A 56,468-nucleotide genomic window follows, 5' to 3' on the forward strand; every position below is an offset into this window, starting at 1 on the left:
CCGATCAGCGTGGCCGCCGCGGCGAGGTCGATATCGCCCTGGGCGTCCAGCGGCAGCACCACCAGGTTCAGCCCGCGACGGTGCGCCAGCTGTTGCCAGGGCAGCAGGTTGGCGTGGTGTTCCAGGGCGCTGACGACGATCTCGTCGCCGGGCTGGAACAGGTGCTCCAGGCCATAGGCGAGCAGGTTGAACGCCTCCGTGGCGCCGCGGGTGAAGACGATTTCCGCCGGGCTGGCGGCATTCAGCCATTGCGTCACCTTCAGCCGGGTCGCCTCGAAGGCGCGCGTGGCCCGGTCACCGGGCAGGTGCTGGGCGCGGTGCACGTTGGCGGTGCCGTTGCGGTAGTAAGCGTCCAGGGCCGCGAGCACCGGCTCCGGCTTCTGCGCGGTGGCGGCGTTGTCCAGGTAGGTCTGGCCCTCGGCCTGCAAGGCCAGGATGCCGGGAAAGTCGGCGCGCCAGGGCGAGTTCAGTGGCATGGCTGCGGTACCGCGAAATGTCTGCCGAGCATGAATGGAAAGGCCGGGCATGGGCCCGGCCTGAGTGTTTTCGTTGCCAGGCGATGGATATCGGCGCTGCGCGCCTCGACCCATCCTGCGGCCTGCTACGGAAGGTTCGTAGGATGGGTTGAGCCGGCGATATCCATCAGTTGTGCGCGTGCAGGGCTTCGTTCAGTTCGATGGCGGTCTTGTTGGTCTTGCATTCCACCGCGCCGTTGCGCGAGTTGCGGCGGAACAGCAGGTCCGGCTGGCCGGCGAGGTCGCGTGCCTTGACCACGTTGACCAGGGCGTTCTGGTCGTCCAGCAGGGCGACCTTGGTGCCGGCGGTGATGTACAGGCCGGCCTCGACGATGTTGCGGTCGCCCAGCGGGATGCCGATGCCGGCGTTGGCGCCGATCAGGCAGCCTTCGCCGACCGAGATGATGATGTTGCCGCCACCGGACAGGGTGCCCATGGTCGAGCAGCCGCCGCCGAGGTCCGAGCCCTTGCCGACGAACACGCCGGCGGAAACGCGGCCTTCGATCATTCCCGGACCTTCGGTCCCGGCGTTGAAGTTGACGAAGCCCTCGTGCATCACCGTGGTGCCTTCGCCGATGTAGGCACCCAGGCGCACGCGGGCGCTGTCGGCGATGCGTACGCCGCTCGGCACCACGTAGTCGGTCATTTTCGGGAACTTGTCCACCGACACCACTTCCAGCAGCTTGCCGACCAGGCGCGCTTCCAGTTGGCGCTCGGCCAGTTCGCTCAGGTCGATGGCGCCGGCGTTGGTCCAGGCGACGTTCGGCAGCAGCGGGAAGATGCCGCTGAGGTTCTGCCCGTGCGGCTTGACCAGGCGATGGGAGAGCAGGTGCAGCTTGAGGTAGGCCTCGGGGGTCGAGGTGAGCGCGGTGTCTTCGGCGAGCAGAGTGGCGACCAGCGGGTTGGCGCTTTCCGCCAGGCGGGTCAGCAGCGCGGACTGCGCGGCGTCGATGCTGCGCAGCGCGGCCGACATCTCGCGGGCCTGGTTGCTGCTGAAGGCGATCGCCTGGTTGCCGCCTTCGTAACCGAGGATCGGCGCCACGGCGGCGACCAGCTCGGCGCTGGGGGCCAGCAGCGGCTGGGAATAGAAGACTTCCAGCCACACGCCTTTGCGATTCTGCGTGCCGAGACCGAAGGCCAGGCTGAACAGGGTAGAGGACATGGTGATTTCCTTTTGTCTGGCAGGGCGCCTTGCGCCTCTGTGATGAATAAGTGTCAGTGGTTCAGGGCCGCGTCGTACAGCTCAGGCTTGAATCCGACCAGGGTGCGCGATCCCAGGTCGAGTACCGGGCGCTTGATCATCGACGGCTGGGCGAGCATCAGTTCGATGGCCCGGGCCTGGTCGAGATCGGCCTTCTGCGCGTCGTCCAGCTTGCGAAACGTGGTTCCGGCGCGGTTCAGCACGGTTTGCCAGCCATGCTCGTCGCACCAGCGTTCGAGGCTGGCGCGGTCGATGCCGCTGGCTTTGTAGTCGTGGAAAACATAGTCGACGGCGTGTTCGTCCAGCCAGCTGCGGGCTTTCTTCATCGTGTCACACGCTTTGATTCCGAACAGGGTGCGATTCATCGTGGTGGGTCTGGTAACGTTGTCGAGCCTGGGAGTATGCCATCAGAGCGGTCGCCGATCTGCAATGCGATGGCGCGAAATCGCCGGCAGGTTGTCAGAGCCCGTTGCACGGGCCTCGCGATCCGGAGCCGTTTCCGGGTCATCGCGTGCCCCGCCAAGGACCGTTTTCGATGCAATTGCTCCATACCATCCTGGTCATGCTGCTGGTCGTCGGCGGGACCCGCCTGACCGCGCAGTTCCTCCCCGTGCCCCTTCCGCTGATCCAGATCGCCGCGGGCGGACTGCTGGCGCTGCCGGCGTTCGGTCTGCACGTCAGGCTCGATCCTGAACTGTTCATGTTGCTGTTCATACCGCCGCTGCTGTTCGCCGACGGCTGGCACATGCCCAAACGCGAGTTCTGGCGGCTGCGCACGCCGATCCTGACCCTGGCGTTCGGCCTGGTGCTGTTCACCGTGCTGGGCGCCGGCGCCTTCATCCACCTGCTGTTGCCGGACCTGCCGTGGGCGGCGGCCTTCGCCCTGGCCGCGGTGCTGTCGCCGACCGATGCGGTGGCGGTCGCGGCGATCACCCACGGGCGCCTGCCGCGCGCGCTCAACCACATCCTGCAGGGCGAGGCGCTGATGAACGATGCGTCCGGCCTGGTGGCCTTCAAGTTCGCCGTGGCGGCGGCGCTGACCGGGCTGTTCTCGCTGGGCGATTCGAGCCTGGATTTCGTCCTGGTCGCGGCGGGCGGCATCGTCGTCGGCATCCTGCTCGCCTGGGGACTCGGCTGGCTGCGCGGCTGGATGATCGACCGCGGCTGGGACGATCCTGCGACCCATGTGGTGTTCCTGCTATTGCTGCCGTTCGCCACCTACGTGCTCGCCGAGCACCTCGGCGTGTCCGGCATCCTCGCCGCCGTGGCCGCCGGCATGATGCAGAGCCGCCAGGACCTGCTGCCGCGGCAGACCACCACGCGGCTGCTCAACCACAGCGTCTGGGCGATGGTGGAGTACAGCTTCAACGGGCTGGTGTTCCTGCTCCTGGGGTTGCAGCTGCCGGATATCGTCAGCGCCGTCACCCGTGGCGTCGACGACCTCTGGCTGACCGTCGCGCAGTTGTTCGCCTATGTGCTGCTGGTGTTCCTCGTGCTGATGGCGCTGCGGTTCCTGTGGATGTACGCCTACTGGCGGATTTCCGCGCGGATTCGCCAGTGGCGCGGGCGGCCGAGTACCTTCGCCGGGCAATCCTGGACACGCCTCACGCTGCTGCTGTCGCTGGGCGGCGTGCGGGGCTCGGTGACCCTGGCCGGTGTGATGTCGCTGCCGCTGGTGCTGGGGGACGGCAGCGGCTTCCCGCAGCGCGACCTGCTGATCTTCATCGCCGCCGGGGTGATCCTCGCCTCGCTGGCGGTGGCCAGCATCGGCCTGCCACTGCTGCTCAGGGGCATGCCGGCGGACGACGGCGAGGAGCGTGACCGCGAGCGCCGCCGGCTCTGGCGCAAGACCGCCGAAGCGGCGATCCGTGCGCTGGAGGCGCAGGCGGAAGAGCCGGGCGAGGACGCCGAAACGGCTGCGCTGGTGGCGGAAACCAAGGCGCGGATCATGGCCGAATACCGCGATCAGCTGGATCGCCACGACAGCGACGAGGAAACCCGCCTGCGCGCGCGCAAGGTGCGGGCACTGGAAGGGCGTTTGCGTGTGCACGCGCTGCGTGCGCAGCGCCTTGAGCTGTACCGCCTGCGCCGCGAACACCTGCTCGACGACGAGATCGTTAGCGGCCTGCTGCGCGACCTCGACATCCGCGAGGCGCAGTGGCAGCAGGGCTGAGGCGGGTCTTGCGGAAGGCTAGCGCCGTTGCAGGAACGCGCGGATGCGCTCGGCGGCTTCGACGCATTCGGCCAGCGGCGCGACCAGCGCCATGCGCACGCGGCCGGCGCCGGGATTGAAGCCGTCCACCTCGCGCGACAGGTAGGAGCCCGGCACCACGGTGACGTGCTCCTCGGCGAACAGCGTCCGGGTGAACGCGGCATCGTCCATCGGCGTTTTAGCCCACAGGTAGAAGCCGCCGTCCGGGCGCTGCACGTCCAGCACCGGCTCGAGTATGTCCAGCACGGCGTCGTATTTCGCCCGGTACAGGTCGCGGTTGGCGCGCACGTGGGCTTCGTCACTCCATGCCGCCACGCTGGCCAGTTGCGTCTGCACCGGCATCGCGCAGCCGTGGTAGGTGCGGTAGAGCAGGAAGGCCTTGAGGATGTCCGCGTCGCCGGCGACGAAGCCCGAGCGCAGCCCCGGCAGGTTGGAACGCTTGGACAGGCTGTGGAACACCACGCAGCGTCTGAAATCGCTGCGGCCCAGTTCGGCGCAGGCGCTGAGCAGGCCCGGCGGCGGGTTTTCCTCGTCGAAGTACAGCTCGCTGTAGCACTCGTCGGCGGCGATCACGAAGTGGTGCTCATCGGCCAGGGCGATCAGCTTCTTCAGCGTCTGCACCGGCACCAGCGCGCCGGTCGGGTTGCCCGGCGAGCAGAGGAAGAGAATCTGCGTGCGCTGCCAAACCTCTGCCGGCACCGCGTCGAAGTCCGGGTTGAAGCCGTTTTCCGCCCGGCAGGGCAGGTAGTGCGGCGTGGCCCCGGCGAGCAGCGCCGCACCCTCGTAGATCTGATAGAACGGGTTCGGGCTGACCACCAGGCCGTTGGCGCTGCGCTCGACCACCGTCTGGGTGAAGGCGAACAGCGCCTCGCGCGTGCCGTTCACCGGCAGTACGTGGCGCGCGGCGTCCAGCCAGCCCTCGGGCACGCCGAAGCGGCGCTGGCACCAGCCGGCAATGGCTTCGCGCAGGGCCGGAATGCCCAGCGTGGTCGGGTACACCGCCAGTTGCGCCAGGTTGTCGCTCAGCGCCTGGGCGACGAACGCCGGCGAGGCGTGCTTGGGCTCGCCGATGGACAGCGCGATCGGCGTCTTGCCGGCCGCCGGCTGCACGCCCGCGAGCAGCGCCCGCAGTTTTTCGAAGGGGTAGGGTTGCAGGGTGTCGAGGGCGTTGTTCATGGGAAGGCGGTCTCGTGGCGGCAGGCCTGCGTTACGGGCAGGCCTGCCGGCGGTTTCAGATGCTGATCCGTTCCGGCGCGACCGTGCTGTCGGCGTCGGAGAGTTGCTGGACGATCGCCTGCTGCAGGCGCGCGCACAGCTGCGGGTCGGAGAGCGGCTGGTTGGCCGCGTCCGTGACGAAGAACACGTCCTCCACGCGCTCGCCAAGGGTGGTGATCTTGGCGTTCTGCAGGGACAGGTCGAAGTCGAGGAAGATCTTGCCGATCCGCGCCAGCAGGCCGGGGCGGTCCGGCGCGGTCAGGTCGAGCACGGTCACCGGGCGCTGCGCGTCGTTGTGGATGGTCAGGCGCGGGGCGAAGGCGAAGTGCTTGAGCTGGCGCGGTACGCGGCGCTGGATGATCGACGGGTAGTCGTCGGGGTTCTTCAGCGTATCGATCAGCCCGGCGCGGATTTCGCGGATGCGCTCCGGGTTGTCGCCGATGCTGCCGCCGTCGGCGTCGAGCACGATGTAGGTGTCGAGGGTGAACTGGCTGGTCGAGGTGATGATCCGCGCGTCATGGATGTTCAGGTTGAGCTGGTCCATCGCGGCCACGGTCACGGCGAAGAAGTCGTGCTGGTCGGGTGCGTAGATGAATATCTGCGTGGCACCTTCGACGTCGCGCTGGGCGGTCTCGCGGATCAGCACCAGCGGGCCGTCGCTGGCCGGGTGCTGGATGATCGCCTCGGTGTGCCAGGCCACGTCGCCGGCGGTGTGGCGCAGGAAGTAGTCGTCGCCCAACTGCGACCAGAGCTGCTCGGCGTCGTCCGGGTCGATGCCGGCGCGGGCGAGGATGTCCAGCGCGGCGCTCTGCGTCTGGCGGATCTGCTCTTCGCGGTCCAGCGGGTTTTCCAGGCCACGCAGCAACGCACGCTTGGTCTCGGTGTAGAGCTGGCGCAGCAGGCTGGCGCGCCAGGAGTTCCACAGGCTCGGGTTGGTGGCGTTGATGTCGGCGACGGTGAGTACGTAGAGGTAGTCGAGGTGCGTCTGGTCGCCGACCAGCTGGGCGAAGTCGAAGATCACCTGCGGGTCGGAGAGGTCCTTGCGCTGGGCGGTGGTCGACATGGTCAGGTGGTTCTGCACCAGCCAGACGATCAGCCGGGTATCCCATGCCGGCAGGTGGTGGCGGTGGGCGAACGCCTCGGCGTCCACTGCGCCCAGCGCCGAATGATCGCCGCCGCGCCCCTTGCCGATGTCGTGGTAGAGCCCGGCGAGGTAGATCAGCTCGGGTTTGGGTAGCTTGTCGATGACCTTGCTGGCCAGCGGAAACTTCTCCGCCAGCTCCGGGCGGCGCAGTTTGCGCAGGTGCTTGATCAGGTTCAGCGTGTGCGCGTCCACCGTGTAGATGTGGAACAGGTCGTGCTGCATCTGCCCGACGATGTGGCCGAACTCCGGCAGGTAGCGCCCGAGGATGCCGTAGCGGTTCATCCGCCGCAGGTTGCGGTGGATGCCCTGGCTGGACTTGAACAGTTCGATGAACAGGCTGGTGTTGCGGATATCGCTGCGGAACTCGTCGTCGATCAGGTGCCGGTGGTCGCGCAGCAGGCGGATGGTGTCGGCGCGAACCCCCTTGATTTCGGGGTGCTGGGCCATCAGCACGAAGATTTCCAGGATGGCGAACGGGGTGCGCTTGAAGACGTTCGGGTTGCTCGCCTCGATATAGCCGTCGCGCAGCTGGAAGCGGCTGTTCAGCGGCTTGAGCTGGCAGATCTTGCCGGTGCTGAGGATGACTTCCTCGAAGTGCTGGTTGATCAGGTCGTTCAGCTCGGCGATGCCCATCACCACCCGGTAGTACTTCTGCATGAAGCGTTCGACGGCGAGCTTGGCATCGGTCTCCTCGAAGCCGAGCAGCCCGGCGATGCGCCGCTGGTGGTCGAACAGCAGGCGGTCCTCGGCGCGCCCGGCGAGCATGTGCAGGGCGTAGCGGACCTTCCAGAGGAACTCCTGGGAAGAGGCGAGCAGGGAATATTCGCTTTCGATCAGGAAGCCCTGGCCGACCATCGCGTGCAGGTTCAGCGTGCCGAACTGCCGGCGGGCGATCCAGAGGATGGTCTGGATGTCGCGCAGGCCGCCGGGCGAGCCCTTCACGTTGGGTTCGAGGTTGTATTCGGTGTCGTTGTACTTGGCGTGACGCTTGGCCTGTTCCTCGCGCTTGGCCAGGAAGAACTGCAGGCTCGGCCACATCCGCTGCGGGCTGGTGACCTCGATCATCCGCTGGCGCAGGCGCTCCGGGCCGGCGATGGTGCGGCTTTCCATCAGGTTGGTGATCACCGTGAGGTCGGCGCGGGCTTCTTCCGCGCATTCCTCCACCGAGCGCACGCTCTGGCCGACTTCCAGGCCGATGTCCCAGAGCAGGGTGAGGAAGGCCTCGATTGGCGTGCGGAAGATCTCGTGGTCGGCGTTGTCCAGCAGGATCAGCAGGTCGATGTCCGAGTACGGGTGCAGCTCGCCACGCCCATAGCCGCCGACCGCCACCAGCGCGATGTCGGCGTCCTCGCTCCAGTCGAAGCGGACCCAGGCTTCATGCAGGATCTGGTCGACGAACCAGGCTCGGTCCTCCACCAGGCGACGGATGTCGCGGCCGCTGGCGAAGCGCTCGTCGAGCACCTCGCGGGCCTGGCGGATGGCCTTCTTGAAGGCCGGGATCGGGCTGGATTTCAGGGCCAGTTCGGCCTGGAACTGGCCGCGGTCGAACAGCTCGGGGTCCATCTGCGGCATGCCTGGGGCTCTCCGGTGCGGGAATGCGTTCGGTGTGGTTCCCGGCCCGTCAGGCCGGGGTGCGCGCTATGGTGTCGTCGCTGCGCAGGGTGAGGATCTCGTAGCCATCGGCGGTGACCAGGATGGTGTGTTCCCACTGCGCGGACAGCTTGCGGTCCTTGGTGATGGCCGTCCAGCCGTCGCCGAGCAGGCGGGTTTCCGCGCGGCCCTGGTTGATCATCGGCTCGATGGTGAAGGTCATCCCTTCGCGCAGCTCCATGCCGGTGCCGGCGCGCCCGTAGTGGACCACCTGCGGCTCCTCGTGGAACACCTTGCCGATGCCATGCCCGCAGTATTCGCGGACCACCGAGTAGCCCTGCTTCTCGGCATGCTTCTGGATCACCTCGCCGATGTCGCCCAGGTGCGCGCCGGGACGGACCAGCTGGATGCCTTTATAGAGGCATTCCTGGGTGACCCGGCAGAGGCGCTCGGCCCATTCCGGTGTCTTCCCGACCAGGAACATCTTGCTGGTGTCGCCGTGATAGCCGTCCTTGATCACGGTGATGTCGATGTTGACGATGTCGCCATCCTTGAGCGGCTTCTCGTTGGGAATGCCGTGGCACACCACCTGGTTGATCGAGGTGCAGATCGACTTGGGGTAGCCCTTGTAGTTGAGCGGCGCGGGGATCGCGTCCTGCACGTTGACGATGTAGTCGTGGCAGATGCGGTCCAGCTCTTCGGTGGTCACGCCCACGCGCACGTGCTCGCCGAGCATTTCCAGCACGTCGGCGGCCAGGCGGCCGGCTACGCGCATTTTTTCGATTTCCTCGGGCGTCTTTATGGTGACGGTCATTGGGGCTCTCTGGCACAAGGCAAATAAAGGCACGATTCTATCAGTTCGAGCCCGCCGCCCATAAGCCGGCAGCGAAAAGCCAGTGGGCAGGCAGCGGTTTTCCTTTCGGCTCGCGCCACCTTGTGGTATAAAACGCGCCGCTTTTACGGGCATGCAGCCCGAAGAGCTTGAACCCCACACACGTATCGACACGATATCCTGGGTGCCCGCAAGGGTTGGATATTGGGATGCGTGGAGGCCTAACCCGACTATCGAGGAATAGAAATGTCTCAAGTCAACATGCGCGACATGCTGAAGGCCGGTGTGCACTTCGGCCACCAGACCCGTTACTGGAACCCGAAAATGGGCAAGTACATTTTCGGCTCGCGTAACAAGATTCACATCATCAACCTGGAAAAAACCCTGCCGATGTTCAACGAAGCCCTGGCTTTCGTTGAGAAGCTGTCCGCAGGCAAGAACAAGATCCTGTTCGTCGGCACCAAGCGTTCCGCCGGCAAGATCGTTCGCGAAGAAGCGGCCCGTTGCGGCTCGCCGTTCGTCGACCACCGCTGGTTGGGCGGCATGCTCACCAACTACAAGACCATCCGTGCCTCGATCAAGCGCCTGCGCGAACTGGAAACCCAGTCCCAGGACGGCACCTTCGCCAAGCTGACCAAGAAAGAAGCCCTGATGCGTTCGCGCGATCTGGAAAAACTGGACCGCAGCCTGGGCGGCATCAAGGACATGGGCGGCCTGCCGGACGCACTGTTCGTCGTCGACGTCGACCACGAGCGCATCGCGATCACCGAAGCCAACAAGCTCGGTATCCCGGTCATCGGCATCGTCGATACCAACAGCAGCCCGGAAGGCGTTGACTACATCATCCCGGGTAACGACGACGCCATCCGCGCCGTTCAGCTGTACCTCGGCGCCATGGCCGACGCCGTGCTGCAAGGTCGTCAGAACGCCCAGGGCGGCGCCGACGAGTTCGTCGAAGAAGCTGCCCCCGAGGCCGCCGAAGGCTGATAAGCCGACGCCAGCGTCACCCGGTGCGCAGAAAGGGGGCTAGGCCCCCTTTTTGCCACCTCAGAATCGATCACCCGGTTGTCATCCGTATCGGGTGGAATGGTTGAAGACCTTTCTAGAGGATCAAGAACATGGCAGAAATCACTGCAGCCCTGGTTAAAGAACTGCGCGAGCGTACTGGCCAAGGCATGATGGATTGCAAGAAGGCGCTGACCGCCGCCGGTGGCGACATCGAGAAAGCGATCGACGACATGCGTGCCGCGGGCGCCATCAAGGCCGCCAAGAAAGCCGGCAACATCGCTGCCGAAGGCTCCATCGCCGTCAAAGTGGCCGATGACAACAAGTCCGCCGTGATCATCGAAGTCAACTCGCAGACCGACTTCCTCGCCCTGCAGGACGATTTCAAGAACTTCGTCTCCGCCAGCCTGGAAAAAGCCTTCGCCGAGAAACTGTCCGACGCCGCTCCGCTGGTCGCCGCTCAGGAGTCCGCTCGCGAGGCGCTGGTCGCCAAGGTCGGCGAGAACGTCAACATCCGTCGCCTGACCCGCGTCGAAGGTGATGTCGTCGGTGCTTACCTGCACGGTCACCGCATCGGCGTACTGGTTACCCTGAAGGGTGGCAACGCCGAACTGGCCAAGGAGATCGCCATGCACGTCGCGGCGAGCAACCCGCAGTTCGTCAGCCCGTCGCAGGTTTCCGAAGAAGCCGTGGCCAAGGAAAAGGAAATCTTCCTGGCGCTGAACGCCGACAAGATCGCCGGCAAGCCGGAAAACATCGTCGAGAACATGGTCAAGGGCCGTATCAACAAGTTCCTCGCCGAAGCCAGCCTGGTCGAGCAAGCGTTCGTCAAGGACCCGGAAATCAAGGTCGGCGATCTGGCCAAGAAAGCCGGTGCCGAAGTGGTGTCCTTCGTTCGTTACGAAGTAGGTGAAGGCATCGAACGTGCCGAAGTCGACTTCGCTGCCGAAGTTGCTGCCCAGGTCGCCGCGACCAAGCAATAAGTCGGTATACACTGTGTCGCCCCGAAGAGGCTGCCCGTTCACGCGTGCGGCCTTTTCGTCAAACTGGGGGCAGTGTTTGGCCGGGTTTCCACAGGCCCGGCGAAAGTTTCTGGCGCTGCGCTGCAACTCGTGAGCGAGGCGCTGTCCAAGCGCAATACGCAGGCCCCCGAGGGGCCGAAAACCTCAACGCCGCAGGAGAGAAACGCAAATGGCTCAGCAGGTGAGTGGTCGTCAACCTCGCTATAAACGGATTCTGCTCAAGTTAAGCGGCGAAGCCCTGATGGGTTCGGAAGACTTCGGTATCGACCCGAAAGTACTCGACCGCATGGCGCTGGAAGTCGGTCAACTGGTCGGCATCGGCGTTCAGGTCGGCCTGGTGATCGGCGGGGGCAACCTGTTCCGCGGGGCGGCGCTGTCCGCTGCCGGCATGGATCGGGTCACCGGCGACCACATGGGCATGCTGGCCACCGTGATGAACTCCCTGGCGATGCGCGACGCCCTCGAGCGCTCGAACATCCCTGCGCTGGTCATGTCGGCCATCTCCATGGTCGGCGTCACCGACCACTACGACCGCCGCAAGGCCATGCGTCACCTGAAGTCCGGCGAGGTGGTGATCTTCTCCGCCGGCACCGGCAACCCGTTCTTCACCACCGACTCTGCTGCCTGCCTGCGCGCCATCGAAATCGATGCCGACGTGGTGCTCAAGGCCACCAAGGTCGATGGCGTCTACACCGCCGATCCGTTCAAGGACCCGCATGCGGAGAAGTTCGACCGGCTGACTTATGATGCCGTGCTCGACCGCAAGCTCGCCGTGATGGACCTGACCGCGATCTGCCTGTGCCGCGACCACAACATGCCGCTGCGCGTCTTCAACATGAACAAGCCCGGCGCCCTGCTGAACATCGTCGTAGGCGGCGCCGAAGGTACCCTGATCGAGGAGTCGAACGAATGATCAACGAGATCAAGAAAGACGCGCAGGAGCGCATGCAGAAAACCCTGGAATCGCTGGATCACGCCTTCGCCAAGATCCGTACCGGTCGCGCCCATCCCGACATCCTCGGTGGCGTTCGCGTGCCGGCCTACGGAGATCTGGTGCCGTTGAACCAGGTCGCCAGTGTTTCCGTCGAAGACTCCCGCACCCTCAAGCTGAGCGTGTTCGACAAGAACATGATCGCCGCGGTGGAGAAGGCCATCCTGACCTCCGATCTGGGCCTGAATCCGTCCAATGCCGGTACCGTGATTCGCGTGCCGATGCCCGCGCTGACCGAGGAAACCCGCAAGGGCTACACCAAGCAGGCGCGTGCCGAGGCGGAGAACGCCCGGGTCGCCGTGCGCAACATCCGTCGCGACGCGCTGGCGCAGCTCAAGGACCTGTCGAAGGAAAAGGAAATCAGCGAAGACGACGAGCGTCGTGCCGCCGATGAAGTGCAGAAGCTCACCGACAAGTTCGTCGCCCTGGTGGACAAGGCGCTGGAAGCGAAAGAAACCGATCTGATGGCCGTGTGAGGCCAGCCGGGGCCGCGCTCATGGAGAAGACCAAGCAAGTCGGGCAGGGCGTCGCGGTACCGCGCCATGTCGCGATCATCATGGACGGCAACAACCGTTGGGCGAAGCGCCGCCTGTTGCCGGGCGTCGCCGGGCACAAGGCCGGTGTCGACGCCGTGCGCGCGGTGATCGAGGTCTGCGCCGACGAAGGCGTGGAAGTGCTGACGCTGTTCGCCTTTTCCAGCGAGAACTGGCAACGCCCTGCCGAAGAGGTGGGCGCGCTGATGGAGCTGTTCCTCGGCGCGCTGCGTCGCGAGGCCAGGCGACTCAACGACAACGGCATCCGCCTGAAGATCATCGGCGACCGCTCGCGCTTCCATCCGGAACTGCAGGCGTCGATGCGCGAAGTCGAAGCGCTTACCGAGCGGCACACGCGCTTCGTCCTGCAGGTCGCGGCCAACTACGGCGGCCAGTGGGACATCGTCCAGGCCACCCAGCGACTGGCGCGCGAGGTGCAGGGCGGTCGTCTGCTCCCCGAGGACATCTCCGCGGCCATGCTGCAGGGTCAGCTGGCTACGGGCGACATGCCGTTGCCGGACCTGTGCATCCGCACGGGTGGCGAGCACCGCATCAGCAACTTCCTGCTCTGGCAACTGGCCTATGCCGAGCTGTACTTCTCCGACCTGTTCTGGCCCGACTTCAAACACGAGGCCATGCGCAATGCGCTGGCCGATTTCGCCACCCGCCAGCGCCGCTTCGGCAAGACCAGCGAGCAGGTCATGGCGGCCGAGGTACCGGCTCAATGCTGAAACAACGGATCATCACCGCGCTGATTCTGCTGCCCATCGCCCTCTGCGGGTTCTTCCTCCTCGAAGCGGGAGCCTTCGCGCTGTTCATCGGCGTGGTGGTCTGTCTCGGTGCCTGGGAGTGGGCGCGTCTGATCGGGCTGGTCGCGCAGCCGCAGCGCTTGGGCTATGCCGCCGTGGTGGCGGTGCTGCTCGCCGCACTCTATCTGCTGCCGGCGTTGGCGGGTGTGCTGCTGGTGCTGGCGATGCTCTGGTGGGCGGCCGCGGTGTTGCTGGTGATCGGCTATCCGAACAGCGCACGCTTCTGGAGCCGGTTGCCGGCGCGCCTGCTCATCGGCCTGCTCATTCTGCTGCCGGCCTGGCAGGGCCTGATGCTGCTCAAGCAATCGCCGCTGGGCAACTGGCTGATTCTCGCGGTGATGGTGCTGGTCTGGGGCGCCGACATCGGTGCCTATTTTGCGGGCCGACGTTTCGGCCGGCACAAGCTCGCGCCGCGCGTGAGTCCCGGAAAAAGCTGGGAAGGCTTCTTCGGCGGTCTGCTCGCCAGCCTGCTGATCACCCTCGTCGTCGGCCTGTTCCGTGGCTGGGGCTCGACCACGCTGCTGCCGGCGCTGGCCGGCGCAGCGGTGGTGGTGGCGATCTCCGTGGTGGGTGACCTCACCGAAAGCATGTTCAAGCGCCAGTCCGGCCTCAAGGACAGCAGCAACCTGCTGCCCGGTCATGGCGGCGTGCTCGATCGCATCGACAGCCTGACCGCCGCTCTCCCGACCTTCGCCGTGTTGCTCTGGGTCGCCGGCTGGGCCACGCCGTGAGCCAAGCGCAACGCATTACCGTACTTGGCGCCACCGGTTCCATCGGCCTCAGCACCCTCGACGTCATCGCCCGGCATCCCGAGCGTTATCAGGTCTTCGCGCTGACTGCATTCAGTCGTCTCGACGAGCTGGAAGCGCTTTGCCTGCGCCATCGACCCCGCTTCGCCGTGGTGCCGACGGACGTCGCGGCGCGGCGTCTGCAGGAGCGTATGCTGGCGGCCGGCCTCGATGTTCGCGTGCTCGCCGGCAAGCCGGGGCTATGCGAAGTGGCCAAGCATCCCGACGTCGACACGCTGATGGCGGCGATCGTCGGCGCGGCCGGCCTGGAGCCGACGCTCGCCGCGGTGGAAGCGGGCAAGCGGGTGCTGCTGGCGAACAAGGAAGCGCTGGTCATGTCCGGCGCGCTGTTCATGCAGGCTGTGCGCCGCAGCGGCTCGGTGCTGCTGCCGATCGACAGTGAGCACAACGCGATCTTCCAGTGCCTGCCCGGCAACTATGCCAAGGGGCTGGCGCCGGTCGGCGTGCGGCGCATTCTGCTGACCGCCTCCGGCGGGCCGTTCCGCGAAACGCCGCTGGAGGCGCTGGCAGACGTCAGTCCCGAGCAGGCCTGCAGCCATCCGAACTGGTCGATGGGGCGGAAGATTTCCGTCGATTCGGCGAGCATGATGAACAAGGGGCTGGAGCTGATCGAGGCCTGCTGGCTGTTCGACGCGCTTCCTGCGCAGGTCGAGGTCGTGATCCATCCGCAGAGCGTCATCCACTCGCTGGTCGATTATGTCGACGGTTCGGTGCTCGCCCAGCTGGGCAATCCCGACATGCGTACACCCATTGCCCATGCTCTGGCCTGGCCGGAGCGGATCGACTCCGGGGTATCGCCGCTCGATCTCTTCGCCATCGGCCGCCTCGACTTCCAGCGTCCCGACGAGGAACGTTTCCCCTGCCTGCGACTGGCCCGCCAATGCGCCGAAGCCGGTGGTACCGCGCCCGCCATGCTGAACGCCGCGAACGAAGTGGCGGTCGCCGCCTTTCTCGAACGGCGCGTTCGCTTCAACGAAATCGCGGGTATGATCGAGGCCGTGCTGGACGCCGAGCCGGCGGTCGCTGCGGACAGCCTCGATACGGTCCTCGCCGCCGACGAGGCCGCGCGGGCCCTGGCTCAGCAGTGGTTGCAACGCCACGGGCGGTAGCCGATATCCCGAACCTGGCGCAGCGGTCGACCGCAGGCGCCCCGGAGCAAGTCGATGAATGCGCTGTATATGATCCTCGGTACGCTGATCGCGCTTGGCGTGCTGGTGACCTTCCATGAGTTCGGCCATTTCTGGGTCGCCCGGCGCTGCGGCGTCAAGGTGCTGCGCTTCTCGGTGGGCTTCGGCACGCCGTTGCTGCGCTGGCACGACCGCCAGGGGACCGAGTTCGTGGTCGCCGCGATCCCCCTCGGCGGCTACGTCAAGATGCTCGATGAGCGCGAGGGCGAAGTGCCCGCCGAACTGCTCGACCAGTCCTTCAACCGCAAGCCGGTTCGTCAGCGCATCGCCATCGTCGCCGCTGGCCCGATCGCCAACTTCCTGCTCGCACTGCTGTTCTTCTGGGTGCTGGCCATGCTCGGCTCGCAGCAGGTGCGTCCGGTCATCGGGCATGTCGAGGAAGGCAGCCTTGCGGCGAAGGCCGGGCTGGCCGCCGGGCAGGAGATCGTCGCCATCGACGGCGATCCGGTGGTGGGTTGGTCGCAGGTCAACCTGCAACTGGTGCGTCGCCTCGGTGAGAGTGGCGTCCTGAATATCGCCACCCGCGTCGATGACGGCAGTGCCGAGCAAGCGCACCAGCTGGCCCTCGCCAGTTGGCTGAAAGGCGCCGACGAGCCGGACCCGCTGGCGTCGCTGGGGATTCGTCCCTGGCGCCCGGCGTTGCCGCCGCTGCTGGCGCAGTTCGATCCGGAAGGTCCTGCCCAGGCGGCCGGGTTGAAGGTCGGTGACCGCCTGCTTGCGCTGAATGACGAACCCATCGACGAATGGCAGCAGGTCGTGGACAAAGTGCGCGCGCATCCGGGCGAGGCGGTCAGCTTCACCGTCGAGCGCGATGGTCAGCGCCTTGACGTGCCGGTTACCCTGGCCGCGCGCGGCGAAGGCGAGGCGCGCAGTGGCTATCTTGGCGCGGGCGTGAAGGGCGGCGAATGGCCGGCGCACATGCTTCGCGAAGTCAGCTACGGCCCGCTCGATGCGGTAGGTCAGGGGCTCCAGCGAACCTGGACGATGAGCGTCCTAACCCTCGACTCGCTAAAGAAAATGCTCTTCGGCGAACTCTCGGTAAAAAACTTGAGCGGGCCGATAACCATTGCTAAAGTGGCCGGCGCTTCGGCCCAGTCGGGTGTTGGGGACTTCCTGAATTTCCTCGCCTACCTGAGCATAAGCCTGGGGGTTCTCAATCTTTTGCCGATCCCTGTCCTCGATGGTGGACACCTGCTTTTCTATCTGATCGAGTGGACGCGCGGGCGTCCCTTGTCCGAGCGGGTCCAGGGCTGGGGAGTGCAGATCGGTATCAGCTTGGTCGTCGGCGTTATGCTGCTTGCCTTGATCAACGACATTGGTCGCCTGTGACGCGTCGCTGAATTTTCGAATCTGCCGCTGATTGCGGCAGATTCATTATTACCAGTTGGAAAACAAGGACTTCATGAAACGCCTGCTCCTAACTGCGGTGCTTGCCGCACTCATGATTGCCGAGGTTCACGCCGAGTCCTTCACCATCTCCGATATCCGCGTCAACGGCCTGCAGCGGGTCTCCGCCGGCAGCGTCTTTGGTGCCTTGCCGCTGAACGTCGGCGATCCGGTCGATGACCGTCGTCTGGTGGAGGCCACACGGGCCCTGTTCAAAACCGGTTTCTTCCAGGATATCCAGCTCGGCCGTGACGGCGAGGTGCTAGTAATCAACGTGGTCGAGCGCCCCTCGATTTCTGGTATCGAGATCGAAGGCAACAAAGCGATCTCCACCGACGATCTGATGAAGGGGCTGAACCAGTCCGGCCTCTCCGAGGGCGAGATTTTCCAGCGTGCCACGCTCGAAGGTGTGCGCAACGAACTGCAGCGCCAGTACGTTGCCCAGGGCCGCTACTCGGCCGAGATCAAGACCGAGGTGATTCCCCAGCCGCGCAACCGCGTGTCGCTGAAGATCGACATCAACGAAGGCACGGTCGCCGCGATCCAGCACATCAACGTGGTCGGCAACACGGTGTTTTCCGACGAGGACCTGTCCGACCTGTTCGAGCTGAAGACCAGCAACTGGCTGTCGTTCTTCAAGAACGACGACAAGTACGCCCGCGAAAAACTCTCCGGTGACCTCGAGCGCCTGCGTTCCTATTACCTGGACCGCGGCTACATCAACATGGATATCTCCTCCACCCAGGTATCCATCACGCCGGACAAGAAACACGTCTACATCACCGTCAACGTCGATGAAGGCCAGAAGTACAGCATCCGCGAGGTGAAACTCTCCGGCGACCTCAAGGTGCCCGAGGAGGACGTCAAGTCGCTGCTGCTGGTCAAGCCGGGCCAGGTGTTCTCGCGCAAGATCATGACCACCACGTCCGAGCTGATCACCCGCAGGCTGGGTAACGAGGGCTACACCTTCGCCAACGTCAACGGCGTGCCGCAGGCGCATGATGAGGACCACACCGTCTCGATCACCTTCGCCGTCGATCCGGGCAAGCGTGCCTATGTCAACCGCATCAACTTCCGTGGCAACACCAAGACCGAAGACGAAGTGCTGCGTCGCGAAATGCGCCAGATGGAAGGCGGCTGGGCTTCGACCTACCTGATCGACCAGTCGAAGACGCGTCTCGATCGCCTGGGCTTCTTCAAGGAAGTCAACGTCGAAACCCCACAGGTGCCGGGTGTCGACGACCAGATCGACGTCAACTACTCCGTGGAAGAGCAAGCCTCCGGCTCGATCACCGCCAGCGTCGGTTTTGCGCAGAACGCTGGCCTGATCCTCGGTGGTTCGATCAGCCAGAACAACTTCCTCGGTACCGGTAACAAGGTCAGCATCGGCCTGACCCGCAGCGAGTACCAGACCCGCTACAACTTCGGCTTCGTCGATCCCTACTGGACCGCCGATGGCGTGAGCCTGGGCTACAACGCCTTCTACCGCACCACCGACTACGACGAGCTCGACGTCGACGTGTCGAGCTACTCGGTCGATAGCCTGGGCGCCGGCGTGAACATCGGTTACCCGATCAGCGAGACCTCGCGCCTGACCTACGGTCTGACCGTGCAGCAGGACAGCCTGGATACCGGCCGCTACACCGTCGACGAGATCCTTTCGTTCCTCGAGAACGAGGGTGACAACTTCCTCAACGTCAAGGGTTCCATCGGCTGGTCCGAGTCGACCCTCAACCGCGGCACCCTGGCGACCCGTGGCCACTCGCAGAGCCTGACCTTCGAGACGACCCTGCCGGGCAGCGACCTGTCGTTCTACAAGATCGACTACCGCGCCCAGTGGTTCAAGCCGATCACCACCAACTACACCATGCGCCTGCACACCGAGCTGGGCTATGGCGATGGCTACGGTTCCACCTCGGGCCTGCCGTTCTACGAGAACTACTACGCAGGTGGTTTCAACTCGGTACGCGGTTTCGAGGACAGCACCCTGGGTCCGCGCAGTACGCCCAGCGTTGCGCGTAATGCCGACGGTTCCATACGCACCGACGGTACGCCCGGTCCCGATGGCCGCTATACCGACGACGACAGTCCGGAAGCGTATGGTGGTAACGTCCTGATCCAGGGCGGTGCGGAAATCCTCTTCCCGCTGCCGTTCGTCAAGGACCAGCGTTCGCTGCGTACCGCGTTGTTCTGGGACGTCGGTAACGTGTTCCTGACCAAGTGCCCGACCAAGACGGCGTCCACGCAGTACATGAACACGCAGGGCTGTGGCGATATCGACTTCGGCAATCTGGCCAGCTCCGTGGGTGTGGGCCTGACCTGGATCACCGCCATGGGTCCGCTGAGCTTCAGCCTGGCGATGCCGGTGAAGAAACCTGATGACGCTGACATGCAGGTCTTCCAGTTCTCGCTGGGTCAGACGTTCTAACTTTTACTTGTTAACCGTAAGTGTTACCTGGAGTGCATCGTGCGTAAGTTGACTCAACTGGTTCTGATCTTCGCCGCTTTCATGGCGACCCCGGCCTTCGCCGAAATGAAAATCGCGGTTCTGAACTACCAGATGGCGCTGCTCGAATCCGACGCGGCCAAGAAGTACGCTGTGGACGCCGAGAAGAAATTCGGCCCGCAGCTGACCAAGCTGAAGACTCTGGAAACCGACGCCAAGAATATCCAGGACAAACTGGTCAAGGGTGGCGACAAGGTGCAGACCGCCGAGCGCGAGCGCATGGAGCTCGAGTTCAAGCAAAAGGCCCGTGACTTCCAGTTCCAGTCCAAGGAGCTGAACGAAGCCAAGGCCGTTGCCGACCGCGAGATGCTCAAGCAGCTCAAGCCCAAGCTGGACCAGGCCGTCGAAGAAGTGATCAAGAAAGGCGCGTTCGACCTGGTGTTCGAGCGTGGTGCGGTCATCGATGTCAAACCGCAGTACGACATCACCCGCCAGGTCATCGAGCGCATGAACCAGCTGCGCTGAAATGACGGCCAACCTCTACACGCTCGGCCAACTGGCTGAGCGTCTGGGAGCCACCTTGCGTGGCTCCGCAGACAAACCGGTCGCAGGGCTGGCCTCCTTACAGGATGCCGGCCCTGATCAGTTGAGCTTCCTGGCCAATCCGCAGTACCGCAAGCACCTGTCGATCACCCGTGCCGCGGCGGTGCTGCTCAAGCCCGCCGATGCCGAAGGTTTCTCCGGCGATGCGCTGCTGGTGGCCGATCCGTACCTGGCGTACGCGCAACTCTCGCACCTGTTCGACCGCAAGCCGCAGGCACCTGCCGGCGTGCATCCGACCGCCGTGGTCGCCGCCGATGCCGTGGTGGAAGCCGGAGCTACGGTGGGCGCCTACGCCGTGATCGAGTGCGGCGCACGTATCGCCGCGGGAACCTGCATCGGCGCGCACTGCTTCATCGGTGCGCGCAGCGTGGTCGGCGCGGGTGGCTGGCTGGCGCCGCGCGTCACGCTCTATCACGACGTGCGCATCGGCGAGCGAGTGGTCATCCAGTCGGGCGCGGTGATCGGTGGCGAAGGCTTCGGCTTCGCCAACCAGAAAGGCGTCTGGCAGAAGATCGCGCAGATTGGCGGCGTGAGCATTGGTGACGACGTGGAGATCGGGGCCAACACCACGATCGACCGCGGCGCTCTGGCGGACACGCTGATCGGCAATGGCGTGAAGCTGGACAACCAGATCATGGTTGCGCACAACGTACAGATCGGCGATCACACCGCGATGGCCGGTTGCGTCGGAATTTCCGGCAGCACCAAGATCGGCAGCCACTGCATGATCGCCGGTGGCGTCGGCATGGTCGGCCACATCGAGGTTTGCGATAACGTTTTCGTGACCGGAATGACCATGGTCACCCGCTCCATCACCGAGCCGGGCGCATACTCGTCGGGCACGGCGATGCAGCCGGCTGGCGAGTGGAAGAAGAGTGCAGCGCGAATTCGTCAGCTCGACGACATGGCGCGCCGCCTACAGCAACTGGAAAAGCGCCTGGCGTCCGTGACCCCAGGCGGGGAAGCTCCATCAGAAGCCTGATCGATTCGCTTCTGCGCATCCCCCACCTCATACAGGCTCCCCCGGAAATGATGGACATCAACGAGATTCGCGAATACCTGCCGCACCGCTACCCGTTCCTGCTTGTGGACCGGGTTGTCGACCTGGATGTTGAAGGCAAGCGCATTCGCGCCTACAAGAATGTCAGCATCAACGAGCCGTTCTTCAACGGGCACTTCCCCCAACACCCGATCATGCCCGGCGTGCTGATCATCGAGGCGATGGCCCAGGCCGCCGGTATCCTTGGCTTCAAGATGCTCGACGTGAAGCCGGCCGACGGTACGCTCTACTACTTCGTAGGCTCCGACAAGCTGCGTTTCCGTCAGCCCGTGCTGCCGGGTGACCAGTTGATCCTCGAGGCGCGCTTTCTCAGCGTCAAACGCAGCATCTGGAAGTTCGAGTGCCAGGCCAGCGTCGATGACAAGGCGGTCTGCTCGGCCGAAATCATCTGTGCGGAACGCAAGTTATGAATTTGATTGACCCTCGCGCGATCATCGACCCGACGGCAAGGCTGGCAGACGACGTTCAAGTCGGCCCCTGGTCCATCGTCGGCGCCGATGTGGAAATTGGCGAGGGAAGCGTGATTGGCCCGCATGTGATCCTCAAAGGGCCGACACGGATTGGCAAGCACAACCGCATCTACCAGTTCTCCTCGATCGGCGAAGACACGCCCGATCTGAAGTACAAGGGCGAGGCGACGCGCCTGGTGATCGGCGATCACAACGTGATCCGCGAGGGCGTCACCATCCACCGCGGCACCGTGCAGGATCGCTCCGAGACGACGATCGGCGACCACAACCTGATCATGGCCTATGCCCACATCGGCCATGACAGCGTGATCGCCAACCACTGCATCCTGGTCAACAACACCGCGCTGGCCGGGCACGTGCACATGGACGACTGGGCGATCCTCTCCGGCTACACCCTGGTCCATCAGTTCTGCCACATCGGCGCGCACAGTTTTTCCGGCATGGGCACGGCGATCGGCAAGGACGTCCCGGCATTCGTCACCGTGTTCGGCAATCCCGCCGAAGCCCGCAGCATGAACTTCGAGGGTATGCGCCGCCGCGGCTTTTCCGCCGAGGCCATCCAGGCGCTGCGCCGCGCCTACAAGGTGGTCTACCGCCAGGGGCTCACCGTGGACCAGGCGCTCGCCGAGCTGGCCGAATCCGCCGCGCAGTTTCCCGAAGTCGCGATCTTCCGCGATTCGGTGATGACCTCCACCCGCGGCATCACCCGCTGATCCCATGAGCAGGCCATTGCGCATCGCCCTGATCGCCGGCGAAGCGTCCGGGGACATTCTCGGCGCCGGTTTGATGCAGGCACTCAAGGTTCGACACCCGCAGGTCGAGTTCGTCGGCATCGGCGGGCCGCGGATGATCGCCGAAGGGCTGAATTCCTATTTCCCCATGGAGCGCCTGGCGGTGATGGGCCTGGTCGAGGTGCTGGGGCGCCTGGCCGAGCTGCTGGCGCGTCGTCGACGTCTGGTCGCCACGCTGATCGAGCAGCGCCCGGACGTCGTGATCGGCATCGATGCGCCGGACTTCAACCTCGGCCTGGAGCTCAAGCTGCGTCGTGCCGGGATTCGTACCGTGCACTACGTCAGCCCATCGGTGTGGGCCTGGCGGCAGAAGCGGGTGTTCAAGATCCGCGATGCCTGCGACCTGATGCTTACGCTATTTCCCTTCGAGGCGCGTTTCTACACCGAACACCAGGTTCCGGTGCATTTCGTCGGTCATCCGCTGGCCGATGCGATTCCTCTCGAAGTCGACCGCGCCGCGGCGCGGCTCGCGCTGGGACTTCCCCAGGGGGCGCCGGTGGTCGCGCTGCTGCCCGGTAGCCGCGGCGGTGAAGTCGGGCGGCTTGGCGGGCTGTTCCTCGACACCGCGGGGCGCCTGCTGGCCAGCCGTCCCGATCTGCGCTTCGTGCTGCCCTGCGCCAGCCCCGAGCGGCGCGCGCAGCTCGAGCAGATGCTGGTCGGGCGCGATCTGCCGTTGAGCCTGCTCGACGGTCAGTCCCACGAGGCACTCGGCGCCTGCGACGCGGTGCTGATCGCCTCGGGCACCGCGACCCTCGAGGCGCTGCTGTGCAAGCGGCCGATGGTGGTGGCTTACAAGGTTGCGCCGCTGACCTATCGAATCCTCAGCCGCCTGGTCAAGAGTCCCTACGTGTCTCTGCCCAACCTGCTCGCCGGTCGCCTGCTGGTGCCCGAACTGCTGCAGGATGCGGCGACGCCCGAAGCGCTGGCCGCCGAGCTCCTGCCGTTGCTGGACGACGGCGAGGTGCAGACCGAAAGCTTCGACGCCATTCACCGCACGCTGCGTCGCGATGCCTCGGCCGAGGCGGCGAGTGCGGTGTTGCAACTGGTGGAGCGCACCTGATGCAGATGGGCCTGGATTTCAGCCTGGTGGAAGAGCTGGTCGCCGGCGTCGACGAAGTCGGCCGCGGCCCGCTGTGCGGCGCGGTGGTCACTGCCGCGGTGATCCTCGACCCGGCGCGGCCGATCCTCGGTCTGAACGACTCGAAGAAACTCAGCGAGGCCCGCCGCGAGCGGCTCTTCGACGAGATCCGCGAGAGGGCGCTGGCCTGGTGCATCGGCCGCGCCGAGGTGGAGGAGATCGATTCGCTGAATATCCTTCACGCCACCATGCTGGCCATGCAGCGCGCGGTCGAAGGCCTCGGCATCAAGCCGAAGCTGGCGCTGATCGACGGCAATCGCTGCCCGAAGCTCGGTGTGCCCAGCGCCGCCGTGGTTCAGGGCGACTCCAAGGTGCCGGCGATCGCCGCCGCTTCGATCCTCGCCAAGGTCAGCCGAGACCGCGAAATGGGCGTGCTCGAGCAGCAGTACCCCGGATATGGCTTCGCCGCGCACAAGGGCTACGCCACCGCCGAACACCTGGAAGCGCTGCGTCGCCTGGGGCCGACGCCGATCCACCGGCGCTCCTTCGCGCCGGTTCGCGAAGCCTGGCTGGCCATCGAGGCGCAGACCAGCGAGCAGGTTCCCTCGTTCTTCTGAGCGCGTTCCGCGCCGTCCCGCTGGTTCGTCGCCCGCACCCCTGATGCCTCCCCGCACCGGGCAAAACCGTTACAATCCCACCCCTGTTTTTTGCCCCGCTGAAGGTTTCCGCCATGCCCGCTTCGTTCGTCCACCTGCGCCTGCATACCGAGTTTTCCCTGGTGGATGGGCTGGTTCGGGTCAAGCCGCTGGTCAAGGCGGTGGCGGGTAAGGGCATGCCGGCGGTGGCGGTCACCGACCAGAACAACATGTGTTCGCTGGTGAAGTTCTACAAGGCGGCGATGGGCGCCGGCATCAAGCCGATCTGTGGCGCGGACATCTGGATGGCCAGCCGTCACGAGGACGGCCCGCTGACCCGGCTGACGCTGCTGGCGATGAACCCCAAGGGTTACCGCAACCTCACCGAGCTGGTCTCGCGCGGCTGGACCGATGGCCAGAGTAACGACATGGTAATCATCCAGCGCGACTGGGTGAAGGAAGCCGCCGAAGGGCTGATCGCGCTGTCCGGCTCCAAGGAAGGCGAGATCGGCCTGGCGCTGCTCGCCGGCGACGAGCGCGAAGCGGATGCGCTGCTCGCCGAATGGCAGGCGGTGTTCCCCGAGCGTTTCTACCTGGAGATCCAGCGCACCAGCCGGGTCAACGACGAGGAGCACCTGCACGCCGCCGTGGCCCTCGCCGAACGCGGCGGTGCCTCGCTGGTGGCGACCAACGACGTGCGCTTCATCAAGCAGGACGACTTCGAGGCCCACGAAACCCGCGTGTGCATCGGCGAAGGCCGTGGCCTCGACGATCCGCGCCGGCAGCGCAACTATTCGGACCAGCAGTACCTGAAGAGCCCGGAGGAAATGGCCGAGCTGTTCAGCGATCTGCCCGAGGCGCTGGAAAACACCGTCGAGATCGCCAAGCGCTGCAACATCGAGGTGCAGCTGGGCAAGTACTTCCTGCCCAACTTCCCGGTGCCGGACGGCATGACCATGGACGAGTACTTCCGCAAGGTCTCCTTCGACGGCCTTGAGGAGCGCCTGGAAGTGCTGCTGCCCAGGGACACCCCGGACTACGAGGCGAAGAAGCAGGTCTACATCGACCGGCTGAATTTCGAGCTGGATATCATCATCCAGATGGGCTTCCCCGGTTACTTCCTGATCGTCATGGACTTCATCCAGTGGGCCAAGCGCAACGGCGTGCCGGTGGGGCCGGGGCGTGGATCGGGTGCCGGTTCGCTGGTCGCCTACGTGCAGAAGATCACCGACCTCGACCCGCTGGCCTACGACCTGCTGTTCGAGCGCTTCCTCAACCCCGAACGGGTCTCCATGCCCGACTTCGATGTCGACTTCTGCATGGACGGCCGCGACCGGGTGATCGACTACGTCGCCGAGAAATACGGGCGCAACGCGGTGAGCCAGATCATCACCTTCGGCACCATGGCGGCCAAGGCCGTGGTGCGCGACGTGGCGCGGGTGCAGGGCAAGTCCTACGGCCTGGCCGACCGCCTGTCGAAGATGATTCCCTTCGAGGTCGGCATGACCCTGGAGAAGGCCTACGAGATGGAGGAGCCGCTGCGCGACTTCCTCAAGGTCGACGAAGAGGCGGCGGAAATCTGGGAGATGTCGCTCAAGCTCGAGGGCATCTGCCGCGGCACCGGCAAGCACGCCGGCGGCGTGGTCATCGCGCCGACCAAGCTCACCGACTTCTCGCCGATCGCCTGCGACGAGGAGGGCGGCGGGCTGGTGACCCAGTTCGACAAGGACGACGTCGAGCAGGCCGGCCTAGTCAAGTTCGACTTCCTCGGCCTGCGCACCCTGACCATCATCAAGTGGGCGCTGGAGACGATTCACCGCGAGCAGCGGCGCAAGGGCGTGTCCGAGCAGTATCTGGTCAACATCGACTTCATCCCGCTCGACGACAAGGCCACCTACGCGATGCTGCAGAAGGCCGAGACCACGGCCGTGTTCCAGCTCGAATCGCGCGGCATGAAGGAGCTGATCAAAAAGCTCAAGCCAGACTGCCTGGAAGACATGATCGCCCTGGTGGCGCTGTTCCGCCCCGGCCCGCTGCAGTCGGGCATGGTGGACGACTTCATCAACCGCAAGCACGGCCGCGAGCCGCTTTCCTACCCGCACCCGGATTACCAGTACGCGGGACTGGAGCCGGTGCTCAAGCCCACCTACGGCATCATCCTGTATCAGGAGCAGGTGATGCAGATCGCCCAGGTGATGGCCGGCTACACGCTCGGCGGCGCCGACATGCTGCGCCGCGCGATGGGCAAGAAGAAGCCCGAGGAAATGGCCAAGCAGCGCGGCGGCTTCATCGAAGGCTGCGCGCGCAACAACATCGACGCCAACCTCGCCGGCAACATCTTCGACCTGGTGGAAAAGTTCGCCGGCTACGGCTTCAACAAATCCCACTCGGCCGCCTACGGGCTGGTCTCCTACCAGACCGCCTGGCTCAAGGCACATCACCCGTCGCCGTTCATGGCCGCCGTGCTCTCGGCGGACATGCACAACACCGAGAAGGTCGTGACCCTGATCGAAGAGTGCCGCAGCATGAAGCTGCGCATTCTCGCGCCGGACGTGAACAACTCCGAGTTCAAGTTCACCGTGGATGACGACGGCCGCATCGTCTATGGCCTGGGCGCCATCAAGGGCGTCGGCGAAGGTCCGGTGGAAGCGATTTCCGAATGCCGCAGCGAAGGCGGGCCGTTCACCGACCTGTTCGACTTCTGCGCCCGCGTCGACCTCAAGCGGATCAACAAGCGCACCCTCGAGGCGCTGATTCGGGGCGGTGCGCTGGACCGCCTCGGGCCGTACTTCTTCGAGGAGCCCAAGGCCTACCAGGCCAACATCGACCGCAACCGCGCGGTGTTGCTGGCGGCGATGGAGGAGGCGGTGCAGGCCGCCGAGCAGACCGCGCGCAGCCACGACAGCGGGCACATGGACCTGTTCGGCGGGCTGTTCTCCGAGCCGGAGGCGGATGTCTACGGCAACCACCGCAACGCCCGGGAGCTGTCGCTCAAGGAACGTCTGCGCGGCGAGAAGGAGACCCTCGGGCTCTATCTCACCGGCCATCCGATCGACGAGTACGAAGGCGAGGTGCGTCGTTTCGCCCGCCAGCGCATCGTCGAGCTGAAGCCGGCGCGCGACACCCAGACCGTCGCCGGGCTGATCGTCGCGTTGCGCGTGATGAAGAACAAGAAGGGCGACAAGATGGGCTTCATCACCCTCGACGACCGCTCCGGCCGCATTGAGGCCTCGCTGTTCGCCGAAGCCTTCAACACCGCCAGCGCGCTGCTGCAGACCGATGCGCTGGTAGTGGTCGAGGGCGAAGTCAGCAACGATGACTTCTCCGGCGGCCTGCGCCTGCGCGCCAAGCGCGTGATGAGTCTCGAAGAAGCGCGTACCGGGCTGGCCGACAGCCTGCGGGTCAAGGTCGCCGCCGACGCGCTCAAGGGCGATCGCCTGCGCTGGCTGGCCGACCTGTGCGGACGTCACCGCGGCTCCTGTCCGATCACCATGGACTACACCGGCAGCGAGGCGCGCGCCCTGCTGCAGTTCGGTGAAAGCTGGCGAATCGAGCCGGCGGACAACTTGATCCAGGCATTGCGTGACCAGTTCGGGCGCGACAACGTCTTCCTGCACTACCGTTGACCGCAGGAGTCCAACTCCTGCGCCCAACTCGACCCGGAGCGCCCGATCCCGTAAGGTAGGGCGCCAAAAACGGAACAGCTTCTCGGCCGCCTGGCCGTCGACGCATGACGGATGCCTATGAACCCGAACTTTCTCGATTTCGAACAGCCGATCGCCGACTTGCAAGCCAAGATCGAAGAACTGCGCCTGGTCGGTAACGACAATTCGCTGAACATCGGCGACGAAATTGCCCGCCTGCAGGACAAGAGCGAATCGCTCACCGAAAGCATCTTCGGCAACCTCAGCAGCTGGCAGATCGCCCAGCTCGCCCGCCATCCGAAGCGTCCGTACACGCTCGACTACATCGAACACGTGTTCAGCGAGTTCGACGAGCTGCACGGCGACCGCCACTTCTCCGACGATGCCGCCATCGTCGGCGGCGTAGCCCGCCTGAACGACGCTCCGGTAATGGTCATCGGCCACCAGAAGGGCCGCGAAGTGCGCGAGAAGGTCCGTCGCAACTTCGGCATGCCGCGTCCCGAGGGCTACCGCAAGGCCTGCCGCCTGATGGAAATGGCCGAGCGCTTCAGGATGCCGATCCTGACCTTCATCGACACCCCCGGCGCCTACCCAGGGATCGATGCCGAAGAGCGCAACCAGAGCGAAGCCATCGCCTGGAACCTGCGTGTGATGGCGCGGCTGAAGACGCCGATCATCGCCACGGTCATCGGCGAGGGTGGTTCCGGTGGCGCGCTGGCCATCGGCGTCTGCGACCAGCTGAACATGCTGCAGTACTCGACCTACGCGGTGATCTCGCCGGAAGGCTGCGCCTCGATCCTCTGGAAGACCGCCGAGAAGGCTCCCGATGCCGCAGAGGCCATGGGCATCACCGCCGAGCGCCTGAAAGGCCTGGGCATCGTCGACAAGGTGATCGGCGAGCCGCTGGGCGGCGCGCACCGCAATCCGGCCGCCATGGGCGCCAACCTGCGTGACACGCTGAGCGAGCAACTGGCGTTCCTCAAAGACATGGACCAGGACGCGCTGCTCGAGCGCCGTTACGCGCGCCTGATGAGCTACGGCGTCGCCTGACGCCCGTTTCCGGCGTAGCGTCCGCTGAGGCGGGCGCTATGCCGGGCAGGTCTTTCGCCCGTCCGGGCCGGCTCCCCTTCGAGGCCGCCGCCAGCATGAACCTCGAAACCCGTCTCCTCGCTGCCCTCGCGCCCTGGCGCTCCGCTCCGGCGTGGCAAGTGGCATTCTCCGGCGGGCTCGATTCCAGCGTTCTTCTGCACCTGCTCGCCCGGCTCGCCGAGCGCGAGGCATTGCCGGCGCTTTCCGCCATCCACGTCCACCACGGCCTGCAGACGGTGGCCGACGCCTGGCCCGCGCACTGTCAGGCGTTCTGCTCGGCGCTCGGTGTCGCGCTGCGGGTCAGCCGGGTGCAGGTCGATTCCCGCGCCAGCCTCGAGCGCGCCGCCCGCGAGGCGCGTTACCGAGCGTTCGCCGAGGGCCTGGGCGAGGGTGAAGTCCTGTTGGTGGCGCAGCATCGCGACGACCAGGCGGAAACCCTGCTGCTGCGCCTGCTGCGTGGCGCCGGCGTGCGCGGTCTGGCGGCGATGCCGGCCAGCCGGGCGCTCGGTCGCGGGCAACTGGTCCGCCCGCTGCTGGAGGTTCCGCGTCGCGAGCTGGAAGCCTACGCCCGGCAGCACGGGCTGAGCTGGATAGAAGACCCGAGCAACGCCGACGGCCGCTTCGCGCGCAATCACCTGCGTCATGCGGTCTTTCCGCAATTCGACGGGCATTGGCCGCAGGCAGTGCAGAGCCTGGCGCGCAGCGCCGCGCATCTGCGCGAGGCCCAGGCCCTGCTCGACGAGCGTGCCATCGAAGACCTGGAGGCCGCAAAAAGCCCCGCGCCCTTCGCCTGGCTGACGCTGCCCTCGCTGGCGCTGGCGCCCCTGCTGGCGTTGTCGCCGGCGCGCCAGCGCAACGCGCTGCGCTACTGGCTGGCGCCGCTGACACCGCTGCCGGACAGCGATCACTGGGCCGGCTGGGAAGACCTCTGCGGCGCCGCGCTGGACGCGTCACCGGTCTGGCGCCTGGGCGGCGGCGAGCTGCATCGTGCCGCGGGGCGCATCTGGTGGCTGTCCGGGGATTGGTTGCGGGTTCCCCTCGAACCGCCGGCGTGGACCGATCCCTCGACGCCGCTGCAACTGCCCGGGAACGGCTGCCTCGAATGGCGCGCAACAGCGCCGTGCGACCCGCTCCGGGTGCGTTATCGCCAGGGTGGCGAGCGCCTGGAAGGGCCCGGCCGAGGGCATCGCGACCTCAAGCGGCTGCTCAACGAAATGGCGCTGCCGGCGTTCGTGCGCGGGCGTTTGCCGCTGCTCTATCGCGGCGACGAACTGCTCGCGGTGGCGAACCTGCCGGCCCTCGCGCCGCGCGCTTCGCAGGGTGGCGAGCTGATCTGGACGCTACCGACGAGCGACCAAGGTTTGAGCTGATAGGGGCTTTCCGGTAGACTACGCTCCCGTCTTATACAGCTTCTGTGCGCCTCCCTCGGAGTTCGCAGAAGTTGGCCATTGCCGCCTCGTGCGCAATCGCTCTTCGCTCCCCTTCGGCGGTTTACCGCCTGAACGCAGACTTCTAGGATCTTTCATGACGCGCTACATCTTCGTCACGGGTGGTGTTGTTTCTTCATTGGGGAAAGGCATCGCTTCGGCTTCATTGGCGGCCATCCTGGAGGCGCGGGGCCTGAAGGTCACCATGCTCAAGCTGGACCCCTACATCAACGTCGATCCGGGCACCATGAGCCCGTTCCAGCACGGTGAGGTGTTCGTCACCCACGACGGCGCCGAGACCGACCTCGACCTGGGCCACTACGAGCGGTTCATCCGCACCACGATGACCCAGAACAACAACTTCACCACCGGCCGCGTCTACGAGGACGTGCTGCGTCGCGAGCGACGCGGCGACTACCTCGGCGCGACCATCCAGGTGATTCCGCACATCACCGACGAGATCAAGCGGCGCATCATCAAGGGCGCCGGTGATGCCGACGTGGCGATGGTCGAGATCGGCGGAACGGTGGGCGACATCGAATCGCAGCCGTTCCTCGAGGCGATCCGCCAGTTGCGCGTCGAGGTCGGCGCCAAGCGCGCGATGCTGATGCATCTGACCCTGGTGCCCTACATCGCCACCGCCGGCGAGACCAAGACCAAGCCCACCCAGCACTCGGTGAAGGAGCTGCGCTCCATCGGCCTGCAGCCGGACGTGCTGATCTGCCGTTCCGACCATCCGGTGGACGTGTCGTCGCGGCGCAAGATCGCGCTGTTCACCAACGTCGAAGAGCGCGCGGTGATCGGCCTGGAAGACGTGGACACCATCTACAAGATTCCCGCGGTGCTGCACGCCCAGGGCCTGGACGACTTCGTCGTCGAGCGTTTCGGCCTGCAGTGCGGCCCGGCCGACCTGTCCGAGTGGGATCGCGTCGTCGACGCCAAGCTGCACCCGGAAAACGAAGTGACCATCGCCATGGTCGGCAAGTACATGGAGCTGCTGGACGCCTACAAGTCGCTGATCGAAGCGCTGAGCCACGCCGGTATCCAGAGCCGCACCAAGGTCAACCTGCGCTACATCGATTCCGAAGACATCGAGAACCAGGGCACCGGCCTGCTCGAAGGCGTCGATGCCATCCTGGTTCCGGGTGGCTTCGGCCTGCGCGGCGTGGAAGGCAAGATCGCCACTGTCAAATACGCCCGCGAGAACAAGATTCCCTACCTTGGCATCTGCCTGGGCATGCAGGTCGCGGTGATCGAGTTCGCCCGTGACGTGCTGGGCTGGAGCGACGCCAACTCCACCGAGTTCGACAAGGCCTCGGGGCATCCGGTGGTCGGCCTGATCACCGAATGGGAAGACGCCGCCGGCGGCGTCGAAGTCCGCAGCGAAGCCTCCGACCTCGGCGGCACCATGCGTCTGGGCGCCCAGGAATGCCAGCTCGAGAGTGGCTCGCTGGTCCACGACTGCTACGGCAAGGACGTGATCGTCGAGCGTCATCGCCATCGCTACGAAGTGAACAACAACCTGCTGCCGCAACTGATCGAGGCCGGCCTGAAGATCACCGGCCGCTCCGGCGACGGCGCGCTGGTGGAAGTGGTCGAGGCGCCGGATCACCCGTGGTTCGTCGCCTGCCAGTTCCACCCCGAGTTCACCTCCACCCCGCGTGACGGCCACCCGCTGTTCAGCGGCTTCGTGAATGCCGCGCTGGCGCAGAAGGCCCGTAAAGCATGAGCCAGAAGATCATCCGCGTCGGCAACATCGAGATCGCCAACGACAAGCCTTTCGTGCTGTTCGGCGGCATCAACGTGCTCGAATCCCGCGACCTGGCGATGAAGACCTGCGAGGAATACGTGCGGGTCACCGAGAAGCTCGGCATTCCGTACGTGTTCAAGGCCAGCTTCGACAAGGCCAACCGCTCCTCCGTCACCTCGTTCCGCGGCCCCGGTCTGGACGAGGGCATGAAGATCTTCGAGGACGTGAAGAAGGCCTTCGGCGTGCCGGTGATCACCGACGTTCACGAGCCGTATCAGGCGCAGCCCGTGGCGGACGTGTGCGACATCATCCAACTGCCGGCCTTCCTCTCGCGGCAGACCGATCTGGTGGTGGCGATGGCCAAGACTGGCGCGGTGATCAACATCAAGAAGGCCCAGTTCCTCGCCCCGCAGGAAATGAAGCACATCCTCGCCAAGTGCGAAGAGGCCGGTAACGACCAGTTGATCCTTTGCGAGCGCGGTTCCAGCTTCGGCTACAACAACCTGGTCGTCGACATGCTCGGCTTCGGCATCATGAAGTCCTTCGAGTACCCGGTGTTCTTCGACGTCACCCACGCCCTGCAGATGCCGGGCGGCCGCGCCGATTCGGCGGGCGGGCGTCGCGCGCAGGTCACCGACCTGGCCAAGGCCGGTCTCAGCCAGGGCCTCGCCGGATTGTTCCTCGAAGCGCATCCGGACCCGGACCACGCCAAGTGCGACGGTCCCTGCGCACTGCGTCTGGACAAGCTCGAGCCGTTCCTCACCCAGCTCAAGCAGCTGGATGACCTGATCAAGCGCTTCGCCCCCATCGAAACGGCCTGAATTTTCCGCGCGCGCTGCGATCTAAACGCCGCCGCGCAGGTCTTTAGGATTCTCAGCCGCGTTTTCGTCAACTTCTGGAGTTACAAGAATGGCAAAGATCGTCGACATCAAGGGACGTGAAGTCCTCGACTCCCGTGGCAACCCCACCGTGGAAGCCGATGTGATCCTGGACAACGGCATCGTCGGCCGCGCCTGCGCGCCGTCGGGCGCCTCCACCGGATCGCGCGAAGCGCTGGAACTGCGCGACGGCGACAAGAGCCGTTACCTGGGCAAGGGCGTGCTCAAGGCCGTGGACAACATCAACGGGCCGATCCGCAGCCTGCTGCTGGGCGAGGACCCGGTCGAACAGGCCGCGCTGGACCGCGCGATGATCGAGCTGGACGGTACCGAGAACAAGGCCAAGCTGGGCGCCAACGCGATCCTCGCCGTCTCCCTGGCCGCCGCCAAGGCCGCCGCCGAGGACCAGGACCTGCCGCTCTACGCGCACATCGCCAACCTCAACGGCACGCCGGGCGTCTACTCGATGCCGGTGCCGATGATGAACATCATCAACGGTGGCGAGCACGCCGATAACAACGTCGACATCCAGGAATTCATGGTCCAGCCGGTTGGAGCCAAGACTTTCGCCGATGCGCTGCGCATGGGCGCGGAAATCTTCCATCACCTCAAGGCCGTGCTGAAAGCCCGTGGCCTGAGCACCGCGGTGGGCGACGAGGGCGGCTTCGCGCCGAACCTGGAATCCAACGAAGCGGCGCTGTCGGCCATCGCCGAAGCCATCGCCAACGCCGGCTACACCCTAGGCACCGACGTGACCTTGGCCCTGGACTGCGCGGCCAGCGAGTTCTTCGAAGGCGGCAAGTACGACCTCTCCGGCGAAGGCAAATCCTTCGACGCCGCCGGTTTCGCCGACTACCTGAAAGGCCTGACCGAGCGCTTCCCGATCATCTCCATCGAAGACGGCCTGGACGAGTCTGACTGGGCGGGCTGGAAGATACTCACCGACAAGATCGGCGAGAAGGTCCAACTGGTCGGTGACGACCTGTTCGTGACCAACACCAAGATCCTCAAGGAAGGCATCGACAAGGGCATCGCCAACTCGATCCTGATCAAGTTCAACCAGATCGGCTCGCTGACCGAAACCCTGGAAGCCATCCAGATGGCCAAGGCCGCCGGCTACACCGCGGTGATCTCGCACCGCTCCGGCGAAACCGAAGACAGCACCATCGCCGACCTGGCCGTAGGCACCGCCGCCGGCCAGATCAAGACCGGTTCGCTGTGCCGCTCCGACCGCGTTTCCAAGTACAACCAGCTGCTGCGCATCGAAGAGCAGCTCGGCGGAAAAGCACCCTACAAGGGGCGCGCGGAGTTCCGCGGCTAACCAGCGCTGTGCTAAAAGGGCGGCCACGGCCGCCCTTTTTTGTCGCCGAATCTCATCAACCGCGGGCTCTATTTTCTGATGCGTAGTCCTTACTGGCTTTTCGTCGTGCTGATCCTGCTGCTGGCGGGTCTGCAATACCGACTCTGGGTCGGTGACGGCAGCCTGGCGCAAGTCACCGAGCTGAATCGCCAGATCAGCGATCAGAAGGGCGAGAACGAACGCCTGCTCGAGCGCAACCGCGTGCTCGAAGCCGAAGTGATGGAACTGAAGAAAGGTACCGAGACCGTCGAGGAACGTGCCCGCCACGAACTCGGCATGGTCAAGGACGGCGAGACCCTCTACCAATTGGCCCAATGAATTCCCAGCCGCACTTCTGGGCGGTGATTCCCGCCGCCGGCGTCGGCGCCCGCATGCGTGCCGACCGACCCAAGCAGTACCTGCCGCTCGGCGGCCGGACGCTTCTCGAACACACCCTCGATTGCTTCCTCGATCATCCCGGCCTGCGCGGGCTGGTGCTCGCGCTCGGCCGCGACGATCCCTACTGGCCGACCCTGGCCTGCGCCGACGACCCGCGCATCCAGCGCGCCGACGGTGGCGCGGAGCGGGCGGACTCCGTGCTCAACGCGCTGGTGAAACTCGAAGCCCTGGGCGCCAGTGTCGACGACTGGGTACTGGTGCACGATGCCGCGCGGCCGAATCTCGCCCGCAGCGATCTGGACCGCCTGCTCGGAGAGCTGGCCGACGATCCGGTCGGCGGCCTGCTCGCGGTGCCGTCGCGCGACACGGTCAAGCTCGCCGGCGTCGACGGCAAGGTCGCCCGCACCCTCGACCGTCAACTGATCTGGCTCGCCTTCACCCCGCAGATGTTCCGCCTCGGCGCGTTGCGTCAGGCGTTGGAGCAGGGCTTGGCCAGCGGCGCGGCGATCACCGACGAAGCGTCGGCGATGGAGCTGGCCGGCGCTGCGCCGCGGCTGATCGAGGGCCGCGCCGACAACCTCAAGGTCACCCGCCCGGAAGACCTGGAGTGGCTGCGGCTGGCGTGGAAGCAAAAGTGCTGACCCGGCGTCACCGAGCGACGGATTCGCCGTGAGCCCGGCGAAACTACCACCACACTCGGTTACTCCGTGGCCTTCAAACCACCAACGCCTGGTACTCCGCTCTCTGCGCCAGACCGGTCTTCAGGGCCTGCACCAGTTGGCCGACCTTCGGCGAGAGAAAGCGTCGCTGCGGATAGACCGCCCACACCGCCGTGTTCGGTGGCTGGTGGTGTTCCAGCAGGCTGACCAGTTCGCCGCGGCGCAGCGGCTCCAGCACGTAGTAGTCCGGCAACTGGCACAGGCCAAAACCGCGCAGCGCGGCGTCGAGCACCGCCTGGCCGCTGTTGCAGCGCCAGTTGCCGCTGGGCCTGAACGGATGCTCGCGGCCGCCGTCCTGAAGCATCCAGGTATCGCTGGTGCCGATCAGGCAGTTGTGTGCCGCCAGTTCCGACAGCGTGTGCGGGCGGCCGTAGCGCTCCAGATAGGCGGGCGCGGCGCAGAGGTACATGGCGCGCGGTGCGAGACGGGTGGCGACCAGTCGCGATTCGCTCAGGCGCCCCAGGCGGATCGCCAGGTCGAAGCCCTCCTGAACCAGGTCGAGCGTGCGGTTGGACAGTTCGATTTCCACCCGCAGCTGCGGATGACGCGCCATGAATTCATTCACCAGCGGCACGATGAAGCGTTCGCCGTAGGCTACCGCCGCGGTCATGCGCAGCAGCCCGGTGGGCGCGCCCTGGAGATCGCCGACGGCGAGGAAGGCGGCGTCACGTTCCTCGATCAGCCGCTGGCAGCGGGCGAAGAAGGTCTGCCCGGCTTCGGTCAGCGAGACCTTGCGCGTGGTGCGGTAGAGCAAGCGTGCCTGCAGCCGTTCCTCCAGGCGCGCCACCTGGCGGCTGACGTGGGAGGAAGACACCCGCAGCCGCTCGGCCGCGCGCAGGAAGTTGCCGCATTCGGCGACGGCGACGAACTCGTCCAGACCTTCCCAGCGGTGCGCGCTCATCGATTGTCCCTGTATGGCAATAAAGTTTCCTTGGATCATCCATTATCCCAGTCTGTGCGTGAATTACACTCTGGGTTTTCTGCTCACCCGAGAGATTTCGCCATGATCAAATCCCGCGCCGCCGTGGCCTTCGCGCCGAACGAACCCCTGAAGATCGTCGAAGTGGACGTCGCGCCGCCGAAGGCCGGCGAGGTGCTGGTACGCATCGTCGCCACTGGCGTCTGCCATACCGATGCCTACACGCTGTCCGGCGCCGACTCCGAGGGTGTGTTCCCGTCGATCCTCGGTCACGAAGGCGGCGGCATCGTCGAAGCCATTGGCGAGGGCGTCACCTCGGTGAAGGTCGGCGACCACGTCATCCCGCTGTACACCGCCGAATGCCGCCAGTGCAAATTCTGCCTGTCCGGCAAGACCAACCTGTGCAGCTCGGTGCGCGCCACCCAGGGCAAGGGCCTGATGCCCGACGGCACCTCGCGTTTCTCCTACAACGGTGAGCCGATCTACCACTACATGGGTTGCTCGACGTTCTCCGAGTACACCGTGCTGCCGGAAGTGTCCCTGGCGGTGATCCCGAAGGAAGCGCCGCTGGAAAAGGTCTGCCTGCTCGGTTGCGGCGTGACCACCGGGATCGGCGCCGTGCTCAACACCGCGAAGGTGGAAGAGGGCGCCACCGTGGCGATCTTCGGCCTGGGCGGCATCGGCCTGGCGGCGATCATCGGCGCCAAGATGGCCAAGGCCTCGCGCATCATCGCCATCGACATCAACCCGGCCAAGTTCGACGTGGCCCGCGAGCTGGGCGCGACCGACTTCGTCAATCCGAAGGATCACGACAAGCCGATCCAGGACGTCATCGTCGAAATGACCGATGGCGGCGTGGACTACAGCTTCGAGTGCGTCGGCAACGTGCAACTGATGCGTGCGGCGCTGGAATGCGCGCACAAGGGCTGGGGCGAGAGCGTGATCATCGGCGTGGCCGGCGCTGGCCAGGAGATCAGCACGCGTCCGTTCCAGCTGGTCACCGGGCGCGTCTGGCGCGGTTCGGCATTCGGCGGCGTTAAGGGTCGCACCGAGCTGCCGAGCTACGTGGAGAAGGCGCAGAGCGGCGAGATTCCGCTGGACACCTTCATCACCCACACCATGGGCCTGGAGCATATCAACGAGGCCTTCGACCTGATGCACGAAGGCAAGAGCATCCGCACCGTCATCCATTACTGATAGCCGCAAGCGACAAGCTTCAGGACGGGTGGCACAGCGCCACTCGACGCCTGCGGTTCTTTCGTAGGGTGCGCCATGCGCACCGCTAACCCCCTGGTGCGCATGGCGCACCCTACGGAGTGGTCATGAGCCTCGAAATCGTTTCCAGCAACAAGAGCTTCGGCGGCTGGCACAAGCGCTACAAGCACCGCTCTTCCAGCCTCAACTGCGACATGGTGTTCGCGGTCTACCTGCCGCCGCAGGCCGAGCAGGGCGCCAGGCTGCCGGTGCTCTACTGGCTCTCGGGCCTGACCTGCACCGACGAGAACTTCATGCAGAAGGCCGGCGCGCACCGGCTGGCGGCCGAACTCGGGTTGATCATCGTCGCCCCGGACACCAGCCCGCGCGGCGAAGGCGTGGCGGACGACGCCAATGGCGCCTACGACTTCGGCCTCGGTGCCGGCTTCTACCTCAACGCCACCCAGCAGCCCTGGGCGAAGCACTACCGGATGTACGACTACGTGGTCGACGAGTTGCCGGCGCTGATCGAGGCCAACTTCCCGGTCTCCGACAGGCGCGGTATCGCCGGACACTCCATGGGCGGGCACGGCGCGCTGGTCTGTGCGCTGAAGAACCCCGGCCGCTACCAGTCGCTGTCCGCTTTCGCGCCCATCGCCAACCCGATGAACTGCCCGTGGGGCGAGAAGGCCTTCTCCAACTACCTGGGCGAGGACCGTTCGCGCTGGCGCGAGTGGGATGCCAGCGTGCTGATCCTCGACGCCACGCAGAAGCTGCCGATACTCATCGACCAGGGCGATCGCGACGATTTCCTGGTCAACCAGCTCAAGCCGGAAGCCTTGCAGGCGGCGGCCTCGGCGGCGTCGCACCCGTTGCAGCTGCGCCTGCAGCCGGGTTACGACCACAGCTACTACTTCATCGCCAGCTTCATCGACGATCACCTGCGCCATCATGCGCAGTTCCTGAAGGGGTAAGTCATCTGGGCGGGACGGGTTTCGCTGCGCGCAGCCCGTCCCCGGTTCGTGATTGCCGCAGTCGGCCTTGAACCTGGAAGCCGATCTCGGCGACCTGGGCTTCATCCGCGTCGACACTCGAGAAGGCAAACGACGCCCCGGTCGGGTCACCGAGGGTGCGCGTCACGCGGTGACGATCTTCCCGGCCAATGCGCGTTCCGCCAGCCATCGCCCGGTTTCGCGACCCTGTCATCGAAGGGCCGGCGCGCGCTTTCGGAAGGCTGCCGCGCTGGCATGCGCGCTTTCCTTTAGAATCACGGGCTGACTTTCCCAGGGTTACTTTTCCATGCGTATTGGCCACGGCTACGACGTGCACCGCTTCGGCGAGGGCGATTTCATCACCCTCGGCGGGGTGCGCATTCCTCATCGTTTCGGGCTCGTCGCCCACTCCGACGGCGACGTGCTGCTGCACGCGCTGAGCGACGCGTTGCTCGGTGCGGTGGCGCTCGGTGACATCGGCCGGCATTTCCCCGACACCGATCCGCAATTCAAGGGCGCCGACAGCCGCGCGCTGCTGCGCCATGTGCTGCGCTTGGTCGCCGAGAAGGGCTGGAAGGTCGGCAACGTCGACGCAACCATCGAGGCCCAGGCGCCGAAGATGGCGCCGCATATCGAGACGATGCGCGCGCTGATCGCCGAAGACCTGCAGGTCGCGCTGGATCAGGTCAACGTCAAGGCCACCACCACCGAGAAGCTCGGCTTCGTCGGACGCGAAGAAGGCATCGCCGTGCATGCGGTGGCGCTGTTGCTGCCGCTATGACCGAACTCGAACTGCTCGGGCCGCGTGCCCACGGCGAACCCTGCGGGCATGCGCTGCTCAAGGAGACCACCGAAGACTTCCAAGTCGACGAGGTGCTCGACATCCCGCTGACGGGCGAGGGCGAGCACCTCTGGCTTTGGGTGGAAAAGCGCGGTCTGAATACCGAGGAGGCGGCCCGGCGGATCGCCAAGGCCGCCGGCGTACCGCTGAAGATGATCAGCTATGCCGGTCTCAAGGACCGCCAGGCACTGACCCGCCAATGGTTCAGCCTGCACCTGCCGGGCAAGTCCGATCCCGACCTCGGCGCTGCGGAAAACGACAGCCTGCGCCTCCTCGAGCGGACACGCCACACGCGCAAACTGCAGCGTGGCGCGCACGCCGCCAACGGCTTCACCCTGCGCCTGACCGCCCTGGAGGCCGACCGTGACGCGCTCGAGGTGCGTCTGCAGTGCATCGCCGCCGAGGGTGTGCCGAACTACTTCGGACTGCAGCGCTTCGGCCACGAAGGCGGCAACCTGGCGGGTGCCCGGGAATTCGCCCGCCGTGGCGAGATGCCGGAACAGCGCAACCTGCGCTCGCGGACGCTTTCGGCGGCGCGCAGCTACCTGTTCAACCGCGTCGTGGCCGAGCGTGTCGCCGCGGGCAGCTGGAATCGGGCGCTGGTCGGCGATCTGCTGGCCTTCACCGACAGCCGGAGCTTCTTCCCCGCCGGTGAGGCCGAGTGCGCCGATCCTCGTCTGGCGATTCTCGATCTGCATCCCACCGGCGCGCTCTGGGGCAAGGGCGAATCGCCGGCCGCTGCCGCCGTGCAGGCCCTGGAGAATGGCGTGGGACAACGCGAAGCGGCACTGTGCGATTGGCTGGCCAGTGCGGGCATGGCGCACGAACGGCGAATCCTGCGCCTCCCCATCGGCGGCCTGGCATGGCATTATCCCCGACCTGACATTCTGCAACTCGAATTCGTCCTGCCGGCTGGATGCTTCGCCACCGCCGTGGTGCGCGAGATCGTCGATCTCTCGCCGGCAGGGCAGACGGACCTCTAATGCGTATTCTGATCGCCAACGACGACGGGGTTTATGCGCCCGGCCTCGCCGCGCTGTATGGCGCGTTGTCGGATTTCGCCGCGTGCTCGGTGGTCGCACCGATCCAGGACATGAGCGGCGCCAGCAGCGCGCTGACCCTCGATCGTCCCCTGCATCCCATCGTCATGCCCAACGGCTTCATCGGCCTCAACGGCTCGCCCACCGACTGCGTGCACCTGGGCCTCAACGGCTTGCTCGCCGAAGCGCCGGACATGGTCGTCTCGGGGATCAACCTGGGCGCCAACCTGGGCGACGACGTGCTCTATTCGGGCACGGTGGCCGCGGCCATCGAAGGCCGTTTCGCCGGCAGCCCGGCGTTCGCCTTCTCGCTGGTTTCCCGCCGCCCGGACAACCTACCCGCCGCGGCCTCCATCGCCCGCCGGCTGGTGGAGCAGCATCACACTCTGGATCTGCCTCCGCGTACCGTGCTCAGCGTGAACATTCCGGACCTGCCGCTGGAGCAGATCCGCGGCATCCAGCTGACCCGCCTGGGCCACCGGGCGCGGGCCAAGCCGCCGGTGAAGCAGGTGAACCCGCGTGGCAAGGAAGGCTACTGGATCTCGGTTTCCGGGGACGCCGAGGACGGCGGCCCTGGCACCGATTTCCACGCCGTGACGCAAGGCTACGTGTCGATCACGCCGTTGCAGCTGGACCGTACCTTCCATGAGGCTTTCAAGGGGCTCGACGGTTGGCTGGAGGGCTTGCTGCGATGAAGCGCGAACACGACGACATCATCCATCGTGGCACCGGCATGACGTCCCAGCGCACCCGCGACCGGCTGATCCAGCGGTTGTACGAGGAAGGGCTGTCCAATCCGCATGTCCTCGAAGTGATCCGTCGCACGCCGCGCCATTTGTTCGTCGACGAGGCCCTGGCGCACCGCGCCTACGAAGACACCGCGCTGCCCATCGGCCACAACCAGACCATCTCCCAGCCGTTCATGGTCGGCCGCATGACCGAACTGCTGCTGGCTGCCGGCCCGCTGGACAAGGTATTGGAGATTGGCACCGGCTCGGGTTACCAGACTGCCGTGCTCGCCCAACTGGTCGAGCGGGTGTTCTCGGTGGAGCGCATCCAGACCTTGCAGGACCGCGCGAAGGAACGCTTGGTCGAACTCAAATTGCGCAACGTGGTCTTTCGCTGGGGGGATGGCTGGGAAGGCTGGCCGGCGCTGGCGCCTTACAACGGCATCATCGTTACCGCTGCCGCCGCCGATGTGCCCCAGGCGCTGCTGGATCAGCTGGCGCCGGGTGGACGCCTGGTGATCCCGGTCGGCGCGGGCGACGTTCAGCAACTGATGCTGATCGTCCGCGAGGACAACGGTTTTTCCCGCCATGTACTGGATGCGGTGCGCTTCGTTCCGCTGTTGAACGGTCCGCTGGCCTGAATCGCTCTGGAAGGATCCATGGATAACGCTTTTCCGCTACATCAGGGCATTTCTTCGGGTCTGCCCTCAGTTCTTCTCTCTTCCGCTCCCGTGGTTGCTGCCGGCGAATTTGTATCGATTCGTTTCCAAGGCCGTGAGCTGGCGGGCGTTTATCACATTCACGCTGGGAGCCTCGGGTGAGCGCTACGAACAGGCAGCTCAAACGCGGTGACTTGTGGATCCTCGGTGGTTTGCTCATCGGCGCGCTTCTCGGCGGTTGCGCCAGCTCGTCTTCGAGTGGCGTGCAGGTCGTCGATCGCAACAAGAGCGGTGCCAGCTCGCGGCAGCCGGTTACCAGCGGCCAGTACACCGTTCAACGCGGTGACACCCTGTTCTCCATCGCCTTCCGTTATGGCTGGGACTGGAAGGCGTTGGCGGCGCGCAACGGCATCCCGCCGCCCTATGTCATCCGCCCCGGTCAGAAGATCCGTTTTGGCAACGGCGCCAGCCAGCCTGCCGCGCCAACGGCGGTCGCCAGTGCCAGCACGCCCGTCGTGACCACGATGCCGACGCCCAGCGCGCCGGTGCTGATCGTCCCGCAACCGGTAACTGGAACTCCGACCACCGCGCCCCGGCCTGTCACGCCGACCGTGGCGACCACTCCGACGCAGTCGGTGGACCGTTCTCCCAGCGGCTGGGCATGGCCCGCAAATGGCGTTTTGATCGGTAAATTCTCATCAAACGGTAGTTTGAATAAAGGAATTGATATAGCGGGGGAATTGGGCCAGCCTGTTTTAGCTGCGTCTGATGGCTCTGTGGTGTACGCCGGCAGTGGATTGCGGGGTTACGGCGAACTGGTAATCATCAAACATAGCGATACCTATGTGAGTGCCTACGGACACAACCGGAGGCTCTTGGTGCGGGAGGGAGAGCAGGTCAAGGCCGGGCAAACCGTTGCCGAGATGGGATCCACCGGAACCGATCGGGTGAAGCTCCACTTCGAGATTCGCCGTCAAGGCAAGCCAGTCGATCCTCTGCAATATTTGCCGCGCCGCTGATCTGTAAATACCTCCTGCGGAAATGAATGAGTCGGGCCCACCACGGAAAGGTGGCCGAACTCATTGTCGAACTCAGCAGAAGGACAACAAGAATGGCGCTCAACGAAGAAGCCACCGGGTTTGATGTCGACGAAGATGTGTTGCTTATGGAATCGGCTCTGGTTCTTGATGAGGCACCACACGATGAACCTGACAAACCGACCAGATCTAAAGCGGCAGCCGCCAAGCAGCATAAGTACATCGACTACACACGGGCGCTGGACGCCACTCAGCTCTACCTCAACGAAATCGGTTTCTCCCCGCTCCTGACTCCCGCAGAAGAAGTTCATTTCGCGCGCCTCTCGCAAAGCGGCGACCCCGCGGGGCGCAAGCGCATGATCGAGAGCAACCTGCGCCTGGTGGTAAAGATCGCTCGTCGCTACGTCAACCGTGGTCTTTCCCTGCTGGATCTGATCGAGGAAGGTAATCTCGGCTTGATCCGCGCCGTGGAGAAGTTCGACCCGGAGCGTGGTTTCCGTTTCTCCACCTATGCCACCTGGTGGATTCGGCAGACCATCGAACGCGCGATCATGAACCAGACGCGCACCATTCGACTGCCGATCCATGTGGTCAAGGAACTGAACGTCTATCTGCGCGCCGCGCGTGAGCTGACGCAGAAGCTCGATCACGAGCCCTCCGCCGAGGAAATCGCCGGACTGCTCGAGAAGCCGGTGTCCGAGGTCAAACGCATGCTCGGCCTCAACGAGCGGGTGACGTCGGTAGATGTCTCGCTGGGCCCGGATTCCGGCAAGACCCTGCTCGAAACCCTCACCGACGATCGTCCCTCCGATCCGTGCGACCTGCTGCAGGATGATGACCTTTCGCAAAGCATCGATCAGTGGCTGTCCGACCTCACCGACAAGCAGCGTGAAGTGGTGGTCCGCCGCTTTGGCCTGCGTGGCCATGAAAGCTCCACGCTGGAGGAGGTGGGCCAGGAAATCGGTCTCACCAGGGAGCGGGTTCGGCAGATTCAGGTCGAAGCGCTCAAACGCCTGCGGGAGATTCTGGAGAAGAACGGTCTCTCCAGCGATTCTCTGTTCCAATAGCGTGAATGCGGTAGCAAAGACCCGACGTTAAGTCGGGTTTTTTGTGATTCTGTGTAAGTAATTGCTTACGTAGGTGTAAGCATAAATAGATAAAACGCTAAGTCTTTTGCGGAAATATTCTGAGAGAAAAACGGTAGTTATCTGTTTTATAAAGGATTTATTTTTAAGAAAGCATTTTTTTCGAGATCGATTCTGGATATTGGGCAGATTGCCGTTGTCCCGCAGCAGGATATGATCGCGCCGTGCTCAGGGAAATAGAGCACAGGTCGGTAAGGATGCCGACCCAGGACACTCGCAGGATTGCGAGGCATCAGGATGATGATGGGACAGGCAGGGACTAGGGATAAAAGTGGGCGGGGTCAAACCCGCCCCTTTTTTTGCCTGGAGGAAAGTGTGCGTTTTCCAGATCCAATAAAAAGGCCCGCGTCAGCGGGCCTTTTTTTCATGGCGGGGCGATCAGCGCTCGAGGTGCTGGAGCTTGTCCTTCACGCCATCCCATTCCTCTGCGTCAGGCAGGGCTTCCTTCCGCTCGGTGATGTTCGGCCAGATCTCCGCCAGTTCGGTGTTCAGCTCGATGAACTGCTGCATGCCGTCCGGTATTTCGTCTTCGGAGAAAATCGCCTGCGCCGGACATTCCGGTTCGCACAGGGCGCAATCGATGCACTCGTCCGGGTGGATCACCAGGAAGTTCGGACCTTCGTAAAAGCAGTCCACCGGACAGACTTCCACACAGTCGGTGTATTTGCATTTGATGCAATTGTCGGTGACGACGAAGGTCATTCAGGTTCTCTCCTCAGACTACGGCTGCGATCCTCTGCTGGGACGTTGCAGCTCGATAAGTGATGACCTCGGCTCAGGCGGGGGCCGGGCAATCCTAAAGCGCGCGGGATTCTAACAGCTTGCTTGCGTTGCCGTTAGAGCCGCTGCTTCCATTCATATAACAGCTGCATAGCATGCCGCGGTGTCAGCTCGTCCGGATTGATCCTCGCCAACTCATCGAGAATCGGGTGCGGCAGGCTGGCGAACAGGTCGTTCTGCACCGGAGCCAGGGGTTTTCCGGGCTCCTGGCGCAGTGCTTCATGCGGCAGACTGGTGACTTCGAGGCGCGCAAGATGCTCCTTGGCGCGGCCGATCACGTCGCCGGGGACACCCGCCAGCTGCGCGACCGCCAGGCCATAGCTCTGGCTGGCGGGGCCAGGCAGGACGTGATGGAGGAAGACGATCCGCTCGTTGTGCTCGGTGGCGTTGAGGTGGACGTTGGCGACCACCGGTTCGCTTTCCGGCAGCACCGTCAGCTCGAAGTAGTGAGTGGCGAAGAGCGTGTAGGCGCGTAGCCGGGCCAGGTGTTCGGCCGCCGCCCAGGCCAGCGAGAGGCCGTCGAAGGTGCTGGTGCCGCGGCCGACTTCGTCCATCAGCACCAGGCTGCGGTCGGTGGCGTTGTGCAGGATGTTGGCGGTTTCGCTCATCTCGACCATGAAGGTCGAGCGGCCGCCGGCGAGGTCGTCGGATGAGCCAATGCGGGTGAAGATGCGATCCACCAGCGACAGTTCGCAGCGCGCCGCCGGGACGAAGCTGCCGACATGCGCGAGCAGCACGATCAGCGCCGTTTGCCGCATGTAGGTCGATTTACCGCCCATATTCGGACCGGTGATCACCAGCATTCGGGTGCCGTTGTCGAGCGACAGGTCGTTGGCGACGAAGGGCGTTTCCAGCACTTGCTCGACCACCGGGTGGCGGCCTTGCTCGATGCGCATGCAGGGTTCTTCGACGAAGCGCGGACGGTTCAGGTCGAGGTTCAGCGAGCGCTCGGCGAAGTTGCTCAGCACGTCGAGTTCGGCCAGCGCGGCGGCGGTGTCCTGCAGCGGCGCCAAGTGTTCGATCAGCAGCTCTAGCAGTTCCTCGTAGAGCAGCTTCTCGCGGGCCAGCGCGCGGCTCTTGGCCGACAGCGCCTTGTCTTCGAAGGCCTTGAGCTCGGGCGTGATGAAGCGCTCGGCGCCCTTGAGCGTCTGTCGGCGGATGTAGTCGGCCGGCGCCGATTCGGCCTGCTTGCTCGGCAGCTCGATGAAATAGCCGTGCACGCGGTTGTAGCCGACCTTCAGGTTGGGCAACCCGGTGCGCGCCTTTTCCCGGGTTTCCAGGTCCATGAGGAACTGTCCGGCGTTCTCGCTGAGCGACAGCAGCTCGTCCAGTTCGGCGTCGTAGCCGTTCTTCAGCACGCCGCCGTCGCGGATGACCGCCGGCGGGTTGTCGATGATCGCGCGTTGCAGCAGGTCGGCGAGTTCCGGATAGGTGCGGATGCTCTGTGCCAGTTGCAGCAGGTGGTCGGCGACCAGGTCGTGCAAGCCGTTCTGCAGTTCCGGCAGGGCGCTGAGTGCGTCCCGCAGGCGTGCCAGGTCGCGCGGGCGGGCGTTGCGCAGGCCGATGCGGGCGAGGATGCGTTCGACGTCGCCGATTTCCTTGAGCTGCGGTTGCAACTGCTCGAACCGATAGCGCTCCAGCAGGCAGGTGATGGAATCCTGGCGCGCTTCGAGCACCGCGCGGTCGCGCAATGGACGGTTCAGCCAGCGCGTCAGCAGGCGGCTGCCCATCGCGGTCTGGCAGCGGTCCATCACCGATTGCAGGGTGTTGTCTCGACCGCCGGAGAGGTTGGTGTCCAGCTCCAGGTTGCGCCGGCTGGCGCCGTCGAGGATCACCGTGTCGTCGAGCCGCTCGTGGCGCAGGCTGCGCAGGTGCGGCAGGGCGGTGCGCTGGGTTTCCTTGGCGTAGCCGAGCAGGCAGCCGGCGGCGCCGATGGCCAGCGTCAGGTTTTCGCAGCCGAAGCCCTTCAGGTCCTGCGTGGCGAACTGCTGGCAAAGGCTCTTGAAGGCGGAGTCGCGGTCGAAGTCCCAGGGCGCGCGGCGCCGCGAGCCACGGCGTTTCTCGGCGGGCAGACCCTGCGGCCAGTCATCCGGAATCAGCAGCTCGGCCGGGTTCAGCCGGTCCAGCTCGGCCAGCAGGTTTTCCCAGCCGGCGATTTCCTGAACGCTGAAACGGCCACTGGAAATATCCAGCACCGCCAGGCCGAACAGACGCTCGTCGCCGAGCACGGCCATCAGCAGGTTGTCGCGACGTTCGTCGAGCAGTGCCTCATCGCTGATGGTGCCCGGCGTGATGATGCGTACCACCTGGCGTTCCACCGGGCCCTTGCTGGTGGCCGGATCGCCGATCTGCTCGCAGATCACCACCGACTCGCCGAGCTTGACCAACTTGGCCAGGTAGCCTTCGGCGGAGTGATGCGGGATGCCGCACATCGGTATCGCCTGGCCAGCGGACTGGCCGCGCGCGGTGAGGGTGATGTCGAGCAGCTTGGCGGCCTTCTTCGCGTCTTCGTAGAAGATCTCGTAGAAGTCGCCCATGCGATAGAACATCAGTTGGTCGGGGTGCTGGTTTTTCAGCGACCAGTACTGTTGCATCATCGGCGTATGTGCCGAAAGATCCTTATTTTGCTTTGCCATCAGTGACTTAGGGATTCTGAAGGGTTGCTGGGGAAGGGCGGCGCGCGGTCGGAGATCGGCGCCGGATCACCCGGAAGACAATGCAGCGGCTGGCTGCGGCGATGGCGAAGATTACCACGGGCGATCTGGTGCCAGCAGGTGCAGGGGGCGACGCGCGGTACAGATCAGCGCCCGTGCAAAAGGCCGATGTCAGTCCGCGCTGGCTTCGAAGCGTTGCTGCAGCCAGCCCTGTACCAGGCAGGTTGAAAAGGGCGAGGTGCTGCAGTCGCCATTGACCAGCGCCCGTCGAATCGCCGGAGCGTCGGCGCTTTCCACGTAGGCGATGGCATCCTCCATGCGTCGCGGGTCGCCGAAGCCGCCGTGCTGCATTTCATCCAGCGCCGCCTGTTTGCTCCAGCCCTGGACCACCTGGCGGTACATCGCCGCCATCAGGCCGGTGCGGTCGCGGCCGTGCTTGCAGTGGATCAGCACCGGCCCGTTCGTCTGGGCGCGCTGTACGGCGCGCAACACCTCGATGACATCGGCATCGTCGACGCGATCCGCGTGCAGCGGAATGTTCACCCGCTGTACGCGGGAGTCGCCGAGCCAGGGCGCGTCGCTGTCCTCGATGAAGCTGATCACCGTGCGTACCCCGAGCTTTTCCAGCTGCTGGCGGTTGGCGCGCGCCGGTAGCGCGCTGCGATAAAGGGTGGGAGACATCCGATAGAGATTGAACGTCCCGTTCAGGGGCGTCGCCCAGCCTGGCGCGCGGGCGCTGGCCGTTTCGCCGGGCGTGGTGGCGGCGAAGCCCGGCAGCGAGGCGAGCAGTCCGCAGAGCAGCATCGCCCAGGCGGACGGGAAGAGGCGGGTCGGGATTGAAACGAGTCTCATGGAAGGCTCCTGATGGGTCGGGAGCGATCCTGTCGCAGGGGCTGTGAAGCGCCGATGATGAGCGGGTGAAAATTCTGTAGTGAGCGCCCGCCGGGCAGTTCATCGTTCAGTCGTCGGACGGCGTCATTATCGGGGCGCGGGTGGGTGTTCAGCCTGTATCGGCGCCCGATACAGTGATCCAGGGCGACGCCAGCGGCCGTCGGCATGCGTCGTCCGCAGCGGCTATACCAGTACTGAAGGCCCATGGATGGCTAATTGAGGGGAACGGTGATGGACGATTCATCAGTACACGAGGATGGCTCTGCGATCCGGATTCTTGGCTCGCGCCCCTCCCGTGTGCCCGACTTCGAGCGCGAGAACCGTGCCCTGGCGGAACTGGCGGACGCCATGGCGGAAAGTCCGGCAACCGTTCTGCAGAAGCTGGTCGAACGGGTGGTCGAGACCTGCCAGGCGGATTCCGCCGGCGTCAGCATTCTCGAGACGGACGCTGCGGGCGTGGAGTGGTTCCACTGGCACGCCGTCGCTGGTTGCTGGGCGCCGCGGGTGGGCGGGCGGATGTCGCGTTTCGCCAGCCCCTGCGGCGCGGTGATCGACGGCAACACCAGCCTGCTGCTGCGCGATCCGGGCCGGCGCTACCCGGACGCCGCGCTGATCGATCCGCCGGTCGTCGAGCTGCTGCTCACGCCGTTCCATGTCGACCATCAGCCGATCGGCACGCTCTGGGCGGTCCGCCATGACGCGGACGGTCAGTTCGATGCCGAGGACTTGCGCCTGCTCACCAGCCTTTCGCGCTTCGCCTCGGCGGCGCATCGGGCGATCAGCGCCGCCACCGAACTGCGCGCCAGCGAGGCGCAATTCCGCGCGCTGGCCCAGGCGATGCCGCATCACGTGTGGATGGCGCTGCCCAACGGCCTGCTCGACTGGTTCAATGAGCGCATCTACGACTACACCGGAGCCACTCCGGGCGATCTGGAGCGCCACGGCTGGCGGCACATCATGCATCCCTCGGACATGCTGCAGGCGGCCGAGCGCTGGCAGGAAGCGTTTCTCAATGGCGACACCTACGAAGCCGAATTCCGCCTGCGTCGTCGCGATGGCGTATACCGCTGGCACCTGACCCGCGCGCTGCCGGTTCGCGACGAGCTGGGCGCGATCATCCGCTGGGTCGGCACCAACACCGACATCGAGGAGCAGAAGACCACGTCCCAGGCGCTGGCCCGGCTCAACGAAACGCTCGAACAGCAGGTCGCGGAGCGCACCGCCGATCGCAACCGCCTCTGGCAATTGTCCGGCGACATCATGACTCTGTGCCGGAAGGACGGAACGCTGCTCGCCGTCAATCCGGCATGGACGCGGGTGCTCGGCTGGAGCATGGAGGAATCCGTCGGCCGTAACGCGCTCGACTTCGTGCATCCCGATCACCGGGAGCGAGCCCGGCAGGACATGAGCCTCTTCGAGGACGGCGCGAGCATTTCCGGCGTCGACAGCCAGCTGCTGCACAAGGACGGCGGCTACCGCTGGATCACCTGGGGTGCGGTCTTCAGCGACGGGGTGATCAGCGGTGTGGGACGCGATTTCACCGTCGACAAGGCGCGCGCCGAGGCGCTGCATCTCGCCGAGGAACAGCTGCGTCAGTCGCAGAAGATGGAGGCGATCGGCCAGTTGACCGGCGGCATCGCGCACGACTTCAACAACCTGCTGACCGTGATCATCGGTTCGCTGGACATGCTCAAGCGGCGCCTGGACGCCCAGCGCAGCGACGGCATCGAGCGCTTCATGGACGCGGCGTCCTCTTCCGCGCAACGGGCCGCGGCGCTCATCCACCGCCTGCTGGCCTTCGCTCGCCGGCAATCGCTGGACACGCGTCCGTGCAACGTCAATCTGCTGATCGAGGGCCTCGACGACATGCTCAGGCGCACCCTGGGCGAACGCATCAGCCTGGAGACCGCGCTGCACCACAACCTCTGGCACGCCCTGAGCGATGCCAACCAGTTGGAGAGCGCGCTGGTGAACCTCGCGATCAATGCCCGCGACGCCATGCCCACGGGCGGCCACCTGAGCATCGATACGGCGAACACGGTGCTCGACGACTCCTACACCGCGGGCCTGGAGGCGGTATCCAGCGGCGAGTACGTGGTGATCTCGGTGTCCGATACCGGCTCGGGCATGTCTGCGGAAGTGCTCGCCAAGGCCTTCGACCCGTTCTTCACCACCAAGCCGCTGGGGCAGGGCACCGGGCTGGGGCTGTCGATGATCTACGGCTACGCCAAGCAGTCGGGCGGCCACGTCAGGATCTACAGCGAAGTCGGCCGCGGTACCACGGTGAAGCTCTACCTGCGTCGCGCGCCGGATGAGCAGCTGCCGCTGGAAGTCGAATCGCCCCGCGCGCCCTACGGTCTGGGCGAAACCGTACTGGTGGTGGAAGACGAGGCCAGCGTGCGCATGCTGATTACCGAGGTGCTCGACGTGCTCGGCTATCGCTACCTCGAGGCAGCGGACGCGAAGGCCGGCCTGGCGTTGCTCGGGCGCGAGCCGCAGATCGATCTGCTGGTCACCGACGTCGGCCTGCCCGACATGAACGGCCGCCAGCTCGCCGAGATCGCCCGGGAAGGGCGGCCCGGACTCAAGGTGCTGTTCGTCACCGGCTACGCGGAGTCCACTTCGGTGCGCGGCGGGCTGCTCGCCGAGGGCATGGAGATGATGACCAAACCGTTTGCGCTGGATGCGCTGGGCAGCAAGATCCGCGAAATGCTCGAAGGTTGAATGGCGTTCCGACGAGCTGCAAGCCGTCTGGCAGGCTCCGCTGAACTTCACCGCCGCCGCTCCGGTCATTTGCGTGAACGCCAATTCCGGCGTCTAGCGGAGAGTGTGGAGATGGTGGTACGGGTCGAACGAGTAGAAGGCACGCAGCCGTTCTGGCGGCTCTATCTCAACGATTTCTACTTCGTCTGCGCCAGCCATGAAGAAGCCCAGGCGCTGAAGTACAAGGCACTTGCCGCCAACCAGTCGCTGTACACCCCGCCGACGGCTGCCGCCGTGCGGGAACTCGAGGTGCTGTCCTGATTCCGGACAGCGCCACGGTTTCATGGTGGGTCGCGTTGTAGCAGGAGGTTGTCCCGGTCAAATGCCCGCGCATGGCGAGCGCAGGCTTATCTGAATCGGCGCCGCAGCTGAGGTAGGGTATGCATGCCCGATCCTGCGGAGAATGCCATGGACACCCTTACCGATCTCGCCCGGCAACTGGGCGAGTGCCTGAAACCCCTGACCGCCCAGGTCACCACCGCGGAATCCTGCACCGGTGGCGGCATCGCCGAAGCCATCACCCGCATCCCCGGTAGCTCCGCCTGGTTCGAGGCCGGCTACGTCACCTATTCCAATACCCAGAAAACCGCCCAGCTCAAGGTTCCGGCCGGACTGTTCGCGCAGGTTGGCGCGGTCAGTCGCGAGGTCGTCGAGGCAATGGTGCGCGGCGCCTGTAGCCGCAGCGGCGCGCGTTTCGGCGTGGCGGTGAGCGGCGTCGCCGGCCCGGACGGCGGTTCACTGGAGAAGCCTGTCGGCACCGTGTGGCTGGCCTGGGCGGACGGCGAACGGCTGTTCGCGGAGCGCCGGCAATTCCCTGGAAATCGCGATCAGGTTCGCCACGCCACCGTGCAGGCCGCCCTCGAAGGACTTATCCGACTAGCTGCCGGAGAAAATCCCGAGCGGGGGTAGGCGACCGGCCAACCCTGTGCTCTAATACTGGCTACTTATACAGTTGTCGTGGCCTCTGGCCCACTTGAATCGAGAGGACTTCAATGGACGAGAACAAGAAGCGCGCCCTGGCTGCGGCCCTTGGCCAGATCGAAAAACAATTCGGCAAGGGCGCCGTGATGCGCATGGGCGATCATGATCGCCAGGCCATTCCGGCCATCTCCACCGGCTCGCTGGGCCTGGACATCGCGCTCGGCATCGGCGGCCTGCCGAAGGGCCGGATCGTCGAGATCTACGGTCCGGAATCCTCCGGCAAGACCACCCTGACCCTATCGGTGATCGCCGAAGCCCAGAAGCAGGGCGCGACCTGCGCGTTCGTCGACGCCGAGCACGCCCTCGACCCGGACTACGCCGGCAAGCTCGGCGTCAACGTCGACGACCTGCTGGTCTCGCAGCCGGACACCGGCGAACAGGCCCTGGAAATCACCGACATGCTGGTGCGCTCCAACGCGGTCGACGTGATCATCGTCGACTCCGTGGCGGCACTGGTGCCGAAGGCCGAAATCGAAGGCGAGATGGGCGATACCCATGTCGGCCTGCAGGCTCGCCTGATGTCCCAGGCCCTGCGCAAGGTCACCGGCAACATCAAGAATGCCAACTGCCTGGTCATCTTCATCAACCAGATCCGCATGAAGATCGGCGTGATGTTCGGCAGCCCGGAGACCACCACCGGGGGTAACGCGCTGAAGTTCTATGCTTCGGTGCGCCTGGACATCCGCCGTACCGGCGCGGTGAAGGAAGGCGAGGAAGTGGTCGGCAGCGAGACCCGCGTCAAAGTCGTCAAGAACAAGGTGGCACCGCCGTTCCGCCAGGCCGAGTTCCAGATTCTTTACGGCAAGGGCATCTACCGCAACGGCGAGATCATCGACCTCGGCGTGCAGCTCGGTTTCGTCGAGAAGTCCGGCGCCTGGTACAGCTACCAGGGCAACAAGATCGGTCAGGGCAAGGCCAATGCCGCCAAGTTCCTGGAAGACAACCCGGAAATCGGCAACGCCATCGACAAGGCCATCCGCGACAAGATGCTGGTCGCACCGTCCGACAGCAAGGCTTCTGCGGTCGCGGCCGACGAAACGGCCGACATCGACCTCTGAGTCGCGGCATGCCCGTCGTCCTCGACACACCGGTCGCGGTACGCCGGGCGGCCATGGATCTGCTCGCGCGGCGTGAACACAGCCGCGTCGAGCTGACCCGAAAGCTGCGCAAGCGCGGCGCCCCTCCCGAACTCATAGACAGCGCATTGCAACGGTTGGCCGAAGACGGCCTGCTCAGCGAAGCCCGCTACCTGGAAAGCTACGTTTCGAGCCGCGCGCGTGCCGGTTACGGACCGCAGCGCATCCGTGAAGAACTCGGCCAGCGCGGATTGCAGCGCGACGATATCGAACAGGCGATGCAGCGCTCGGACATCGACTGGAGCGAGAACCTGCGCGACGTCTGGCAGCGCAAGTTCCGTGGCCAGCTTCCCGCCGATGCCCGTGAGCGCGCCCAGCAAGGGCGGTTTCTCGCCTATCGCGGTTACTCCGTGGAAATGATCGGCCGGCTGCTACGCGGCGCCCTGGACGATTGAGCCTGCCACCTTGGGTGGCCTCGGTGTTCAACAGGTATCTCGTTCCTGCCTCTGGGCCTGGAGGCTATGGCGGACGATTTCTTCTGCTCACCCATCGATCTCGCCCCGACCCCGGCTGTACCGGCGGTGCGTGCGGAAGTGGACGACGCGTCGCTGTCCAGTTCCCGTTAGCGCAGTCGCATTCGCTGCAGGATTGATCGCCCGGCGAGGGCGATTAGGCCATGTCGCCGGAGGAATGCCACGCAGGCAGGACTGACGTCCCGTGAAGGGGCGAGCGGGATAGCACGCTTGCAGCTCGTGTGGGCTGCGCGCGAATGACGTTGAAAGTCTGGCGAACGCCAATCGGCGTCCTTGCGGAACGCCGGCAACGCAGGAGGTGTTAGCGGGGCGCGAAGGGCACGCTCAGCGTTTCGCCCAGTGCTCCTGCCGATTGACGAAGTCCACCAGTTCGCGCAGGCGGCCGTGGTCGCGGCCGGTGAAGGCGAAGACCAGCCAGGTCAGCTGGCTGAGCTCCGGTTCATCTTGTTCGGTCTCGTCGTAGGGCAGTTGCTCGAAGCCGCCGCTCAGGCAGAGGTCGGTGAAGTCCTGGCGTACCCGGTCGAGCGCGGCTTCGCTGAGTGAATGGCGCAGGCGCAGGACATAGCGGCTGTTCAGCCAGCGGCTGGAGTGGAAGTTGCGATAGAACTGGTCGATTTCGTCCGCCGCTTCCGCCACGTTGTTCACCAGGCGCATCAGCTTCATGTCGCCCGGCAGGATGTAGCGGTTGTCGCCCAGTTGCCGGCTGATGAACTGCAACGCGTCCTTCCAGTAGCTGCCGGCGGGCTCGTCCAGCAGGATCACCGGGACCAGCGGGCTTTTCCCGGTCTGGATCAGGGTCAGCACTTCCAGCGCTTCGTCCAGTGTGCCGAAGCCGCCCGGGCAGAGCACCAGGGCATCGGCTTCCTTTATGAAGAATAGTTTGCGAACGAAGAAGAAGTGGAACGACAGCAGGTTCCCGGTGCCGTCGACGGTCGCGTTGGCGTGCTGTTCGAACGGCAGCGTGATGTTCAGCCCCAGGCTGTGATCCAGGCCGGCGCCTTCATGGGCGGCCGCCATGATGCCGCCGCCAGCGCCGGTGATGACCATCTGCCCGCGCTGCGCCAGGGTCGCGCCCAGTTCGCGGGCCAGCGCGTACAGCGGATGCTCGATGGGCGTGCGCGCCGAGCCGAACACGGTGACTTTGCGGCGGCCCTTGAACTGCGCGAGTGTGGCGAAGGCGTGCTCCATCTCGCGCAGCGTCTGCAGCATGATCTTCGCGTCCCAGCGATTGCGGTCGGCCTGGGCCATGCGCAGCACGGTGGCCAGCATCTCGCGGTACAACGGCAGGTTGCGGCTGTTTTCCGGGACGCGGGCCTCGACCAGTTCTTCGAGGCGTCGTTCGAACTCCTCCTCGCTGTGGGCAAGCGGGGAGTGGGCTTCTTCGATGGGATGGGTCACGCAACTTCTCCTTCTCCGTCCGGCCATCCACGGGCGCGAAACGGCATTGACGCCAGCGAGTCCGTACAGCGCTCGGGCAGAGCGGACGGCCTACACGGTGGGGCGGAATCGCGTCGGCGTTCGAATCGGGTTTTGTCGGCCTCGCACCCATCGTGGGGTGCGCAGGTCGTCAGGGCAGATCGAAACGCGCGTCGTGCGGAGCCGCAAGGGCGACTCGGGCGATGAGCGTTGCCGCGTTTCGATGCCCGCAGTTTACCCGCGTGGGGCAGAGGGTTCAGCAGGCAGGACGGCTCGTGCCGCGCAGACGGCCCTCATTGGGCGCAGTCGGCCTTGGAGAAGCGCGCGGTGCCGACCGGCTTGTTGGTCTGGTATTCGGAGAACTCGTAGCGCAGCAGGGCGCCCTGGTCGAGCAGCTTGCGGTAGCCGGGGTTGCCGCAAACGCTCGCGGTGAGCTGGGCGCGTACTGCGTCCGGGTTGGCGCGCATCTTCGCGGCGTGCGCCGGTAGCACGCTGAGATGGTTGATCAGCTCCTTGCCCTCGGCGGTGTAGCCCTGGTCGAGGATGTCCTCGTTGATCGCCCGCGGAGTGCCGACGCTGCTTTCCTTGGCGACCTTCTGCAGCATGGCGGAAAGCTCGGTTTCCTTGAGGGAGGCGGCCTGCGCGGCAACGGGCAGCAAGGCGCAGAGGACGAGGGCAGTGAAACGCGGCATGAGGTTCTCCGGAGCGAATGACAGGGGCTTGGACCGGTCGCGTGCCTGGGCGTTCGCCGCGACTTCCGAGGGAGGCGATTGTGAGCCGAAGCGGGAGCTGACGAACAGCGCCGTTTAAGTGTTACCAAACGCGACAGCGAAAAGATGGCTTTCTGCCTTCCCCGACCAAAGATCGGGGAAATTCCGCGGATGTCCGCAGTCAGAATAGCGCCCAGGTTGCGACAACACGCCCAGGGAAGGCAGGAGGCCTGACTGTATTGAGCCTCCAGGCTGACAGCAGAATGCTCTAGGAGCTGAGAATAATGACAAGAAAGCCCCAGCGTTGGCCTCTGGCCATGCTTGCAGGCGGCCTGGTGGCCGCCCACCTGCCCACGGCGCTCGCCTCGGGTTACCACTTCGGTTCGCAATCGGTTTCCGCCCAGGGCACCGCCCACGCCAACAGCGCCGAGGCGGCCGATCCTTCGACCATCTTCTACAACCCGGCGGGTCTCACCCGGCTCAAGGGCGATCAGGTCACCAACGGCATCACCATCGTGATTCCCCGCGGCGAGTACCACGACAACGGCAGCGTGGACGTCTTCGGTAACCCGGTTGAAGGCAACGCCGGCTCCTACCTGCCCGATTCCGCCGCCGCGCCGAACCTGTACATCTCCCATGAGGTGAACGACAACGTCACCATCGGCCTGGGCATCTTCACGCCCTACGGCGCCAAGCTGGATTACCAGGAAGACTGGGCCGGCCGTTATGGCATCCAGTCGGCGAACCTGCTCACGGTGAACTTCAACCCGAGCATCGCCTACCGCTTCAACGAGCACCACAGCGTCGGCTTCGGCATCTCCGCGCAGTACATCAAGTCGACCCAGCGCGGGGCGGCGGACGTGAAAGGCGCGTCGCGGCAACTGGCCGGGCAGTTCGTCGACGATAACTATGCGGCGACCTTCCTCGCCGCGGCAGCGGGACAGTTGAATCCCATCCTCGACCCGCTGGGCCTTGGGGTGCCGGAGCAGATTGCCAGTTGCGATCCGCTGCAGAGCCGCGACGCCTTCGTCGATTGCGTGGCCTCGAACTTCGCCGACAACGTCAACGGCGACGGCTATTTCCGCGCCAAGGGCGACGACTGGGGCTTCGGCTGGAACATCGGCTACATGTGGGAGCCGACAGAGAACACCCGGTTCGGCATCGCCTATCGCTCGCACATCCGCCACACCCTGGAGGGCGACACCAAGTGGAGCTTCGCCGGCGTCAGCGGCGCGGTGCCGGACCCCTCCACGCCGCCGGAAGACATCCTTTCGGTGCTCGATCCGAGCAACTGGATCAACCCGGGCGATTTCGCCGCCACGCGCCTGCA

General features: G+C 65.2%; 51 protein-coding genes (2 of these 51 running past the window's edge). 39 read left to right on the forward strand and 12 right to left on the reverse strand.

Annotated features, from left to right (window positions below; translation table 11 throughout):
* The 3 genes from BLV15_RS08535 to BLV15_RS08545 form a co-directional block, all read right to left on the reverse strand.
* Positions 1-476, reverse strand: the 5' portion of a protein-coding gene (locus BLV15_RS08535) for an aminotransferase class V-fold PLP-dependent enzyme (RefSeq protein WP_090226615.1). It extends 730 nt beyond the left edge of the window; only the first 476 of its 1,206 coding nucleotides appear in the window; its start codon is at positions 474-476; its stop codon lies off the left edge, out of view.
* A 166-nt stretch (positions 477-642) separates the two neighbouring features.
* Positions 643-1,677, reverse strand: a complete 1,035-nt coding sequence (gene dapD / locus BLV15_RS08540) for a 2,3,4,5-tetrahydropyridine-2,6-dicarboxylate N-succinyltransferase (RefSeq protein WP_090226616.1) — start codon at positions 1,675-1,677, stop codon at positions 643-645.
* 53 nt (positions 1,678-1,730) lie between these two features.
* On the reverse strand, positions 1,731-2,081 hold the full coding sequence (locus tag BLV15_RS08545; RefSeq protein WP_090226620.1) for an ArsC family reductase: 351 nt from the start codon (positions 2,079-2,081) through the stop codon (positions 1,731-1,733).
* A 170-nt stretch (positions 2,082-2,251) separates the two neighbouring features.
* Here BLV15_RS08545 and BLV15_RS08550 point away from each other — a divergent pair, with 170 nt between their 5' ends.
* On the forward strand, positions 2,252-3,889 hold the full coding sequence (locus BLV15_RS08550) for a Na+/H+ antiporter (protein ID WP_090226623.1): 1,638 nt from the start codon (positions 2,252-2,254) through the stop codon (positions 3,887-3,889).
* An 18-nt stretch (positions 3,890-3,907) separates the two neighbouring features.
* Here BLV15_RS08550 and dapC read toward each other — a convergent pair whose 3' ends face one another.
* The 3 genes from dapC to map are packed head-to-tail and all read right to left on the reverse strand — an operon-like array spanning position 3,908 to position 8,691.
* Positions 3,908-5,104 carry a succinyldiaminopimelate transaminase gene (gene dapC, locus BLV15_RS08555; protein ID WP_090226626.1) on the reverse strand — a complete coding sequence of 399 codons (1,197 nt, stop codon included), beginning with the start codon at positions 5,102-5,104 and terminating at the stop codon, positions 3,908-3,910.
* Between the two features lie 55 nt (positions 5,105-5,159).
* Complete coding sequence (locus tag BLV15_RS08560) at positions 5,160-7,859, reverse strand: [protein-PII] uridylyltransferase (RefSeq protein ID WP_090226628.1); 2,700 nt, start codon at positions 7,857-7,859, stop codon at positions 5,160-5,162.
* A gap of 49 nt (positions 7,860-7,908) precedes the next feature.
* Positions 7,909-8,691: a type I methionyl aminopeptidase gene (gene map, locus BLV15_RS08565; protein ID WP_090226630.1), complete on the reverse strand. Its 783-nt coding sequence runs from the start codon at positions 8,689-8,691 to the stop codon at positions 7,909-7,911.
* Positions 8,692-8,955: 264 nt separating this feature from the next.
* Here map and rpsB point away from each other — a divergent pair, with 264 nt between their 5' ends.
* The 23 genes from rpsB to ispD all read left to right on the forward strand — a co-directional run bounded on the left by rpsB (position 8,956) and on the right by ispD (position 34,701).
* Positions 8,956-9,696 carry a 30S ribosomal protein S2 gene (gene rpsB / locus BLV15_RS08570; RefSeq protein WP_090226632.1) on the forward strand — a complete coding sequence of 247 codons (741 nt, stop codon included), beginning with the start codon at positions 8,956-8,958 and terminating at the stop codon, positions 9,694-9,696.
* Between the two features lie 131 nt (positions 9,697-9,827).
* A complete protein-coding gene (gene tsf, locus BLV15_RS08575) occupies positions 9,828-10,697 on the forward strand; it encodes a translation elongation factor Ts (protein WP_090226635.1) in 870 nt (289 codons plus the stop codon).
* A gap of 208 nt (positions 10,698-10,905) precedes the next feature.
* The gene (pyrH, locus tag BLV15_RS08580) at positions 10,906-11,649 is read left to right on the forward strand and encodes a UMP kinase (protein WP_090226637.1); all 744 of its coding nucleotides are present in this window, start codon (positions 10,906-10,908) and stop codon (positions 11,647-11,649) included.
* Positions 11,646-12,203, forward strand: coding sequence for a ribosome recycling factor (gene frr, locus BLV15_RS08585; protein WP_090226640.1), 558 nt, complete (start codon positions 11,646-11,648; stop codon positions 12,201-12,203). The genes pyrH and frr overlap by 4 nt, the downstream gene beginning before the upstream one ends.
* A gap of 20 nt (positions 12,204-12,223) precedes the next feature.
* Positions 12,224-12,991, forward strand: coding sequence for a polyprenyl diphosphate synthase (gene uppS / locus BLV15_RS08590; protein ID WP_090226643.1), 768 nt, complete (start codon positions 12,224-12,226; stop codon positions 12,989-12,991).
* Positions 12,985-13,800 carry a phosphatidate cytidylyltransferase gene (locus tag BLV15_RS08595; protein WP_090226646.1) on the forward strand — a complete coding sequence of 272 codons (816 nt, stop codon included), beginning with the start codon at positions 12,985-12,987 and terminating at the stop codon, positions 13,798-13,800. The genes uppS and BLV15_RS08595 overlap by 7 nt, the downstream gene beginning before the upstream one ends.
* A complete protein-coding gene (gene ispC / locus BLV15_RS08600) occupies positions 13,797-14,987 on the forward strand; it encodes a 1-deoxy-D-xylulose-5-phosphate reductoisomerase (RefSeq protein ID WP_090226648.1) in 1,191 nt (396 codons plus the stop codon). The genes BLV15_RS08595 and ispC overlap by 4 nt, the downstream gene beginning before the upstream one ends.
* 54 nt (positions 14,988-15,041) lie before the next feature.
* On the forward strand, positions 15,042-16,394 hold the full coding sequence (gene rseP / locus BLV15_RS08605; RefSeq protein ID WP_090226650.1) for an RIP metalloprotease RseP: 1,353 nt from the start codon (positions 15,042-15,044) through the stop codon (positions 16,392-16,394).
* Positions 16,395-16,467: 73 nt separating this feature from the next.
* A complete protein-coding gene (gene bamA / locus BLV15_RS08610) occupies positions 16,468-18,879 on the forward strand; it encodes an outer membrane protein assembly factor BamA (protein ID WP_090227425.1) in 2,412 nt (803 codons plus the stop codon).
* Between the two features lie 39 nt (positions 18,880-18,918).
* Positions 18,919-19,422: an OmpH/Skp family outer membrane protein gene (locus BLV15_RS08615; RefSeq protein ID WP_090226651.1), complete on the forward strand. Its 504-nt coding sequence runs from the start codon at positions 18,919-18,921 to the stop codon at positions 19,420-19,422.
* Between the two features lies 1 nt (position 19,423).
* Complete coding sequence (lpxD, locus tag BLV15_RS08620; RefSeq protein WP_090226654.1) at positions 19,424-20,482, forward strand: UDP-3-O-(3-hydroxymyristoyl)glucosamine N-acyltransferase; 1,059 nt, start codon at positions 19,424-19,426, stop codon at positions 20,480-20,482.
* A 47-nt stretch (positions 20,483-20,529) separates the two neighbouring features.
* A complete protein-coding gene (gene fabZ / locus BLV15_RS08625) occupies positions 20,530-20,970 on the forward strand; it encodes a 3-hydroxyacyl-ACP dehydratase FabZ (RefSeq protein WP_090226657.1) in 441 nt (146 codons plus the stop codon).
* On the forward strand, positions 20,967-21,743 hold the full coding sequence (gene lpxA / locus BLV15_RS08630; RefSeq protein WP_090226660.1) for an acyl-ACP--UDP-N-acetylglucosamine O-acyltransferase: 777 nt from the start codon (positions 20,967-20,969) through the stop codon (positions 21,741-21,743). Before fabZ ends, lpxA begins: the two co-directional genes overlap by 4 nt.
* Before the next feature lie 4 nt (positions 21,744-21,747).
* The gene (gene lpxB, locus BLV15_RS08635) at positions 21,748-22,881 is read left to right on the forward strand and encodes a lipid-A-disaccharide synthase (protein WP_090226662.1); all 1,134 of its coding nucleotides are present in this window, start codon (positions 21,748-21,750) and stop codon (positions 22,879-22,881) included.
* Positions 22,881-23,516: a ribonuclease HII gene (gene rnhB, locus BLV15_RS08640; protein ID WP_090226665.1), complete on the forward strand. Its 636-nt coding sequence runs from the start codon at positions 22,881-22,883 to the stop codon at positions 23,514-23,516. Before lpxB ends, rnhB begins: the two co-directional genes overlap by 1 nt.
* Positions 23,517-23,629: 113 nt before the next feature.
* Entirely contained in the window at positions 23,630-27,160 is a 3,531-nt protein-coding gene (gene dnaE / locus BLV15_RS08645; RefSeq protein ID WP_090226668.1) for a DNA polymerase III subunit alpha, read from the forward strand.
* A gap of 117 nt (positions 27,161-27,277) precedes the next feature.
* Complete coding sequence (locus tag BLV15_RS08650) at positions 27,278-28,228, forward strand: acetyl-CoA carboxylase carboxyltransferase subunit alpha (protein WP_090226670.1); 951 nt, start codon at positions 27,278-27,280, stop codon at positions 28,226-28,228.
* Between the two features lie 95 nt (positions 28,229-28,323).
* A complete protein-coding gene (gene tilS / locus BLV15_RS08655; RefSeq protein ID WP_090227428.1) occupies positions 28,324-29,637 on the forward strand; it encodes a tRNA lysidine(34) synthetase TilS in 1,314 nt (437 codons plus the stop codon).
* A 154-nt stretch (positions 29,638-29,791) separates the two neighbouring features.
* Positions 29,792-31,423 carry a CTP synthase gene (locus BLV15_RS08660; RefSeq protein WP_090226672.1) on the forward strand — a complete coding sequence of 544 codons (1,632 nt, stop codon included), beginning with the start codon at positions 29,792-29,794 and terminating at the stop codon, positions 31,421-31,423.
* Entirely contained in the window at positions 31,420-32,265 is an 846-nt protein-coding gene (kdsA, locus tag BLV15_RS08665) for a 3-deoxy-8-phosphooctulonate synthase (RefSeq protein ID WP_090226674.1), read from the forward strand. Before BLV15_RS08660 ends, kdsA begins: the two co-directional genes overlap by 4 nt.
* An 88-nt stretch (positions 32,266-32,353) precedes the next feature.
* On the forward strand, positions 32,354-33,643 hold the full coding sequence (gene eno, locus BLV15_RS08670; protein ID WP_090226676.1) for a phosphopyruvate hydratase: 1,290 nt from the start codon (positions 32,354-32,356) through the stop codon (positions 33,641-33,643).
* Positions 33,644-33,721: 78 nt separating this feature from the next.
* On the forward strand, positions 33,722-34,000 hold the full coding sequence (ftsB, locus tag BLV15_RS08675) for a cell division protein FtsB (protein ID WP_090226677.1): 279 nt from the start codon (positions 33,722-33,724) through the stop codon (positions 33,998-34,000).
* Positions 33,997-34,701, forward strand: coding sequence for a 2-C-methyl-D-erythritol 4-phosphate cytidylyltransferase (ispD, locus tag BLV15_RS08680; RefSeq protein WP_090226679.1), 705 nt, complete (start codon positions 33,997-33,999; stop codon positions 34,699-34,701). The genes ftsB and ispD overlap by 4 nt, the downstream gene beginning before the upstream one ends.
* A 73-nt stretch (positions 34,702-34,774) precedes the next feature.
* On the opposite strand, the gene BLV15_RS08685 is transcribed toward ispD, so the two are convergent.
* Positions 34,775-35,680, reverse strand: coding sequence for a LysR family transcriptional regulator (locus BLV15_RS08685; RefSeq protein ID WP_090226681.1), 906 nt, complete (start codon positions 35,678-35,680; stop codon positions 34,775-34,777).
* A gap of 102 nt (positions 35,681-35,782) precedes the next feature.
* On the opposite strand from BLV15_RS08685, the gene BLV15_RS08690 reads away from it, so the two are divergent.
* From BLV15_RS08690 to rpoS, 9 genes are all read left to right on the forward strand, one after another.
* Entirely contained in the window at positions 35,783-36,895 is a 1,113-nt protein-coding gene (locus BLV15_RS08690; RefSeq protein ID WP_090226684.1) for an S-(hydroxymethyl)glutathione dehydrogenase/class III alcohol dehydrogenase, read from the forward strand.
* A 125-nt stretch (positions 36,896-37,020) separates the two neighbouring features.
* On the forward strand, positions 37,021-37,866 hold the full coding sequence (fghA, locus tag BLV15_RS08695; protein ID WP_090226688.1) for an S-formylglutathione hydrolase: 846 nt from the start codon (positions 37,021-37,023) through the stop codon (positions 37,864-37,866).
* A gap of 67 nt (positions 37,867-37,933) precedes the next feature.
* Positions 37,934-38,170 (forward strand): hypothetical protein, encoded by a 237-nt coding sequence (locus BLV15_RS21810; protein WP_139210697.1) that lies wholly within the window; start codon positions 37,934-37,936, stop codon positions 38,168-38,170.
* Between the two features lie 21 nt (positions 38,171-38,191).
* Positions 38,192-38,665, forward strand: a complete 474-nt coding sequence (gene ispF / locus BLV15_RS08700; protein WP_090226691.1) for a 2-C-methyl-D-erythritol 2,4-cyclodiphosphate synthase — start codon at positions 38,192-38,194, stop codon at positions 38,663-38,665.
* Positions 38,662-39,708 carry a tRNA pseudouridine(13) synthase TruD gene (truD, locus tag BLV15_RS08705; RefSeq protein ID WP_090226693.1) on the forward strand — a complete coding sequence of 349 codons (1,047 nt, stop codon included), beginning with the start codon at positions 38,662-38,664 and terminating at the stop codon, positions 39,706-39,708. Before ispF ends, truD begins: the two co-directional genes overlap by 4 nt.
* Positions 39,708-40,460: a 5'/3'-nucleotidase SurE gene (surE, locus tag BLV15_RS08710; RefSeq protein WP_090226696.1), complete on the forward strand. Its 753-nt coding sequence runs from the start codon at positions 39,708-39,710 to the stop codon at positions 40,458-40,460. The genes truD and surE overlap by 1 nt, the downstream gene beginning before the upstream one ends.
* A 38-nt stretch (positions 40,461-40,498) precedes the next feature.
* Positions 40,499-41,134 (forward strand): protein-L-isoaspartate(D-aspartate) O-methyltransferase, encoded by a 636-nt coding sequence (locus BLV15_RS08715; protein ID WP_175534335.1) that lies wholly within the window; start codon positions 40,499-40,501, stop codon positions 41,132-41,134.
* Positions 41,135-41,310: 176 nt separating this feature from the next.
* Complete coding sequence (locus BLV15_RS08720; protein ID WP_217632876.1) at positions 41,311-42,171, forward strand: peptidoglycan DD-metalloendopeptidase family protein; 861 nt, start codon at positions 41,311-41,313, stop codon at positions 42,169-42,171.
* Positions 42,172-42,263: 92 nt separating this feature from the next.
* Complete coding sequence (gene rpoS, locus BLV15_RS08725) at positions 42,264-43,256, forward strand: RNA polymerase sigma factor RpoS (protein ID WP_090226701.1); 993 nt, start codon at positions 42,264-42,266, stop codon at positions 43,254-43,256.
* A gap of 456 nt (positions 43,257-43,712) precedes the next feature.
* On the opposite strand, the gene fdxA is transcribed toward rpoS, so the two are convergent.
* The 3 genes from fdxA to BLV15_RS08740 form a co-directional block, all read right to left on the reverse strand.
* On the reverse strand, positions 43,713-44,036 hold the full coding sequence (gene fdxA, locus BLV15_RS08730) for a ferredoxin FdxA (RefSeq protein ID WP_090226703.1): 324 nt from the start codon (positions 44,034-44,036) through the stop codon (positions 43,713-43,715).
* A gap of 134 nt (positions 44,037-44,170) precedes the next feature.
* On the reverse strand, positions 44,171-46,750 hold the full coding sequence (gene mutS, locus BLV15_RS08735) for a DNA mismatch repair protein MutS (protein WP_090226706.1): 2,580 nt from the start codon (positions 46,748-46,750) through the stop codon (positions 44,171-44,173).
* A 189-nt stretch (positions 46,751-46,939) separates the two neighbouring features.
* The gene (locus BLV15_RS08740; RefSeq protein WP_245728151.1) at positions 46,940-47,620 is read right to left on the reverse strand and encodes a dual specificity protein phosphatase family protein; all 681 of its coding nucleotides are present in this window, start codon (positions 47,618-47,620) and stop codon (positions 46,940-46,942) included.
* A 270-nt stretch (positions 47,621-47,890) separates the two neighbouring features.
* Between BLV15_RS08740 and BLV15_RS08745 the strand changes: the two genes are divergently transcribed.
* The 5 genes from BLV15_RS08745 (at position 47,891) to recX (ending at position 52,934) form a co-directional block, all read left to right on the forward strand.
* Positions 47,891-50,383, forward strand: a complete 2,493-nt coding sequence (locus tag BLV15_RS08745) for a PAS domain-containing protein (RefSeq protein WP_090226708.1) — start codon at positions 47,891-47,893, stop codon at positions 50,381-50,383.
* Between the two features lie 111 nt (positions 50,384-50,494).
* The gene (locus BLV15_RS08750) at positions 50,495-50,683 is read left to right on the forward strand and encodes a hypothetical protein (protein ID WP_090226711.1); all 189 of its coding nucleotides are present in this window, start codon (positions 50,495-50,497) and stop codon (positions 50,681-50,683) included.
* A 147-nt stretch (positions 50,684-50,830) separates the two neighbouring features.
* Positions 50,831-51,331, forward strand: coding sequence for a CinA family protein (locus BLV15_RS08755; protein ID WP_090226714.1), 501 nt, complete (start codon positions 50,831-50,833; stop codon positions 51,329-51,331).
* 83 nt (positions 51,332-51,414) lie between these two features.
* Entirely contained in the window at positions 51,415-52,461 is a 1,047-nt protein-coding gene (recA, locus tag BLV15_RS08760) for a recombinase RecA (protein WP_090226715.1), read from the forward strand.
* 8 nt (positions 52,462-52,469) lie between these two features.
* The gene (recX, locus tag BLV15_RS08765) at positions 52,470-52,934 is read left to right on the forward strand and encodes a recombination regulator RecX (protein ID WP_090226718.1); all 465 of its coding nucleotides are present in this window, start codon (positions 52,470-52,472) and stop codon (positions 52,932-52,934) included.
* 402 nt (positions 52,935-53,336) lie between these two features.
* On the opposite strand, the gene BLV15_RS08770 is transcribed toward recX, so the two are convergent.
* Both BLV15_RS08770 and BLV15_RS08775 read right to left on the reverse strand, forming a co-directional pair.
* Positions 53,337-54,410, reverse strand: coding sequence for an LOG family protein (locus BLV15_RS08770; protein WP_407072443.1), 1,074 nt, complete (start codon positions 54,408-54,410; stop codon positions 53,337-53,339).
* 311 nt (positions 54,411-54,721) lie between these two features.
* A complete protein-coding gene (locus BLV15_RS08775; RefSeq protein ID WP_090226723.1) occupies positions 54,722-55,120 on the reverse strand; it encodes a quorum-sensing-regulated virulence factor family protein in 399 nt (132 codons plus the stop codon).
* Positions 55,121-55,422: 302 nt separating this feature from the next.
* Here BLV15_RS08775 and BLV15_RS08780 point away from each other — a divergent pair, with 302 nt between their 5' ends.
* Positions 55,423-56,468, forward strand: partial view of an OmpP1/FadL family transporter gene (locus tag BLV15_RS08780; RefSeq protein ID WP_090226725.1) — the 5' portion only. The gene runs 607 nt beyond the window's last position; only the first 1,046 of its 1,653 coding nucleotides appear in the window; its start codon is at positions 55,423-55,425; the stop codon falls past the right edge of the window.

Source organism: Pseudomonas kuykendallii (assembly GCF_900106975.1).
Lineage (GTDB): Bacteria > Pseudomonadota > Gammaproteobacteria > Pseudomonadales > Pseudomonadaceae > Pseudomonas_O > Pseudomonas_O kuykendallii.

What these genes read in the sequence shown, in the direction of transcription:
- fdxA (WP_090226703.1), bottom strand. Translation starts at nt 44,036, where the DNA reads ATGACCTTCGTCGTCACCGACAATTGCATCAAATGCAAATACACCGAC.
- lpxB (WP_090226662.1), top strand. Translation starts at nt 21,748, where the DNA reads ATGAGCAGGCCATTGCGCATCGCCCTGATCGCCGGCGAAGCGTCCGGG.
- dapD (WP_090226616.1), bottom strand. Translation starts at nt 1,677, where the DNA reads ATGTCCTCTACCCTGTTCAGCCTGGCCTTCGGTCTCGGCACGCAGAAT.
- truD (WP_090226693.1), top strand. Translation starts at nt 38,662, where the DNA reads ATGACCGAACTCGAACTGCTCGGGCCGCGTGCCCACGGCGAACCCTGC.
- pyrH (WP_090226637.1), top strand. Translation starts at nt 10,906, where the DNA reads ATGGCTCAGCAGGTGAGTGGTCGTCAACCTCGCTATAAACGGATTCTG.
- BLV15_RS08650 (WP_090226670.1), top strand. Translation starts at nt 27,278, where the DNA reads ATGAACCCGAACTTTCTCGATTTCGAACAGCCGATCGCCGACTTGCAA.
- bamA (WP_090227425.1), top strand. Translation starts at nt 16,468, where the DNA reads ATGAAACGCCTGCTCCTAACTGCGGTGCTTGCCGCACTCATGATTGCC.
- kdsA (WP_090226674.1), top strand. Translation starts at nt 31,420, where the DNA reads ATGAGCCAGAAGATCATCCGCGTCGGCAACATCGAGATCGCCAACGAC.
- uppS (WP_090226643.1), top strand. Translation starts at nt 12,224, where the DNA reads ATGGAGAAGACCAAGCAAGTCGGGCAGGGCGTCGCGGTACCGCGCCAT.
- BLV15_RS08690 (WP_090226684.1), top strand. Translation starts at nt 35,783, where the DNA reads ATGATCAAATCCCGCGCCGCCGTGGCCTTCGCGCCGAACGAACCCCTG.
- dapC (WP_090226626.1), bottom strand. Translation starts at nt 5,104, where the DNA reads ATGAACAACGCCCTCGACACCCTGCAACCCTACCCCTTCGAAAAACTG.
- rpsB (WP_090226632.1), top strand. Translation starts at nt 8,956, where the DNA reads ATGTCTCAAGTCAACATGCGCGACATGCTGAAGGCCGGTGTGCACTTC.
- ispF (WP_090226691.1), top strand. Translation starts at nt 38,192, where the DNA reads ATGCGTATTGGCCACGGCTACGACGTGCACCGCTTCGGCGAGGGCGAT.
- dnaE (WP_090226668.1), top strand. Translation starts at nt 23,630, where the DNA reads ATGCCCGCTTCGTTCGTCCACCTGCGCCTGCATACCGAGTTTTCCCTG.
- BLV15_RS08775 (WP_090226723.1), bottom strand. Translation starts at nt 55,120, where the DNA reads ATGCCGCGTTTCACTGCCCTCGTCCTCTGCGCCTTGCTGCCCGTTGCC.
- mutS (WP_090226706.1), bottom strand. Translation starts at nt 46,750, where the DNA reads ATGGCAAAGCAAAATAAGGATCTTTCGGCACATACGCCGATGATGCAA.
- BLV15_RS08560 (WP_090226628.1), bottom strand. Translation starts at nt 7,859, where the DNA reads ATGCCGCAGATGGACCCCGAGCTGTTCGACCGCGGCCAGTTCCAGGCC.
- BLV15_RS08745 (WP_090226708.1), top strand. Translation starts at nt 47,891, where the DNA reads ATGGACGATTCATCAGTACACGAGGATGGCTCTGCGATCCGGATTCTT.
- BLV15_RS08740 (WP_245728151.1), bottom strand. Translation starts at nt 47,620, where the DNA reads ATGAGACTCGTTTCAATCCCGACCCGCCTCTTCCCGTCCGCCTGGGCG.
- tsf (WP_090226635.1), top strand. Translation starts at nt 9,828, where the DNA reads ATGGCAGAAATCACTGCAGCCCTGGTTAAAGAACTGCGCGAGCGTACT.
- rnhB (WP_090226665.1), top strand. Translation starts at nt 22,881, where the DNA reads ATGCAGATGGGCCTGGATTTCAGCCTGGTGGAAGAGCTGGTCGCCGGC.
- recA (WP_090226715.1), top strand. Translation starts at nt 51,415, where the DNA reads ATGGACGAGAACAAGAAGCGCGCCCTGGCTGCGGCCCTTGGCCAGATC.
- recX (WP_090226718.1), top strand. Translation starts at nt 52,470, where the DNA reads ATGCCCGTCGTCCTCGACACACCGGTCGCGGTACGCCGGGCGGCCATG.
- surE (WP_090226696.1), top strand. Translation starts at nt 39,708, where the DNA reads ATGCGTATTCTGATCGCCAACGACGACGGGGTTTATGCGCCCGGCCTC.
- eno (WP_090226676.1), top strand. Translation starts at nt 32,354, where the DNA reads ATGGCAAAGATCGTCGACATCAAGGGACGTGAAGTCCTCGACTCCCGT.
- ftsB (WP_090226677.1), top strand. Translation starts at nt 33,722, where the DNA reads ATGCGTAGTCCTTACTGGCTTTTCGTCGTGCTGATCCTGCTGCTGGCG.
- lpxD (WP_090226654.1), top strand. Translation starts at nt 19,424, where the DNA reads ATGACGGCCAACCTCTACACGCTCGGCCAACTGGCTGAGCGTCTGGGA.
- frr (WP_090226640.1), top strand. Translation starts at nt 11,646, where the DNA reads ATGATCAACGAGATCAAGAAAGACGCGCAGGAGCGCATGCAGAAAACC.
- fghA (WP_090226688.1), top strand. Translation starts at nt 37,021, where the DNA reads ATGAGCCTCGAAATCGTTTCCAGCAACAAGAGCTTCGGCGGCTGGCAC.
- BLV15_RS08685 (WP_090226681.1), bottom strand. Translation starts at nt 35,680, where the DNA reads ATGAGCGCGCACCGCTGGGAAGGTCTGGACGAGTTCGTCGCCGTCGCC.
- BLV15_RS08660 (WP_090226672.1), top strand. Translation starts at nt 29,792, where the DNA reads ATGACGCGCTACATCTTCGTCACGGGTGGTGTTGTTTCTTCATTGGGG.
- tilS (WP_090227428.1), top strand. Translation starts at nt 28,324, where the DNA reads ATGAACCTCGAAACCCGTCTCCTCGCTGCCCTCGCGCCCTGGCGCTCC.
- map (WP_090226630.1), bottom strand. Translation starts at nt 8,691, where the DNA reads ATGACCGTCACCATAAAGACGCCCGAGGAAATCGAAAAAATGCGCGTA.
- BLV15_RS08550 (WP_090226623.1), top strand. Translation starts at nt 2,252, where the DNA reads ATGCAATTGCTCCATACCATCCTGGTCATGCTGCTGGTCGTCGGCGGG.
- BLV15_RS08595 (WP_090226646.1), top strand. Translation starts at nt 12,985, where the DNA reads ATGCTGAAACAACGGATCATCACCGCGCTGATTCTGCTGCCCATCGCC.
- lpxA (WP_090226660.1), top strand. Translation starts at nt 20,967, where the DNA reads ATGAATTTGATTGACCCTCGCGCGATCATCGACCCGACGGCAAGGCTG.
- BLV15_RS08545 (WP_090226620.1), bottom strand. Translation starts at nt 2,081, where the DNA reads ATGAATCGCACCCTGTTCGGAATCAAAGCGTGTGACACGATGAAGAAA.
- fabZ (WP_090226657.1), top strand. Translation starts at nt 20,530, where the DNA reads ATGATGGACATCAACGAGATTCGCGAATACCTGCCGCACCGCTACCCG.
- BLV15_RS08750 (WP_090226711.1), top strand. Translation starts at nt 50,495, where the DNA reads ATGGTGGTACGGGTCGAACGAGTAGAAGGCACGCAGCCGTTCTGGCGG.
- ispD (WP_090226679.1), top strand. Translation starts at nt 33,997, where the DNA reads ATGAATTCCCAGCCGCACTTCTGGGCGGTGATTCCCGCCGCCGGCGTC.
- BLV15_RS08755 (WP_090226714.1), top strand. Translation starts at nt 50,831, where the DNA reads ATGGACACCCTTACCGATCTCGCCCGGCAACTGGGCGAGTGCCTGAAA.
- BLV15_RS08715 (WP_175534335.1), top strand. Translation starts at nt 40,499, where the DNA reads ATGACGTCCCAGCGCACCCGCGACCGGCTGATCCAGCGGTTGTACGAG.
- rseP (WP_090226650.1), top strand. Translation starts at nt 15,042, where the DNA reads ATGAATGCGCTGTATATGATCCTCGGTACGCTGATCGCGCTTGGCGTG.
- rpoS (WP_090226701.1), top strand. Translation starts at nt 42,264, where the DNA reads ATGGCGCTCAACGAAGAAGCCACCGGGTTTGATGTCGACGAAGATGTG.